The 57,671-nt window shown below is 61.7% G+C and carries 50 protein-coding genes and 2 pseudogenes (1 of these 52 running past the window's edge); 33 read left to right on the top strand and 19 right to left on the bottom strand.

All coding sequences use genetic code 11. The features are described from left to right. From OIN59_RS23900 to OIN59_RS23870, 7 genes are all read right to left on the bottom strand, one after another. Positions 1-141, bottom strand: the 5' end (the start) of a protein-coding gene (locus OIN59_RS23900) for an extracellular catalytic domain type 2 short-chain-length polyhydroxyalkanoate depolymerase (RefSeq protein WP_274114514.1). It extends 1,344 nt beyond the left edge of the window; only the first 141 of its 1,485 coding nucleotides appear in the window; it begins with the start codon at positions 139-141; the stop codon falls past the left edge of the window. Positions 142-326: 185 nt separating this feature from the next. Then, on the bottom strand, positions 327-1,520 hold the full coding sequence (locus tag OIN59_RS23895; protein ID WP_274114513.1) for a substrate-binding domain-containing protein: 1,194 nt from the start codon (positions 1,518-1,520) through the stop codon (positions 327-329). Between the two features lie 151 nt (positions 1,521-1,671). Next, complete coding sequence (locus tag OIN59_RS23890; protein ID WP_274114512.1) at positions 1,672-3,183, bottom strand: sigma-54 interaction domain-containing protein; 1,512 nt, start codon at positions 3,181-3,183, stop codon at positions 1,672-1,674. 119 nt (positions 3,184-3,302) lie between these two features. Then, a complete protein-coding gene (locus tag OIN59_RS23885; RefSeq protein WP_274114510.1) occupies positions 3,303-3,941 on the bottom strand; it encodes a DUF2325 domain-containing protein in 639 nt (212 codons plus the stop codon). Between the two features lie 223 nt (positions 3,942-4,164). Beyond that, positions 4,165-5,670 carry a tripartite tricarboxylate transporter permease gene (locus tag OIN59_RS23880; protein ID WP_274114508.1) on the bottom strand — a complete coding sequence of 502 codons (1,506 nt, stop codon included), beginning with the start codon at positions 5,668-5,670 and terminating at the stop codon, positions 4,165-4,167. Positions 5,671-5,682: 12 nt separating this feature from the next. Then, the gene (locus OIN59_RS23875) at positions 5,683-6,201 is read right to left on the bottom strand and encodes a tripartite tricarboxylate transporter TctB family protein (RefSeq protein WP_274114507.1); all 519 of its coding nucleotides are present in this window, start codon (positions 6,199-6,201) and stop codon (positions 5,683-5,685) included. A gap of 104 nt (positions 6,202-6,305) precedes the next feature. Beyond that, the gene (locus OIN59_RS23870; protein ID WP_274114505.1) at positions 6,306-7,265 is read right to left on the bottom strand and encodes a Bug family tripartite tricarboxylate transporter substrate binding protein; all 960 of its coding nucleotides are present in this window, start codon (positions 7,263-7,265) and stop codon (positions 6,306-6,308) included. Between the two features lie 129 nt (positions 7,266-7,394). Here OIN59_RS23870 and OIN59_RS23865 point away from each other — a divergent pair, with 129 nt between their 5' ends. Genes OIN59_RS23865 through OIN59_RS23855 form a run of 3 tightly spaced genes read left to right on the top strand, consistent with a single transcriptional unit; the run spans position 7,395 to position 9,963 of the window. After that, a complete protein-coding gene (locus OIN59_RS23865; RefSeq protein WP_274114503.1) occupies positions 7,395-8,078 on the top strand; it encodes a response regulator transcription factor in 684 nt (227 codons plus the stop codon). Next, a complete protein-coding gene (locus tag OIN59_RS23860) occupies positions 8,075-9,514 on the top strand; it encodes a sensor histidine kinase (protein WP_274114501.1) in 1,440 nt (479 codons plus the stop codon). Before OIN59_RS23865 ends, OIN59_RS23860 begins: the two co-directional genes overlap by 4 nt. Before the next feature lie 17 nt (positions 9,515-9,531). Then, positions 9,532-9,963: an RNA-binding S4 domain-containing protein gene (locus tag OIN59_RS23855; protein ID WP_274114499.1), complete on the top strand. Its 432-nt coding sequence runs from the start codon at positions 9,532-9,534 to the stop codon at positions 9,961-9,963. Between the two features lie 82 nt (positions 9,964-10,045). Here OIN59_RS23855 and OIN59_RS23850 read toward each other — a convergent pair whose 3' ends face one another. Further along, on the bottom strand, positions 10,046-10,738 hold the full coding sequence (locus tag OIN59_RS23850) for a hypothetical protein (protein ID WP_274114497.1): 693 nt from the start codon (positions 10,736-10,738) through the stop codon (positions 10,046-10,048). A gap of 520 nt (positions 10,739-11,258) precedes the next feature. Continuing rightward, entirely contained in the window at positions 11,259-12,380 is a 1,122-nt protein-coding gene (locus tag OIN59_RS23845) for an AraC family transcriptional regulator (protein ID WP_274114495.1), read from the bottom strand. Between the two features lie 169 nt (positions 12,381-12,549). Here OIN59_RS23845 and OIN59_RS23840 point away from each other — a divergent pair, with 169 nt between their 5' ends. The 5 genes and pseudogenes from OIN59_RS23840 to OIN59_RS25405 all read left to right on the top strand — a co-directional run. Continuing rightward, positions 12,550-16,068: an indolepyruvate ferredoxin oxidoreductase family protein gene (locus OIN59_RS23840; RefSeq protein ID WP_274114493.1), complete on the top strand. Its 3,519-nt coding sequence runs from the start codon at positions 12,550-12,552 to the stop codon at positions 16,066-16,068. Between the two features lie 21 nt (positions 16,069-16,089). Then, entirely contained in the window at positions 16,090-17,466 is a 1,377-nt protein-coding gene (locus OIN59_RS23835; protein WP_274114491.1) for an FAD-binding oxidoreductase, read from the top strand. Between the two features lie 67 nt (positions 17,467-17,533). Continuing rightward, positions 17,534-18,400, top strand: coding sequence for a bile acid:sodium symporter family protein (locus tag OIN59_RS23830; RefSeq protein ID WP_274114489.1), 867 nt, complete (start codon positions 17,534-17,536; stop codon positions 18,398-18,400). Between the two features lie 82 nt (positions 18,401-18,482). Next, on the top strand, positions 18,483-20,381 hold the full coding sequence (locus tag OIN59_RS23825; protein WP_274114487.1) for an amidohydrolase: 1,899 nt from the start codon (positions 18,483-18,485) through the stop codon (positions 20,379-20,381). Continuing rightward, positions 20,357-20,578 (top strand): annotated as a pseudogene (locus tag OIN59_RS25405) (DODA-type extradiol aromatic ring-opening family dioxygenase); the annotation flags it as partial. The gene OIN59_RS23825 and the pseudogene OIN59_RS25405, both read left to right, overlap by 25 nt. Positions 20,579-20,671: 93 nt before the next feature. Here the strand turns inward: OIN59_RS25405 and OIN59_RS23820 are convergent. After that, on the bottom strand, positions 20,672-21,622 hold the full coding sequence (locus OIN59_RS23820; protein WP_274114485.1) for a LysR family transcriptional regulator: 951 nt from the start codon (positions 21,620-21,622) through the stop codon (positions 20,672-20,674). Between the two features lie 145 nt (positions 21,623-21,767). Here OIN59_RS23820 and hpaH point away from each other — a divergent pair, with 145 nt between their 5' ends. From hpaH to OIN59_RS23730, 18 genes are all read left to right on the top strand, one after another. Next, positions 21,768-22,574, top strand: coding sequence for a 2-oxo-hept-4-ene-1,7-dioate hydratase (gene hpaH / locus OIN59_RS23815; RefSeq protein WP_274114484.1), 807 nt, complete (start codon positions 21,768-21,770; stop codon positions 22,572-22,574). Continuing rightward, positions 22,571-23,380 carry a 4-hydroxy-2-oxoheptanedioate aldolase gene (hpaI, locus tag OIN59_RS23810; protein WP_274114482.1) on the top strand — a complete coding sequence of 270 codons (810 nt, stop codon included), beginning with the start codon at positions 22,571-22,573 and terminating at the stop codon, positions 23,378-23,380. Before hpaH ends, hpaI begins: the two co-directional genes overlap by 4 nt. Then, positions 23,370-24,779: an FAD-binding oxidoreductase gene (locus OIN59_RS23805; protein ID WP_274114480.1), complete on the top strand. Its 1,410-nt coding sequence runs from the start codon at positions 23,370-23,372 to the stop codon at positions 24,777-24,779. The genes hpaI and OIN59_RS23805 overlap by 11 nt, the downstream gene beginning before the upstream one ends. 37 nt (positions 24,780-24,816) lie before the next feature. Next, positions 24,817-26,292: an aldehyde dehydrogenase family protein gene (locus OIN59_RS23800; RefSeq protein ID WP_274114479.1), complete on the top strand. Its 1,476-nt coding sequence runs from the start codon at positions 24,817-24,819 to the stop codon at positions 26,290-26,292. A 44-nt stretch (positions 26,293-26,336) separates the two neighbouring features. Then, positions 26,337-27,257 carry a DODA-type extradiol aromatic ring-opening family dioxygenase gene (locus OIN59_RS23795; protein WP_274114477.1) on the top strand — a complete coding sequence of 307 codons (921 nt, stop codon included), beginning with the start codon at positions 26,337-26,339 and terminating at the stop codon, positions 27,255-27,257. Between the two features lie 40 nt (positions 27,258-27,297). Next, on the top strand, positions 27,298-28,251 hold the full coding sequence (locus OIN59_RS23790; RefSeq protein WP_274114475.1) for a fumarylacetoacetate hydrolase family protein: 954 nt from the start codon (positions 27,298-27,300) through the stop codon (positions 28,249-28,251). Between the two features lie 40 nt (positions 28,252-28,291). After that, positions 28,292-29,275, top strand: coding sequence for a Bug family tripartite tricarboxylate transporter substrate binding protein (locus tag OIN59_RS23785; protein WP_407655140.1), 984 nt, complete (start codon positions 28,292-28,294; stop codon positions 29,273-29,275). 173 nt (positions 29,276-29,448) lie between these two features. After that, a complete protein-coding gene (locus OIN59_RS23780; RefSeq protein ID WP_328517993.1) occupies positions 29,449-29,676 on the top strand; it encodes a transposase in 228 nt (75 codons plus the stop codon). Positions 29,677-30,206: 530 nt separating this feature from the next. Next, positions 30,207-31,373, top strand: coding sequence for an esterase-like activity of phytase family protein (locus OIN59_RS23775; RefSeq protein WP_274114473.1), 1,167 nt, complete (start codon positions 30,207-30,209; stop codon positions 31,371-31,373). Between the two features lie 339 nt (positions 31,374-31,712). Continuing rightward, complete coding sequence (locus OIN59_RS23770; RefSeq protein WP_274114471.1) at positions 31,713-32,207, top strand: arsenate reductase/protein-tyrosine-phosphatase family protein; 495 nt, start codon at positions 31,713-31,715, stop codon at positions 32,205-32,207. A gap of 443 nt (positions 32,208-32,650) precedes the next feature. Further along, on the top strand, positions 32,651-33,766 hold the full coding sequence (locus OIN59_RS23765; RefSeq protein WP_274114469.1) for a substrate-binding domain-containing protein: 1,116 nt from the start codon (positions 32,651-32,653) through the stop codon (positions 33,764-33,766). Between the two features lie 10 nt (positions 33,767-33,776). Further along, positions 33,777-34,808 (top strand): extracellular solute-binding protein, encoded by a 1,032-nt coding sequence (locus OIN59_RS23760; RefSeq protein WP_274114468.1) that lies wholly within the window; start codon positions 33,777-33,779, stop codon positions 34,806-34,808. Next, positions 34,808-35,626 (top strand): ABC transporter permease, encoded by an 819-nt coding sequence (locus OIN59_RS23755; RefSeq protein ID WP_274114467.1) that lies wholly within the window; start codon positions 34,808-34,810, stop codon positions 35,624-35,626. Before OIN59_RS23760 ends, OIN59_RS23755 begins: the two co-directional genes overlap by 1 nt. Then, on the top strand, positions 35,626-36,450 hold the full coding sequence (locus OIN59_RS23750) for an ABC transporter permease (RefSeq protein ID WP_274114552.1): 825 nt from the start codon (positions 35,626-35,628) through the stop codon (positions 36,448-36,450). The genes OIN59_RS23755 and OIN59_RS23750 overlap by 1 nt, the downstream gene beginning before the upstream one ends. Further along, positions 36,447-37,418 (top strand): ABC transporter ATP-binding protein, encoded by a 972-nt coding sequence (locus OIN59_RS23745; protein WP_274114466.1) that lies wholly within the window; start codon positions 36,447-36,449, stop codon positions 37,416-37,418. Before OIN59_RS23750 ends, OIN59_RS23745 begins: the two co-directional genes overlap by 4 nt. After that, complete coding sequence (locus tag OIN59_RS23740; protein ID WP_274114465.1) at positions 37,412-38,230, top strand: phosphodiesterase; 819 nt, start codon at positions 37,412-37,414, stop codon at positions 38,228-38,230. Before OIN59_RS23745 ends, OIN59_RS23740 begins: the two co-directional genes overlap by 7 nt. A 399-nt stretch (positions 38,231-38,629) precedes the next feature. Then, positions 38,630-38,953 carry a heavy-metal-associated domain-containing protein gene (locus tag OIN59_RS23735; protein ID WP_274114550.1) on the top strand — a complete coding sequence of 108 codons (324 nt, stop codon included), beginning with the start codon at positions 38,630-38,632 and terminating at the stop codon, positions 38,951-38,953. Between the two features lie 18 nt (positions 38,954-38,971). Continuing rightward, complete coding sequence (locus OIN59_RS23730; RefSeq protein ID WP_274114464.1) at positions 38,972-39,472, top strand: hypothetical protein; 501 nt, start codon at positions 38,972-38,974, stop codon at positions 39,470-39,472. Between the two features lie 387 nt (positions 39,473-39,859). Here OIN59_RS23730 and OIN59_RS23725 read toward each other — a convergent pair whose 3' ends face one another. The 5 genes from OIN59_RS23725 to OIN59_RS23705 form a co-directional block, all read right to left on the bottom strand. Then, the gene (locus tag OIN59_RS23725) at positions 39,860-43,009 is read right to left on the bottom strand and encodes an efflux RND transporter permease subunit (protein WP_274114463.1); all 3,150 of its coding nucleotides are present in this window, start codon (positions 43,007-43,009) and stop codon (positions 39,860-39,862) included. After that, the gene (locus OIN59_RS23720) at positions 43,006-44,523 is read right to left on the bottom strand and encodes an efflux RND transporter periplasmic adaptor subunit (RefSeq protein ID WP_274114462.1); all 1,518 of its coding nucleotides are present in this window, start codon (positions 44,521-44,523) and stop codon (positions 43,006-43,008) included. Before OIN59_RS23720 ends, OIN59_RS23725 begins: the two co-directional genes overlap by 4 nt. Before the next feature lie 12 nt (positions 44,524-44,535). Continuing rightward, positions 44,536-45,861: a TolC family protein gene (locus OIN59_RS23715; RefSeq protein WP_407655139.1), complete on the bottom strand. Its 1,326-nt coding sequence runs from the start codon at positions 45,859-45,861 to the stop codon at positions 44,536-44,538. 75 nt (positions 45,862-45,936) lie between these two features. Then, positions 45,937-46,392 carry a hypothetical protein gene (locus tag OIN59_RS23710; RefSeq protein ID WP_274114461.1) on the bottom strand — a complete coding sequence of 152 codons (456 nt, stop codon included), beginning with the start codon at positions 46,390-46,392 and terminating at the stop codon, positions 45,937-45,939. A 33-nt stretch (positions 46,393-46,425) separates the two neighbouring features. After that, a complete protein-coding gene (locus tag OIN59_RS23705; RefSeq protein ID WP_274114460.1) occupies positions 46,426-47,094 on the bottom strand; it encodes a Crp/Fnr family transcriptional regulator in 669 nt (222 codons plus the stop codon). A gap of 69 nt (positions 47,095-47,163) precedes the next feature. Here OIN59_RS23705 and OIN59_RS23700 point away from each other — a divergent pair, with 69 nt between their 5' ends. Then, positions 47,164-47,754, top strand: a complete 591-nt coding sequence (locus OIN59_RS23700; protein ID WP_274114459.1) for a hypothetical protein — start codon at positions 47,164-47,166, stop codon at positions 47,752-47,754. A 30-nt stretch (positions 47,755-47,784) separates the two neighbouring features. On the opposite strand, the gene OIN59_RS23695 is transcribed toward OIN59_RS23700, so the two are convergent. The 4 genes from OIN59_RS23695 to OIN59_RS23680 form a co-directional block, all read right to left on the bottom strand. Beyond that, the gene (locus OIN59_RS23695) at positions 47,785-50,157 is read right to left on the bottom strand and encodes a heavy metal translocating P-type ATPase (protein ID WP_274114458.1); all 2,373 of its coding nucleotides are present in this window, start codon (positions 50,155-50,157) and stop codon (positions 47,785-47,787) included. Between the two features lie 41 nt (positions 50,158-50,198). After that, positions 50,199-50,438, bottom strand: coding sequence for a DUF2933 domain-containing protein (locus OIN59_RS23690; RefSeq protein WP_274114457.1), 240 nt, complete (start codon positions 50,436-50,438; stop codon positions 50,199-50,201). A 158-nt stretch (positions 50,439-50,596) separates the two neighbouring features. Further along, the gene (locus OIN59_RS23685) at positions 50,597-52,021 is read right to left on the bottom strand and encodes a heavy metal sensor histidine kinase (RefSeq protein WP_274114456.1); all 1,425 of its coding nucleotides are present in this window, start codon (positions 52,019-52,021) and stop codon (positions 50,597-50,599) included. Then, positions 52,018-52,704, bottom strand: a complete 687-nt coding sequence (locus OIN59_RS23680) for a heavy metal response regulator transcription factor (protein WP_274114455.1) — start codon at positions 52,702-52,704, stop codon at positions 52,018-52,020. Before OIN59_RS23680 ends, OIN59_RS23685 begins: the two co-directional genes overlap by 4 nt. Positions 52,705-52,850: 146 nt before the next feature. Between OIN59_RS23680 and OIN59_RS23675 the strand changes: the two genes are divergently transcribed. The 6 genes and pseudogenes from OIN59_RS23675 to OIN59_RS25400 all read left to right on the top strand — a co-directional run. Next, positions 52,851-53,168: a hypothetical protein gene (locus OIN59_RS23675; RefSeq protein WP_274114454.1), complete on the top strand. Its 318-nt coding sequence runs from the start codon at positions 52,851-52,853 to the stop codon at positions 53,166-53,168. 14 nt (positions 53,169-53,182) lie between these two features. Then, positions 53,183-54,598, top strand: a complete 1,416-nt coding sequence (locus OIN59_RS23670) for a TolC family protein (protein ID WP_274114453.1) — start codon at positions 53,183-53,185, stop codon at positions 54,596-54,598. Between the two features lie 19 nt (positions 54,599-54,617). Next, on the top strand, positions 54,618-56,030 hold the full coding sequence (locus tag OIN59_RS23665) for a multicopper oxidase family protein (RefSeq protein WP_274114452.1): 1,413 nt from the start codon (positions 54,618-54,620) through the stop codon (positions 56,028-56,030). Positions 56,031-56,063: 33 nt separating this feature from the next. Then, a complete protein-coding gene (locus OIN59_RS23660) occupies positions 56,064-56,549 on the top strand; it encodes a cupredoxin domain-containing protein (RefSeq protein ID WP_274114451.1) in 486 nt (161 codons plus the stop codon). 37 nt (positions 56,550-56,586) lie between these two features. Continuing rightward, the gene (locus OIN59_RS23655) at positions 56,587-56,928 is read left to right on the top strand and encodes a copper-binding protein (protein ID WP_274114450.1); all 342 of its coding nucleotides are present in this window, start codon (positions 56,587-56,589) and stop codon (positions 56,926-56,928) included. 241 nt (positions 56,929-57,169) lie between these two features. After that, positions 57,170-57,238 (top strand): annotated as a pseudogene (locus OIN59_RS25400) (integrase); the annotation flags it as partial. Positions 57,239-57,671: the final 433 nt, after the last annotated feature.

The raw sequence follows: 57,671 nt of genomic DNA, 5'->3' as shown, positions 1-57,671 counted from the left end.
GCCCGATGACAGGCCCGATACCGTGGTCTGTGTCTTGTCGATCTTGAGTGCTGGCAGGTTGACGGCAGCGTAGACACTGCCCACGCCGCACAGTGCCATCGCAGCCCCTGCTGCGGCCGCCCGGATGAAATTGAAAGCCATGTTGTCTTGTCTCCAAATAATTTTTGAGAAAAACCGACCCAGCCCCCGTGTAGACCCGGGGGTTCATGCATCAATTCACTGGAAAAAGAGGGGCGGCCGCCCCTGCGGGATGGACCCCGAAGGAGCAGGACGGTGGTCCTGTCCGACGGGCCTCGCTAACTCGCTATCGGAATCGAAAGACCGGCTTATCGCTTGTTGCGAATCGGCACGTTCATTTCTTCAGGCTTGATCTCGCGCACCAGCTCGGGCACGCCCCAGGCGAAGGCCGGGTCCACCTTGATCTTGAAGTGGTACATGCTCTGCATGGCCTGGTGGTCTTCCTTGCGGAAGGTCATCTTGCCCTTGGGGGTCTCGAAGCTCATGCCCTCCATGGTCTTGATGAGCTTGTTGGTGTTGGTGTCGCCACCCGTAGCCTTGAGTGCAGTGACCAGCGCCATGGCCGAGCTGAAGCCGCCTGCGGTGAAGAAGTCTGGCGGGGTCTTGAACTCCTTGTAGTGCGCGGCCACCAGGGCTTCGTTCACGGGGTTCTTGGGGATGCCAAAGTAATAGTACGTGGCGCCTTCCATGCCGGGGAAGTTCTTGTACGCAGCCATGGCAGGCAGGATGTTGCCGCCCGTGGCGATCTCAATGCCGTAGCGCTTCAGGTCCATGTCGGCGATCTTGAACGGGTTGCCCGCGCCGGCCCAGATGATGAAGATGACCTTGCGACCGGGCACGTCCTTGAGCTTGTCGATCAGGCGCTGGGCACCGGCGGTGAAGTCGGTGGTGGTGGTGGGCAGGTACTCCTCATGGGCGAGCTTGGCGTTCTTGAGCGCGTCCTTGAAAGCCTTCACACCGTCGCGGCCAAAAGCATAGTCTTGCGCCAGCGTGGCCACCGTCACGCCAGCCTTGTCAATGGCAACGGCGTTGGAGATGGCGTCCTGGCTGCTGTTGCGGCCGGTGCGGAAGATGTACTTGTTCCACTTGTCGCCGGTAATGGCGTCAGCCACGGCGGGCTCGACCAGCAGGATCTTCTTGTATTCCTCGGCCACGGGCAGCAGGGCCAGCGCCACGCCGCTGGACGTTGGGCCCACGGCAATGTCGGCCTTGTCATCCGAGTAGGCCGAGGCCAGCAGGCTCTTGCCCAGGTCGGGCTTGCCCTGGTCGTCCTTTTCGATGACCACAAGCTTCTTGCCATTGACGGTCATGCTGCCGCCAGTGGCGTAGTTCAGGCCCATCATCAGGCCCGTTTGAGTCTGCTTGCCGTAGGCCTCCAGAGGGCCTGTCTTGCTGTAGACGTGGGCAATGCGGATTTCACCGGTCTGCGCGAACGCGGGGGCAGAAAGTACGGCGGCGGTAACGGCTGCGGAAGCGAGGGCGACCAGAGTGCGACGGTGCATGGCGATGTCTCCTGTTGTGATGCCTGAACATTGCACAGTTCATGCCAACACGCAAGCCATTGATTTTTATGAAACTTCTGCTGACACCTGCGCGACACAGTCTAATTTATAGACAAATAAATTGCCCAAAAACCAGACAAATGTTCAATATTTATTCAGGGTTTTCCAGGCGTCCATAGAGCGTGGCCCGCGAGATGCCCAGCTGACGCGCCGTGGCGAGTTTGTTGCCACCATGGGCCTTGAGGGTTGCGGCAATGGCACGCCGCTCCAGCTCGGCCACCTGTTCGGACAGCGGCCGCAAGTACCGGCTTTCGTCCTCGGCATCGTCCATCGGGGCGGAGTCCTGCACGGGGGCGGGGGCTGCAGGCTCCACGCCGGCTTCACGCAACACGCGCTCCAGCTGCGCCGCATCGATGGACGGGGAGTCGCTGCGCATCACGGCCTGCTCCAGCACATTGCGCAGCTCGCGGATGTTGCCGCGCCAGGGCTGGCCCGCCAGCAGCGCCATGGCGTCGGGCAGCAACTCGGGAGGGGCTGTGCCGTTGCGCAAGGCCAGGTCTTCACCCAGCGCCTCCACCAGCGCCGGGATGTCGGTGCGTCGCGCCCGCAACGGTGGAACACGCACGGGCAACACGTGCAGGCGGTAGAACAAATCCTCGCGGAACCGGCCTTCGCGCACCAGGGTCGCCAGGTCGCGCGAGGTGGCGGCCAGGATGCGCACGTTGAAGGGCACCAGCTTGTTCGAGCCCAGCGGCTCGATCTCACCCTCCTGCAAGGCCCGCAAGAGCTTGGCCTGCAGGCTTTGCGGCATGTCGCCAATCTCATCGAGGAACAGCGTGCCGCCATCGGCCAGCTTGAATTTGCCATCGCGCCCCTTGCGGTCGGCGCCGGTGTAGGCGCCGGGGGCGACGCCAAAGAATTCGGATTCCAGCAGTGTGTCAGGCACCGCCGCGATGTTGACGCTCACGAAGGGGCCGCTCGCGCGGCTCGACGCCGCGTGGATGGCATGGGCCAGCAGCTCCTTGCCCGTGCCGGTCTCGCCCAGCAGCAGTACCGGGCTACTGGACTGCGCCGCACGCCGCGCCTGGCGCTTGACCTCGGCGGCGGCAGGACTCGACCCGATGAAGCTGGCAAAGGTGTACTTGGATCGGCGCTCGCCATCCCCCGCCACCGCCAGGCTGCGGCGGCGCTGGCTGGCCAGCTCGCGCCGGGCATCGTCCAGGTCGCGCTGCAGCAGCGCAAACTTGCTGATGAGTGGCTGCAGCGTGGTCTCGGGGTGGTCGAACAGCACGATGCCGATGGCGCCGATCACGCGATCGGCGTCGTCGCGCAGCGGGATGCGGCTGACCACAAAGGTGCCCGCCTTGTTGGTCAGCAGGTCGATCAGCACGGGCTGGCCGGTCTCCAGCACGCGGCGCATCTGTGTGTTGGGGATCACCTCCTCCACAGTGCGGCCGACAAATTGGTCCACCGACGAGAAGCCGAGATCGGGCAGGAAACGCTGGTAGCCCTCGTTCACCCACACGATGCGCCCGCTGCGATCCACCAGGAACATGCCCTGGCTGACGCTGGAGAACAGCTGGAACATGGAACGTGCCGCCAATTCAAGAATGCCCTGGGCATCCAGCGGCAGTGCGGGGGCGTCATCAGCAAGCAAGGGCATCTGCGGATGGTAGCGCGCTGGCAAGCCGCAGGGGCTGCCCCCAACAAGCAGCGGACGCCCATCACAACAGCGTTTTGCTATAAATTACATAGCTACTCAGGAAAGTAGCACCTGCGCTATCAGCCATTTTTATCTAAAACAGGGGCCAAAGAGGCATACGGGGGGGCATCACCTGTCGCCAGCGGCTGGTCCACCAGGATGCAAGGTTTGCCCGTGCGACGGCAATGGTCCTGCACGCGCCAGTAGGCATCGTGGCTGATACAACCCGTCTGGCAAATCACCAGGTCCGCAGCGGCCAGGCTCGCATCAAAGGCCCTATCGGCGTCTGCGTCCGACACGGCCTCGACGACCACGGGCACGAGCACCCTGCGGGAACGGGCCGGGGCATTCAGGGGCGCGGCAACGGTTGACCCACCCGGCCCCATGCCACCCAATGCCCCTGTGTCGGCCTGCGCGGCCAGTCGCCAGCGCAGGCATTCCCGCGACAAGGAGGCAATGCGCTCGGCCAGCGCGGCAATGTGGCGCGCCATGGCCTGGCGGCGCGACAGACCCGGGATGGCGGCCCGGGTCTGTGCCAGCTCGTCATGCGCCATGGCCAGCCGCGTGTCGCGCAACACCACGGCACCGCGCAGCCGTACCACCTCGGCCTGCAGCGCCTGGATCTCGGCGGCCTGCGCAGCCAGGGTGGCGCTGCAACGCCGCTGGACCTCACCCAGTTGGCGACAGAGCACCAGAAACTCCTGCGGAAATGAAGACATGCGCCCATCCTGCAAATAAGAACTATTCGCATTTTATGGTAGGATTCAGCCTGAGTTCACAGCAAGTCGCCTGGTGGGGAGGGCATCGGGAGCACAGCGCCCCGGAGTCTGGCTTGCTACACAATTCGTCGGCACGGATCCACCCGTGCCGTCTGGACGAAAAAAAACCGCGCCACCCGGCGCGGTTTTTTTATGGATGCGTGTCAGGGGCCACGCCACGGGCTCAGGCTTGCGCCAGCGCCATCTTGCGGGCCGCCCAGCGGCGCAGCAGACGCGGCACGATCAGCACCGCCAGCACGATGACGATCAGGGTGACCGAGCCTGGGCGCTCCAGGAAGATCGTCCACTTGCCCTCGCCAATCGACACCGCATTGCGCATCTGCGCCTCGGCCAAGGGCCCCAGGATCATGCCCACCACCACCGGTGCGGCCGGAAAGTCAAACCGGCGCATCACCACGCCCAGCAGGCCAATCGCATACAGCAGCACCAAGTCGAACGCGCTTTGACGCATGCCGTACACACCCAATGTCGAGAACACCAGGATGCCCGCGTACAGGTACGACTTGGGAATGTTCAGCAGCTTCACCCACAGGCCCACCAGCGGCAGGTTCAGGATCAGCAGCATCACGTTGCCGATGTACATCGACGCAATCAGCGCCCACACCAGCGCACCGTTGGTGTCAAACAGCTGCGGCCCGGGCTGGATGCCGTAGTTCTGGAACGCGCCCAGCAGGATGGCCGTGGTGTTCGATGTGGGGATGCCCAGCGTCAGCAGCGGAATCAGCGTGGCCGTGATGGCCGCGTTGTTCGCAGCCTCGGGGCCTGCCACCCCTTCAATGGCACCGGTGGTGCCGAACTCTTCCTTGTGCTTGCTCAGTTTCTTCTCGGCGGCATAGCTCAGGAAGGTCGGGATCTCGCTGCCGCCTGCCGGCACGGTGCCGAAGGGAAACCCGATGAATGTGGCGCGAATCCAGGCGGGCCAGGAACGCTTCCACTCTTCCTTGGTCATGTGCGTGCTGGTCAAGCGGTTCTGGGTCTCGTCGGTGCGGCCTTCGTACATCACGTTGTACAGCGCCTCACCCACGGCAAACAGCCCCACGGCAATCAGCACCACTTCAATGCCGTCCATCAGTTCGGGTACGCCACCGGTGTAGCGCGCCTGGCCCGTGATCTGGTCAATGCCGATCAGACCCATGGCCAAGCCCACAAACAACGCCACCATGCCGCGCAGCGTGCTCTTGCCCAGCACCGCACTCACGGTGGTGAAGGCCAGCACCATGAGCATGAAATACTCCGGCGGGCCCAGGCGGACAGCGTACTCGGCCACCAGCGGCGCACAGAAGGTGACCAAGATAGTGGCGATAGTGCCCGCCACAAACGAGCCAATGGCCGCCGTGGCCAGCGCCGCACCAGCGCGGCCATTCTTGGCCATCTTGTTGCCCTCCATGGCCGTGACCATGGACCCGGCCTCACCCGGGGTGTTGAGCAAGATGGAGGTGGTAGAGCCGCCGTACATGGCACCGTAGTAGATGCCGGCAAAGAAGATCATCGAAGCCGTGGCCTCGACCTTCACGGTAATGGGCAGCAGCATGGCCACCGCCACCGCCGGGCCAATGCCAGGCAAAACGCCCACGGCGGTGCCGATCATGCAGCCCACAAAGGCCCACATCAGGTTGATGGGTGTTGCCGCCGTGGCAAAACCCTGCATCAAAAGGTTTAACGTATCCATGACATGCAGGCTTTACAGCCACCCCGTGTTGGTCAGGCCGGGCAGGTTGATGGCCAGCAGTTGCGTAAACATCCAGTACACCGGGGCCGCTACCGCGATGCCGATGAAGGAATCCTTGATCCAGGCCTGCAGGCGCAGGTCCAGTTCGCCTTCCGAGCTCTTGAAACCCCGCACCGACAGCACAAAGCACAAAGCACAACTCAGGATGAAGCCCAGCGTGGTGATGAGCAAGGCATTGAGCAGAAGCCCTGCCGACACCCAGATGAAGCCCTTCCAGTGGGCGCGCTCATCGCCAGAGCCTTCTTCCATCTCGCGAAAACCGCCATTCAGCGCGTGCACCACACACAGCACGCCACAGATCAGGATGGCAATGCTGACCACCCAAGGAAAGAAGTTGGGGCCCACGCCGCCATAACCGGCCTCGGAACTGACCGAGCTGGCTCCCCAGGCCAGGCCCAGCGCCAACACCACCAGCCCCACCCCGATCAGGGTCTGCAAGGGCTTGGAGCGCGATGAATGTTGTTGTGTCATGTTTTTTCCTTCGCACCAACCAATGCACGGCGGCGCCAGACGCCCACCCACCCCACCCGGCAAGAGGGAGGGCGAGAAGACGGCTGCCGCGCCTTGCTTCGGGATCAGATCATTCCGGACTTGGCCATCGTGGCGCGCATGCTGGCGAACTCGGCATCCACGAAGTTGGCGAACTCGTCGCCAGCCATCCATGCGGGGGTCCAGCCGTTCTTTTCCATCGCGTCCTGCCAAGCCTTGTGCTTGAAGGTCTTGGCCAGCGCATCGATCAAGGCCTTGCGCTGTTCGGGCGTGATGCCTGGCGCGCCGTACACGCCGCGCCAGTTGCCGATTTCCACGTTGATGCCTTGCTCCTTGAGCGTGGGCACGTTCACGCCCTTGAGGCGGGTGCCCGATGTCACGCCCACTGCACGCATCTTGCCGGCCGAGATGTACTCGGCAAACTCGCTGTAGCCGCTGCCGCCCACAGTGACATTGCCACCCAGGATGGCGGCGGTGGCCTCACCGCCCCCACGGAACGCCACATAGTTGATCTTGGCAGGGTCTACACCCACTTCGCGGGCGATCATGGCCGCCGCGATGTGCTCGGTGGAGCCGCGCGAGCCGCCGCCCCACTTCACGCTGCCGGGGTCTTTCTTGAGCTGGTCCACCACGTCCTTCATGGTCTTGAAGGGCGAGTTGGCGGGCAGCACGAACACGTTGTATTCGCTGGTCAGGCGCGCCAGGGGCGTAACCTTGTCCAGGCCCACCGGAGGCTTGCCGGTGATGATGCCGCCCAGCATCACGGCGCCCATCACCATCAGGGCGTTCGGGTCGCCCTTGCTGGCATTGACGAACTGGGCCAGGCCAATCGCGCCCGCTGCGCCGCCCTTGTTGTCGTAGGACACCGACGATGCGGCGCCTGCATCCTGCATCGCCTTGCCCAGCGCGCGACCGGTGGAGTCCCAACCGCCCCCGGGGTTGGCGGGGATCATCATCTTGAGGGCGGCTGCCGTCTGGGCCGACACGGGCAACACGCCCGCGGCGGCCATGGCAGCCAGTGATTTCAGAAAGGTATCGCGACGCATGGTGTCTGTCTCCTGATAAGGTTTGCGAACCGCCTGATGATGCGCGCGCAGCCTGTCAAACGGCTGTCCTCAGACTCAGGGAAAACACTCATGCGCCTGTCCCAACGAGACGATGCTATGGTCCCGCGCATGCAATTGCTCCTCGTAGAAGACGACCCCACCATGCAAGCTACGCTGCACCGCGCACTGACCCGGCGTGGCATGGAGGTGACCGCCGTGGGCGACGGACGCGCAGCGCTGAGCCAATGGACCGCCCTGCTGCCCGACGCGGTCATCCTCGACCTCACCCTGCCCGGCCTGGACGGCCTGCAGGTGCTGCAACAAGCCCGATCGCGCGGCCTGCGCACGCCCGTACTGATCCTCACCGCACGCGGCACCGTGGGCGACCGCGTGGTGGGCCTGAATGCCGGTGCCGACGACTACCTGCCCAAACCGTTTGATCTGGACGAGCTGGAGGCACGCCTGCGCGCACTGGTGCGCCGCAGCGCAGACCCTGCTGTTACGCCGCTGGCGCCCAGTACCGTGCAGATCGGAGCCATCCGCTACGACAAGGACAGCGGCGCGCTCTACCTGAACGGTGAGGTGATGGAACTCACCCCCCGCGAGCTGGCGCTCATGCACGCACTGCTCGCGCAACCCGGGCACGCAGTGACCAAAGAGCGACTGTATGAGCTGGTGTTCCCAGGCCAGCTGGACGTGCAGTACGAAGCCATCGAGGTCGTGGTGTACCGACTGCGCAAGAAGCTGGCGGGCACAGGCCTGACCCTGATGACGTTGCGCGGACTGGGCTACCTGCTGCGGGCCGACACATGAGCCAGGACAGTGTGCGCCACCATTCGCTGCGACGGCGCCTGCTGCTGGGCATTCTGCTGCCCGTGGCTTTGTTCATCGGCTTCAACACCTGGAGCCTGTACCACCAGACGCTGGCGTCGCTCAACACCGCCTACGACCGCACCCTGCTGGCATCTGCCAAAAGCATCAGCGAGCAACTCGATGTGAAAGGCTTTGACGATACGGCGCAACTGCGCGCCATCGTGCCTTACTCGGCCCTGGAGGCCTTTGAGGCTGACAACCAAAGCCAGATGTTCTACCGCGTCTCGACCCTGAAAGGCGAGATCGTGTCAGGCTTTGAAGACCTGCCGATGTGGCACGGCAGCATCCCTGCCCGCCCGCCCTACGCAGCCCTGGTGGACTTTTACGACGATCGGTTTCGCGACCGCGATGTGCGCGTGGCCGTACTGCTGCAGCCGGTGGCCAGCTCTCAGGGCCGGGCCATGGCCGTGATTCAGGTGGCCGAGACGCTGGAGGTGCGCGAAACCCTGGCCCTGCAAATCTTGCGAAACACCCTGCTCCGCCAGGCCCTGCTCATTGCGGTGATCGCATTCACCGTGGTGCTGGTGGTGCAGCGCGCAACCCAGCCTGTGCGCCAGCTGAGCCAGCAACTGCAGGCCCGGCGTGAAGGCGACCTGAGCCCCATCGCCGCACCCCTGGCCCCGCGCGAGCTGCAGCCACTGGTGGACGCCACCAACGAGGTCATGCAGCGCCTGCGCCATCTGCTGCGGCACCAGAAGCGTTTTGTGCGCGACGCATCGCACCAGTTGCGCACACCGCTAGCGGTGCTCAAAACCCAGGTGCAATCAGCCCTGCGCGGCGACGTCGAGCCACAGCAAGCCCTGCACGAGATCAGTGACACGGTGGACCGCGCCACTCAGCTCGCCAACCAGATGCTGGCACTGGCCAAGGTGGAGCAGCTACGCCAGCAAAGCGCGCCCCCCACCACCCGGTTCGACGACATCCTGCGTGCCGTGGCGCTGGAGATTTCGCCGCTGATTGCCCAACGCGATCTGGACTTCGGCATCCACACCGAGCCCGCACTGGTGCAGTCCCACGAGTGGATGCTGCGCGAGCTGAGCCGCAACCTGCTGCATAACGCCGTGCGCCATGCGCCGCCGGGCAGTGAACTGACGGTGGACCTGCGCAGCGACGGACGGCATGTGGCGCTCACGATCAGCGACCACGGCCCAGGCATTGATGACGAGCTGGCGGCCCGGCTGTTCCAGCCCTTCTCGGCGGGCGACGTGCGCACGGGCAGCGGCCTGGGTTTGGCCATCTGCCACGAGATCGTGCAAGCACTGGAAGGCAGCATCGCCCTGACCAACCGGGTGCAGGGCCACAAGGTGACTGGGCTGGACGCCATCGTTCGCCTGCCGCTGCCTGCGCCTCTGACTGACAGCACACCGGTGGCATAGACGGCACAATCTCGTCCATGAATACCTTGGAGACGATGCGGCTGGACAAGTGGCTCTGGTGCGCCCGCTTTTACAAAACCCGCAGCCTCGCCACCGAAGAGATCGGCAAGGGCCGCGTCACCGTCAATGGCCAACTGACCAAACCCGCGCGCGACCTACGCTGCGGCGACACGGTGGCGTTGCGACAGGGGCCGGTTGCCCGCACGGTGCGGGTGTTGGGCCTGAGCGGCGCCCGTGGCCCAGCGCCCGTGGCCCAGCAGCTGTACGAAGAAACGCCCGATAGCATCGCCGCCCGCGAAAAAGCCGCAGAACTGCGCCGCCTGGCACCCGAGCCTGCAGCGACACTGCAAGAAGGCCGCCCTACCAAACGCGACCGCCGCGAGCTCGACAAGGTGAGCAACAAAGGAAGCGATTGGGGCAGCCGCTGGAGTGCGTCGATCGACGAGTGAGGGATGAAGGCGCCGGACACCGATCCCGTGTCCAAAGGTGACGGCTCACTCACGGCCACTCAGGGTACTGCGGGGCTGTTCCTCAGTGGCCATGGAGGCCCACTGGCCGACGTATCCTGAGTTTGAAACGGGACATCACCAACACAGCGTGGGGCGCACTGCGTGGCAGCAACTCTTCCACGCAACCCGTGGCGGCTGGAGGCACAAAACCAGCAGCAATACCACCCATTGCGGCCTTGGAGCCTCCCATCCAATTCCACCCCCACTCAGCCCCCTCAATACCTCCTGCAAACAGCAAACTGCTCTTTGCCGATCCACCCGCGCGGATCTCAACCCACATGCTGTTGGCAAAGGCCCCACGCCGATAACCCGCTGTGATGCGCAGCGTAAACACAGGGTGCTGAACCGGATCGAAGCCCGCACCCGAGGTGTTGGCAATGGCGGCCAATGTCGGCATGGCAGTCCCGTTCCATCCCTCGGCCATCACCACACCATCGCCAAAAACGATGACACCACGCGCAGCCGACCACAGGTTCTTGCCGTAACGGAAGATGGGCCCGCAGTGGGGGTTGTAGCTGCCCTGCCCACCCTCGCAATCGAGCGCAAAGACGATGTGGTGACCGCCGTTGGCAAAAAACCTGGAAGCATCGACGGTGCACAACAAGTCGGCGCAATGCGAAGGCGCTAAGCCCTCAGCCCGAGGCAAATAACAAAAGGCCAGATCGTTAAACGCCAAGCTGAGCTCGCGGGATGGCACTGTGCGGTGGTACGTCATGGAGCCCCTCTTCTTCCGTGCATGCATTGACCACCAGCATACCGGGCGATGCCATCACGCTCTGCCGCGTTGCCTGCCTCGCGCCGCCATCGCCTCGCAGCGCGAGTGCGCCTCGCCTTGAAAGGTTCACAAACGAAAAAAAGCCCGCACAGGGCGGGCTGAAACCTTGCCAGAGTTCTCCAGAACATCGCTCCACAACAATACAAAGCAAAGGCTGGCGAAGTGTGATGAATATCCCGAAAAACGGACAAGGCTCTTAGGACCAGATGATTGGGCACGAAACCCGGTCCGTTGGGTATTCGGGAATCACCTATGCACAGGGCGAGTCCTGCAGAATTTCTGCGAGTTGAGTGGACTTTCCAAAGAAAAAGCCCCAAATGTGTCCGCGCCGAAGTAGATCCGCACCCCCTACCTACAAAACTGGCTCAGTTTCCGGTCGGCGCCAACAGACAGGGTTTTGTTAGCCGCTCTTAACAGGTATCAGATGCCTGATGGCGAGGCATGTACGCAGCGGACACGGTCAAGCCTGGCGTGTGGCGCTGCCATTGACCAACACACTTTGCTGATAAGCGCCCAGGGTCTTGCCGGTCCAGCGCTTGAACGCCCGCCTGAAATTGGTGACGTCCGAAAATCCCAGGGCGGCGGCGATATCGTCGTGGTGCAGGTAGCCGGTGTGCAGGTAGTCGATCGCCAACGCCTGGCGCACCTGGTCGAACAGGTCGCTGTACGAGGCGTTTTCAGCATCGAGCTTTCTGCGCAGGGTACGTGAGGTCATGCACAAGGCGCTGGCGACCTGTTCGATGTCGGGGAACTGCCCCGGCGTGCGCGTCAGTTCGCCGTAGACCAGGCTACTGATGCCGGACTTGCGCTGCAAGTCCTCCAGCATCGCGGCGCAGCTTCTGGACGCCTGGGCGGCGGCGATGGGGTTTGCCAGTGGCGGTGCCAGCGTCAGCCAGGCAGCCGGGTAGTGCAGCTCATTAACCCCCTGGTCAAACTCCACCGGGCAGTTGAACACCGCGGCCATCTCCTGCACATACGACGGGGCTGGACCTTCCATCCGGACCCGTGCCGGGACGCACCAGTCGCCCATGATGTCGCGCGTGATCGTGACCTGGCAGGCCAGCTGCAGATCCACCAGAAAGCGGTAGTGCTCGGCGCTCAGGCGGTCCAGCGCAACCTTGCTGTTTTTGGAGAACTGCCAGACGACGTCGGCGCCCTGCTGCACCCAGTCGACCTGCATGGTGGCGTTGGCAAGCTGGTGGTAACGCACGCCGGTGTCAAACGCATGGCGCAGCGACACAGCGCAGAGCAGTGCGTAGCCGAACATGCCGATGCTGGACGCATGCAGATGCTGCCCGGCACGCAGGCCGGCCGCAGTATCGGGACGTAAGCGTGCGGCATGGCGCGTGGCGGTCAGGTACTGTGCCGACGAGGTCAGCGTATCCGGGTTGGTCAGGTCATCGACTCGCAGCCCCGTATCCGCCAGCACATCCGCCGCTGCGACGCCGAATTCGTGCATGGCCAGCACCACTGCGTAGAGCTTGGCCGGGGAGTAGACGTGCGACTCGGACGCAGCGGCGTGTGCATTGGCATTGCCGGTGCGCGCACGTGCACGTGGGTGAGCTGCAGTTTCAGTCCGCATTTTTTCTCTTTGCCTCCAACACCTGGGGCCTGCACAAATTTCTGGCGCAGGTGCAGGCCGCATTTTGTCCGAAATGGACACCGTCTGTCCTGCGCGCACCTTGAGCGTCCTTGTTGAACCAGAGATATTTCTTGGAACGTGTAACCCATAACAAAGACGGAGACAAGGCATGCAGCAAACCCTCGCCGAAACGGCGCCGAGCAACACGCCCCTGGCAAACCCGGACGTGAAGTTGGACGATAAGTACCGCAAGCAGCAGGGCCGGATCTTTGTATCGGGCACCCAGGCCCTGGCGCGCCTGCCGATCCAGCAGCGCATGCGCGACGCGGCCGAGGGCAAGAACACCGGCGGCTACATCTCGGGCTACCGCGGCTCCCCGCTAGGCCGCTACGACATGGACCTATGGCAGGCCAAGGCCGTGTTGAAGGAACACAACATCGTCTTTCAGCCCGGCATGAACGAGGACCTGGCGGCCACCGCCATCTGGGGCTCCCAGCACGTGGGCAACTTCCCCGGTGCGCGGGTGGACGGGGTTTTTGGCATCTGGTACGGCAAGGGTCCGGGGGTGGACCGCAGCGTCGATGCGCTGCGCCACGCAAACACCGCAGGCACCTCGCCGCTGGGCGGTGTGATTGCCCTGGCCGGGGATGACCACGGCGCCAAGTCCTCCACCATCGCCAATTTCTCCGACCAGCTGTTCATAGCCACCGGCATGCCGGTGCTGTACCCGTCGAACACCCAGGAACTGCTGGACTTCGGGCTGCACGGCATTGCCATGTCCCGTTTTTCGGGCTGTTGGGTCGGCATGAAGGTGGTGACCGATGTGGTCGAAGGCGGCGGCACCATCCGCGTGGCGCCCGATTGGCCGCCCATCACCCTGCCGCCCGTGCCGTCGCTTCCGGCTCCCAACCCGTTTGGCGCACCCAGCCTGAATATCCGCACCTTCGACATGCCCCTGATCGGCGAAGACCGGCTCTACAACCACAAGCTCGCCGCCGTGATGGCCTACGCACGGGCCAACGGCCTGAACCGCGTTACGCACGCTGCGGCCCAGCCGCGCCTGGCCATTGTGGCGGCGGGCAAGGCCTACCAAGATGTGTTGCAGGCCGTCATGGAACTGGGCTGGGACGACGCGCAACTGGCCGCCATGGGCATACGCATTGCCAAGGTCGGCATGCTGTGGCCGCTGGACCCGGAGTTCGTCCGCGAAGCGGCACAGGACGCCGCGATGCTGGTGGTGGTGGAAGAAAAGCGCCCCCTGCTCGAAGACCAGATCAAGTCCATCCTCTACGACCTGGGGTTGCCAATCGCGCCAAAGGTCATCGGCAAGAGCGCGGGCGCTCCCACCTATGGCGGCACGGCGGCGCGCGTGTTCCCCAACAACGCCGAGATTTCGCCGCTGATCGTGGCCAAGGTGCTGACCGATCTGCTGCGCCAGCTGGACCCGGCCTGCGGTCTGGCGCCCATCACCCTGCCCGGCCCGAAGCCGCCGCAGCCGCAACGCAATGCCAGCTTCTGTTCGGGCTGCCCGCACAACCGATCCACCAAGGTGGTGGACGGCTCGCGCGCGCTGGCCGGCATCGGCTGCCACACCATTGCCATGCTGCTCGACCCCAAGAAGACCGGCACCGTGTCGCAGATGGGCGGTGAAGGCGTGATGTGGCTGGGCCAGTCGCCCTTCACCGACGAATCGCATGTGTTCGCCAACATGGGCGACGGCACCTATTTCCACAGCGGCTTCCTCGCCATCCGCCAGGCTATTGCCGGCAAGGTCAACATGACCTACAAGCTGCTGGTCAATGGCTTTGTGTCGATGACCGGGGGCCAGCCCATCGACGGCGACCTGGGCATTCCGCAGACCATTGCCGAGCTGCTGGCCGAAGGCGTGCGCGAAATTGCGCTGGTCAGCGACGAGCCTGAAAAATACCAGGGCAGCCAGTTTGGCCCCCAGGTCTCGGTGCACCACCGCGACAACCTGGAGGCGGTGCAACTGCACCTGCGCACGGTCCAGGGTGTGACCGTGATGATCTACGAACAGCCTTGCGCCACGGAACGCCGCCGCCTGCGCAAGCGCGGCAAATGGGCCGACCCGGCCAAGCGCTCCTTCATCAACGCCGCGGTGTGTGAAGGCTGCGGCGATTGCAGCACGGCCTCCAACTGCCTGTCCATCGAACCGCTGGAAACACCGCTGGGCCGCAAGCGCCAGATCAACCAGAGCAGCTGCAACAAGGACTACACCTGCGTGGAAGGTTTTTGCCCCAGCTTCGTCACGGTGCACGGCGGCACCCTGCGCAAGCCGGTCAAGGCTGGCGCAGGCACGCAGCCGGCCCTGCCCGTGCCACCCATGCCAGATGTGCAACGCCCCACGCGCAGCATGTCGGTGCTGGTGGCGGGCATCGGCGGCACCGGCGTGGTCACCATCGGGCAAATCCTGGGCATGGCCGCGCACATCGACGGCCTGGCCTGCTCGATCCTGGATATCACCGGCCTGTCGCAAAAATACGGTGCCGTGCTCTCGCACGTGCACATCGCGGCCGACGCCAGCCAGTTGCACGCCACGCGCATCGCACCGGGCCAGGCCGACACCGTGATCGGCTGCGACCTGATCGTTTCCGCCGGTGACGAAGCCTTGTCCCGCATGCAGAGCGGTCGCACCCGCGCCGTGGTCTGCACCGATGTGATTCCAACCTCGGATTTCTCGCGCAACCCGGATTGGTCGGTGGACGGCGACGCCATGCTGAAAAACATCCAGGCGGCCTGTGGCGACGCGGTGTTTGCGGCCAATGGCATCGAGCTGGCCAAGGCCCTGCTGGGCGACAGCGTGGCGGCCAATATGTTCATGCTGGGCGCGGCCTGGCAGCGCGGCTGGATTCCGGTCTCGCTGGCCGCGCTGGACCGGGCCATTGAACTCAACGGCACGCAGGTGGAATTCAACCGCAATGCGTTCCTGTGGGGCCGCCGCGCCGCCACCGACCTGGCCTCCGTGCGCGACCAGGCTACCCCGACTGCGGTGGTGAAGTTCGTGCCACGGGAGCGCGAAACACTAGCGCAGTTGACCGCGCGCCATGCCAAGTTTTTGGCCGAATACGACGGCGTCGCCTACGCCCAACGCTACCGCAGCCTGGTCGAGCGGGTGGCCGCGCTGGACTCGCGTTTGAAGGCTCACGGGCGCTTGGCCCAGACGGTGGCGATCAGCTATTTCAAGCTGCTGGCCATCAAGGACGAGTGGGAGGTGGCGCGGCTCTACACCTCGGACGCCTTCGCGCAACAGCTACAAAGCACCTTCGAAGGTGACTTCAAGCTCCACTTCCATCTGGGAGCCTGGCCTTTCGCCCGGAAGGACGCCGTCACGGGCAAGGTGCGCAAGACCGAGCTCGGCCCCTGGGTGATGAGCGTATTCAAACTGATGAACACGTTGCGCGGCCTGCGCGGATCATGGTTGGACCCGTTTCGCAACAACGCCGAACGCCAGCTGGCGCACCGGCTTCTGGATGAATTCGAACATGACATCGAAGACCTGCTGGCCCAGCCCGGCAAGCGTCCGCTGGATCTAGTGCTCAAGCTGGCTGCCTTGCCGCAAACGATACGCGGCTATGGCCATGTGCGCGAGGCGGCTGCCCAGAAGGCCGCCGCCGAGCGGGCTGAACTGCTGGCAGCCCCGGTTGAGCAAACCATTCAAGCGGCCTGAGCGGGCGCACAAGGAGACGGTATGAACATTGTCGAATCTCTTCGTGCGCTGGTGGACGAAACCGCGGTGTTGGACGCCACGACGCTGGCCACGCGCAGCGCAGGCGCTCACCGTGCGGACACGCTGACGGCACAGGCCATGGTGCGGCCGTCCACCACCGAGGAGGTTTCCACGGTGCTGGCCTGGTGCCATGCGCAGGGCATTGGCGTGGTGACGCAGGGCGGGCTGACCGGCCTGGTGCACGGTGCCGATGCATCCACGGCAGAGGTCATTCTTTCCCTGGAGTCCATGCGCCGCATTGAAGACATCGATGTCCGTCAGCGCACGGCAACGGTGCAGGCGGGTGTGGTGCTGCAAGCGCTGCAAGAGGCCGTGGATGCCCATGACCTGATCTTCCCGCTGGACCTGGGGGCCCGCGGCTCGGCCACGCTGGGGGGCAATGCCGCGACCAATGCCGGCGGCAACCGGGTGATCCGCTACGGAATGATGCGCGATATGGTGCTGGGCCTGGAGGCCGTGCTGGCCGACGGCACGGTGGTGTCGTCCATGAACCGGCTGATCAAGAACAACACCGGCTATGACCTGAAGCAGCTGTTCATCGGCTCGGAAGGCACCTTGGGTGTCATTACGCGGCTGGTGCTGCGGCTGCGTGAAAAACCGCAAAGCCACCAGGCGGCGCTGGTCGCGGTCGAGAGTTTCGATGCGGTGGCAAATCTGCTCAAGCACATGGACCGATCCTTGGGCGGCGCGCTGTCGGCCTTCGAGGTGATGTGGCAGTCTTTCTACCAGCTGGTCAGCACTCCGCCGGCCAAGGGCCAGCCGCCTATTGACGCAGGCTTTCCGTACTACGTGCTGGTCGAAAGCCTGGGCGCAGACCGTGAAGCCGACAGCCAGCGTTTCAATGCGGCGCTGGAAACGGCCCTGGAACACGGCCTGATCGCGGACGCCGCCATCGCGCACTCCGATGCCGATGTGCAGGCGTTCTGGGCGCTGCGCGACGATGTCATGCAAGTCACCGTGGGTGGCGCGCCGGTGGTCTTCGATGTGTCCTTGCCGATCGTGGAAATGGAGGCCTTTGTCGCCAGGCTACGCGCGGCCCTGCCGCAGGAGATTGGTGAACACCGGCTGTGGGTGTTCGGGCATTTGGGCGACGGCAATCTGCACGTGATCGTCCAGGTTCCCGCACCGGACTACCTGGCTCTGCGGCCCCGGATTGAAGCCCTGGTCTATGAGGGCCTTCGGGCGTTTTCCGGTTCGGTGTCGGCCGAACATGGCATCGGCCTGGAGAAAAAGCCCTGGTTGCCCATCAGCCGCAACCCCAATGAAATCGCATTGATGCGCACGCTGAAGCAGGCGCTCGATCCAAAGCACATCTTGAACCAGGGAAAGATTTTTTGACCGCCTCCCGGACTCAATTTGAAGTTCACTTGATTAACAAACCAATAACTATTTAGGAGATACCCCCATGCAAAGCGATATTGTTTCTACCATTTTCTTGCCGGCCAGTCTGGCATTCATCATGCTTTCACTCGGGCTGGGGCTTACCCCGGCCGATTTCCGGCGCATCGTGGCGCAGCCGCGCGCCCTGCTGGTTGGCGTGGGCTGCCACTTCGTGTTGCTGCCGCTGGTGTGCTACCTGATGGTGCAGACCTTCGGCATCACCGGTGCGTTTGCGGTCGGTTTCATGATTGTGGCCTCGTGCCCAACTGGTGCGACCTCGAACATCCTGACCTACATTGCGCGCGGTGACGTGGCGCTGGCCGTGAGCTTTACCGCCGTGGCCAGTGTGCTGACCATCTTCACGCTGCCCTTCATCGTGGCCTGGTCGCTGGGCCATTTCATGGGTACGCAACAGACGGTGGAGGTGCCCGTGCGCATGATGATGGGACAGGTCTTCATGATGCTCGCCTTGCCGGTGGGCGTAGGCATGCTGCTGCGCCACCTGTGGCCTGCCGCAACGCAACGCCGTGAGCCCGTGGCGACCCGCATTGCGACGGTTCTTTTCCTGATCATTCTGGTCCTGGCGATCATCAAGAACTGGCCCTTGTTGCGCGACAACTTCACCACCCTGGCGCCATTTGCCCTGGGTCTGAACCTGACCATGCTGGCCATTGGATTCATCGTTGCCTGGCTGGCACGTTTGTCGCGTCGCCAGTCGGTGACTTTGGGCATCGAGACCGCCATCCAAAACGCCGCACTGGCCTTGGTGATTGCCACCACGGTGCTCAAACAGGACGCCATGGCCGTGCCAGGCGTGCTCTATGGGGTGCTGATGTACGTGGGTGGATTGCTGTTCGCCAACATCATGCGCCGCTTCACGACAACAGCCTGAGAAAGAGACATCTTCCCCCCCCCACTGAAACGCACCCGTTCCAAATCTGTTCCCGATAAAAAATGATAAGAGGAGACATCCAATGAAGACAAAACAACTTATTTCCGCGGCAACACTCGCGCTCTGCGCCGCCATGGGCAGCGCCCAGGTTCCGGGCGGCTCCGATGCACCCGTGACGGTGTACACCGCCAAGAAGATCATCACCATGAATCCCGGCTGGCCGGAAGGTACAGCCGTGGCCGTGCAGGGAGAGCGCATCGTGTCAGTCGGCCGCACGCTGGAGGACCTCAAGCCCTGGACTGATCGCCACGCCACCATGATCGACCGCAGCTTTGAAGGCAAGGTCCTGGTGCCGGGTTTCGTCGATCCGCATCAGCACGTGCTGCCCATGGCCATCGTCGCTTCGCTGCCCAATGTCGCGTATTACGACACCGTCATGCCCTATGGCCCGGCGAAGAAGGGGCTCAAGACCAAGGAAGCGGTGATCGAGCGCCTGCGTGAATACGACCGCAACATGAAGAATCCCAACGACGTGCTGGTGGCCTGGGGCTACGACGCCGTGGCCAGTGGCGGCCACCTTGACAAGGCACAGTTGGATGCAATTTCGACCACACGGCCGATCTATGTCTGGGACGCTTCCGAGCACAACGGCTACCTGAACACGGCCATGCTCCAGCGCGCCAAGCTCACGGAAGCCTTCAAGAAGGTGCCGGGTGTCGAACTGGATGCCAATGGCGATTTCACCGGAATCTTCATCGGCAACAACGCCAGCTTGCCCATCCTTCTGCCGCTCGTTGGTGCCATGCTTTCACCGGAGAACCTGGGGCCCTTGCTGCAAAGCGGGGCGGACCTGATGCGCCGTGGCGGCATCACCTCCTACGGTGACCTGGCCTGGGGCATCGTCAACCGCAAGCTCGAAGAAGGCAAGGTGGCCGAATTCCTGCAACGGCCCAATGTGGCCTTGCGCACCAATGCCGTCATCAACGCAGCCACCTATGCGGCCTTGCCGAACTACATCGACTATGTCCGCGATCTGCAAAAGTCCAACACCAACAAGTTCCGCTACAGCGGCGCCAAGTTCTTCAGCGACGACTCCTTCGTTGCACTGGGCATGCAGATTGGCAGTCCGGGCTATGTCGACGGGCACAAGGGCATCTGGCTGACGCCACCCGAGCGCCTCGCCGCCGACATGGAGCCCTGGTGGAACGCAGGCTTTCGCATCCATGTGCACTCCAACGGGCAGGACAGCCAGAAAGCAGTCGCGGACACGTTGGCCAAGCTGCAGGCCGAGCACCCGCGCTTTGACCACCGCTTCACGGTTGAACACGTGGGCATCCTCGGTCAGACCGAGGCGGAAAAATTGGGCGCACTGGGCGCACAGGCCAGCGTCAACGGCTGGTATCCCTACCTGCGCGGTGAGTTCAATGCGCCACACTTCGGCACCGACCGCTCGCACAGCAGCTCACCCCTGCGCACCATGCTCAACGCCGGCATGAAGGTCGGTTTGCACCACGATACGCCGGTGGCCGCACCGCTGCCTCTGACCTCTATGTGGGTCGCCGTCAACCGTTTCGGGCAAAGCGGAAAGGTGATGGCAGCCGAGGAACGCGTCACGGCCCAGCAGGCCTTGCGCATGGTCACGCTGGATGCGGCACGCATGATTGGCATGGAAGACATTGTCGGCAGCATCGAGGCCGGTAAGATGGCCGACTTCACGGTGCTCGAAGAGAACCCGTTGGCCGTCAAGCCCGCGCACATCAAGGACATCAAGATCTGGGGCGTGATATTTGGCGGCAAGAAGCTGCCTGAAAGCGAGATCCGTCCGATGGCGTCGGTACAGGTGAACCCGCCGCAGGCCGCATTTGACCTGAACCAGGCCTCGCTCGTTCTGACATCGCACGCCAACCATGACGACATCCACGAGGTGCTCTACGAAGTGTTGGCGCAGGCCATTGCGTGGCAGGAAACCATGGCGCATTGATCGCCAGCGGCTCGCTATCCCATCGGATTCACGACAACCAGGACGTTCTAAACCGGCCTTACGAGATCAGCGACGAATTCAATCGGCAGTGCGACTTGCGTACCTTGGAGCTGTGGCAGGCGGGCCGCTGGGCGGAGTTCACGGCGATGCTCCCGAGCTATGCCAAAGCTTGCACTGACGAGGGATGGATGCACGACACGGCGATGCTTCTGGGTGCTCTGGGCTGGGGGAACTACAAGGCGCACGCAAACCTAGTCACGCCATATTTGTGGCCTCAGGGACCGGACAGGTTATCGCGCAGTTGCCCGTGGAGCCCGTGTCCGCCGAACTTGATCGACTTGCCACTGCTGAAGCCACTCCTTGAGAAACTCGGCAAACGCTTCCGCCGCCGGAGGGGCGGCGCGCACCGTGGACCGATAAATGCAGACCTGCCGAATCGCTTCCGGGTCTTTGACTCGCCGCATGACCAGGCCCAACGGCATTGCCATGACGGAGATGTAGGCCGGAGCCAACGTCGCCGCCAGACCTTGGGCTGCAATGCCTAGGGCGGTGGAGACGTTGTCAACCACGTCCACTGGAAGCACTCGCGAGCCTTCAGGGGCATTAAGGCGCATTTGCGCAACGCTTCGCTCATGGTCTCGCCCCGCAGCAACGATGTGAGCATTGCGCAAATCAGCCCATTTCAGGGACTTGCGCTGCGCCAAAGGATGCGCAGGCGAGCACCACAGTACCCACGGACTGTCAAAGACGGGAATGGTCTCAACGTGTTCGATGCCGCTGCGATCCGGCCCCACAGCCAAGTCCAAATCACCGCTGGCGACGCGATCCAAAAGGTCATCAACAGGGGTATCCCTGACACGAATGACGACCTTCGGACGGGTCTCGCAGAAGGCTTTGATTGCGGCAGGAAGAATGGCCCCCGCGAGCACCAGGGGCGCGCCGATACGCACGACGCCGGAGGCTCTGTTTCTGACGTCAGAAGCCGCTGATTCGGCCATGTGAACGTGTCTCAGCACTGATTTGACCGAGCCGAGAAAGTCTCTACCAGCACTGGACAGCTCTACACGTCTTGTATTGCGATCAAACACGCGAAAACCAATGGTGGACTCGAGCTCAGCAACGAGTTGACTGACTGCTGATGAAGACAACCCCATCTGTTCGCTCGCAGCTGCAAAGCTGCGCATTTCAGCAACGCTTGAGAAGGCTTCGAACTGCCTGAGGGTGAACCGCGTGAGAGCCATGCGTGAATTTTGCAGCTTGCGCCTTGCACCAGGTCAAATCAATTAGCCATTTTTACTTATTAATTCACCATTATTTGTCGATTGTCAATCGCAATTCGCAGCCAGATACTCCGGGCCTGCCATCAGCACCGACCAGGCCCATACCGTGAATCTCAGCCCCGCATTGCATACCGCGCTGGCGCGTCAGCTGCACGAGTCTCAGCGTACGCGCATCCAGCTTGAACACTTCTCGCGTCTTCAACCCACCATGGATATCGAAGACAGCTATGCCATCCAGAGCGCCTGGATGGCACTGTGCAAACAGGACGGCCGCAAAGTCATTGGCCACAAGATCGGGTTGACCTCCCGGGCCATGCAGATCTCGTCCCAGATCACGGAGCCTGACTATGGGACTCTGCTTGACGACATGCTGATCGCTGACGGATCGGAGATTCGTACTGACCGCTTCATCCTGCCTCGCTTGGAGGTGGAATTCGCGTTCATCCTGTCCAAACCCCTCAAAGGGCCGGGCATCACCATGTTCGATGTTCTCAACGCGACCGACTATGTTGTCCCGGCGCTGGAGCTCATTGATGCGCGCATCGAGCAATTCGACCGGCACACGCGCGCGCCGCGCAAGGTGCTGGACACGATTGCGGACAACGCAGCCAATGGCGCAATCATCCTGGGTGGCCGCCCCATGCGCCCGAACGAAGTGGACTGGCGTTGGGCCGGCGCCCTGTTGTTTAAGAACGGAGTGATTGAAGAGTCTGGCCTCGGGGCGGCCGTGCTCAACCACCCCGCCAACGGTGTCGCATGGCTGGCCAACCGGCTCGCGCCCTATGGGCAATCGCTCGCAGCCGGTGAAATCGTCCTGGGTGGCTCTTTCACGAGACCTGTCGCGTGTGCCGTGGGCGATGTGTTCCACGCGGACTACGGTTCCCTGGGCTCGATCTCTGCGAGGTTTTTATGACCCAGACGCCACGCAATACGTTCAAGGACGCGCTCCAGGCGAGTCGCCAGCTTGCAGGCCTGTGGCTCGGTCTCGCAGACCCCTATGCGACGGAGGTGTGCGCAGGGCTCGGTTACGACTGGCTGCTGATCGACGGAGAGCACGGCCCGAACGACCTGCGTTCCATGCTGGGCGCACTTCAGGCGGCGGAGCCCTACGACACGGAAGCGGTGGTGCGCATTCCGCACGGCGGTCCCGCGCTCATCAAACAAGTGCTGGAGATCGGCGCACGCACCCTGCTGGTCCCGATGGTGGAGACCGCAGAAGCCGCAAGCGCGCTGGCATCTGCCATGCGCTATCCGCCGCAGGGCATTCGCGGTGTGGGCAGCGGCCTGGCCCGGTCCTCCCGCTGGAGCCGTTATCCCAACTATCTGCACGAGGCCAATGACCGGATCTGCCTGCTGGTCCAGGTCGAGACGGCGGATGCCCTCGTGCAGCTGGATGCCATTGCGCAGGTCGAAGGGGTGGACGGCGTGTTCATCGGCCCTGCCGATCTGTCCGCTTCCATGGGCTATCTTGGGCAGCCATCGCACCCCGAGGTCAAGGCCGCTATCGAGAAGGCCATCCAGACCGTCCGCTCGCACGGCAAGGCCGCTGGCATCCTGTGCACCGATGAGGCCTTGGCGCGCCACTACACCTCGGTCGGTGCACAGTTTGTCGCCATCGGAGTTGATACGACGCTGCTTTCGCAGGCCGCCCGGGCCTTGCTGCAACGCTATCGCAACGACCTTGTGCCTACCAGCCCCGAGGTGCGCAATGGCTACTGAGCTGCACGCCGCTCTGCGGGCCGCATTTTCCGGACGCCTCTTCACGGAGGCTGAAGAGATGGCGCCGTTCCTCACGGACTGGCGTGGCAAATGGACGGGAACTGCGTTGGCCGTAGTGCAACCCGACGGCCCCCAGGACGCAGCGCACGTCATGCGGTGGTGCCATGAGCGGTGCATTCCGGTGGTACCCCAAGGGGGTAACACCGGATTGTCCGGAGGGGCTACGCCCGACGCTTCGGGCCGCTCCGTCGTTCTGTCGCTCTCCCGGCTCCAGAGCGTCCGCTCCGTCGATCTCCAGAACAACACCATCACCGTCGATGCGGGCGTCACGCTGCTGGCGCTCCAGGAGGCCGCACAGGCACAAGGCCGGATGTTCCCGCTGAGCCTGGCCGCCGAGGGGAGCTGCACGATCGGCGGCAACCTGGCCAGCAACGCAGGGGGCGTGCAGGTGCTCCGCTACGGCAACGCGCGCGAGCTTTGCCTGGGGCTGGAGGTGGTGACCGCGGAGGGTGAGCTGTGGGACGGTCTGCGAGGCCTGCGCAAGGACAACACTGGCTATGACCTGCGCGACCTGTACATCGGTAGCGAAGGCACGCTCGGCATCATCACCGGAGCGACCCTGAAGCTCTTCCCCCAGCCCAGGTCCCAGGTTGTTGCATGCGTGGCGGTGCCTGCACCCGCACAAGCGGTCGAGCTGCTGACCTTTGCGCAGGCACGCTTGGGTGCCATGCTCACCGCTTTCGAGTTGATGAGCGGCACCAGCCTTCAACTGGTCGAGAAGCATGTTCCGGGAAGCCGTATTCCGTTCGAAGAACGCAGTCCGTGGTACGTGCTGATGGAGCTTTCAGGGGAGCTGGATGACGCGCAGGCCACATCCAGCATGGAGTCGCTGCTGGAGGCTGCGTTCGACCAGTCCCTGATCACGGACGCAGCGCTGTCTTCCAGCTTGTCGCAGTTGCAGGCCCTGTGGGCGTTGCGCGAGAACATCTCCGAGGCACAAGGCGCTGAAGGCAAAACCATTAAGCATGACATTGCATTGCCTGCGTCGCGCATTGCTGAATTCATCGAGTCAACGGATGCGGCCATCCGGGCGCAGTCCAGTGGGGTCCGCCTTGTTGTCTTTGGCCATTTGGGCGACGGAAACCTGCACTACAACCTGTCTCCTGCCGAAGGCGACTCCCCCGCCGATTTTCTGGCCCTTGAGTCGGCGATGAATCGATTGGTTCACGACGCCGTGCATGCGCGTGGCGGCTCCATCTCTGCGGAGCACGGGTTGGGCGTGCTCCGGCGCGACGAGTCGGCTCGCTACAAGTCACCGGTGGAGCTCGACCTGATGCGCCGCATCAAGAGCGCGCTCGATCCGCATGGCTTGCTCAACCCCGGCAAGTTGCTGCCCTGATCGTCTTCTCTTTTTTCCAACCCGGATGGGAATCCCAATGAATAGCGCACCCCTGATCGTGGCCGGCATCCCCGTGTCACCAGACCACTACATCGATGGCCAAAGAATAGGTTCCACCGAAACCTTCGAGCTGCATTGCCCGATTGACCAGCACGTGCTGGGCCACGTGTCGGAAGGACTTGCCGAGCATGTGGCCCAAGCGATCCAGGCAGCGCAACGTGCATTTCCAGCCTGGGCAACGTTGGGCGCCAAGGGCCGCAAGCCCTATCTGGACCGGTTTGCTGAAGAAATCGGCAAGCGCGCAGACGCCTTGTGCCAGTTGGAAAGCAACGACGCGGGGGTTCTCCTCTCGCGCATGCGCCACGGCGTGGTCCCACGCGCCATGCTCAACATCAAGTGGTTTGCAGAACATGCGCTGGGGCTGCAAGACCGCACGCTGGAAACGGAGCAAGCCACCCACCTGGTTCGTCACGACCCTGCGGGGGTCGTCGCCATCATCACCCCTTGGAACGCACCGCTCATGCTGTCCACCTGGAAGCTGGGGCCTGCCCTGGCGTCAGGCAACACCTGTGTGCTCAAGCCACCAGAGTGGGCACCCTTGACTTGTTCGCTGCTGGCCGATGCCGCCCACGCTGCGGGCCTGCCCCCCGGCGTTTTCAACGTGGTACAGGGAAGCGGTGCAAAGACCGGCGCCAAGCTGGTCAGCGACCCGCGCCTTGCCCGTATCTCGTTCACGGGCTCGGTGCCGACCGCCAAGTGGATCGCCGGGGCCGCAGGTGCCAACTTGGTGCCTTGCAGTCTGGAGCTGGGCGGCAAAAGCGCCTTCATAGTGCTGGAAGACGCCGATATCGACAGCGCTGCAGCCACCGGGGCTCTCATGTACCGAAACGCTGGCCAGGTGTGCCTCGCAGGTACCCGCTTCCTGGTGCATCAGAAGATCGCCGACCGCTACATCGAGGCTCTGCGCGGCCATGTGGAGAAGCTCAACATTGGCGACCCGCGCGAAGAAGCGACAGAAGTGGGGCCGCTGATTCATCCCCGGCAGTTGGAACGTGTCGGCGCGTTTGTGGAGCGGGCCGTGGCCGGGGGGGCGCGCGTGCTGTGGGGAGGTGCTCGCCATCCATTCGGCGCGCAGTACTACCAGCCCACCATGCTGACCGACCTGCGTCAGGACGACGAGATCGTGCAGAACGAGGTGTTCGGGCCGGTGCTCACGCTGCAGACATTCAGCTCCGACGAAGAAGCCATCGAGATGGCGAACAGCACCGACTACGGCCTCGGGGGCGTTTGCTACGGCGAGCAGGGACACGCCGTGGCCGTGGCCGGGCGAGTGCGCACCGGCTTCATCTGGGTCAACAGCTTCGGCATCCGCGATCTGGCGGCGCCGTTTGGCGGCATCAAGCGCTCAGGGGTGGGCCGGGAAGGCGGCGAGTGGAGCTTCGAGTTCTTCTGCGATGTCAAGGACATCGTAGTGCCTAAGAAGCCCTTCAAGGCCAGTTTCAGCCACCGCTGAGTCGGCCCATCCTCTCATCTGACTAATCACACAAAGGTACTCCTATGGGCAAAATTCTCGGCGCTGCCATTGTTTCCCACCACCCTGGCTTGATGCAGTGCGAAGAGTTTCGCGTGTTGCAAGGCGCGGGTTCGGACTCCGATCTGATATCGGGCTATGCCTGCCTTCGGGAACGAATCAAGGCCGCCAAGCCAGATGCAATCCTGATCTTCGATTCGCACTGGTTCACCACCGGTTACCACCTGGTGGATGGGGGCGAGAAGTTCGAAGGTAGCTATATCTCAGACGAAATGCCTTGGTATCTGCATGGCGTTCCCTACAGCTACCTGGGCTGCCCTGACCTCGCCGTCCAGGTGGAGGCTGTTTCGCGGGAACGGAAAGGTTACGTGCGCAACATCCGCCATCCAGAACTGGGAAAGCAGTACGCAACGATCAACCTGGTCAAGCACCTGCACCTGGAACTGAGCAAGACCCCGGTGCTGACCGTCAGCTCCTGCCAGAACTGCGAGTGGCCTCAGTTCCTCCAATCGGGCGAAGACATCGGCGAAGCCATTCGCCGCAGCGACCTCAATGTGGTGCTGCTCGCCTCAGGAGCGCTGAGCCACAAGTTCAACGGCATTGATTGGCGCCCGAACCACCCGCGCATCTTCCACGAAAGCAATGTGTCTCGTCCCGAGAACATTGAAAGCGACAAGGCGGCCATTGAACTCATGCGCCAGGGGCGCCACGACGAGATCCTCGCGCGCTGGGACGACGACTACCGTCGCAAGCCATGGGAAGCGTTTGGAGCGCACTACCTGCAGATGCTCGGAGCCATGGGCGGTGCGACCTGCCGGGCCAAAGGCGAGCCCCTTTCAGCCTACGAAAACGCACGCGGCACCGGAAACATCCACGTCTGGTTCGATGTCTCCGAGACAGCCAGCCAGGGCAACTCCGGCGCTGCGGGCCAGCTTGCTGCCGCCTGATGCATCGAGACCCTTCAACACCTCCGACAGATTGAGCACCATGAATTTCGAGTTTCCCATCTCTGAGCTCCCCGCTGTCATGCGCGGCCCCCGGGTGGAGCGCCGTCGCGCTCTGGTGGGCGGCAGCGCATTCTGGGGAACCCTGATCGAGGGTGGCGCTGACGCTGGCCGCTTGCAGCTGGACGACGGCCGGGTGCTGGACGCCCAGACGCTGACCTACCTGCCACCCGTCAACCCCAGCAAGATCATTGCCGTACATATCTCGTACAGCTCGCGCAGCTACGAAACACGCCAGAAAAGCAAGCCAACAGAGTCCCCTACGTATTTCACCAAACCGCCCACGTCGCTGAACGGGCATGGCGGGCAAATCCTCAAGCCAGCCGATTGCCAGTACCTGAACTACGAAGGCGAATATGCAGTGGTGATTGGCAAGACCTGCCGCAATGTCACGCCCGACGAGGCGTGGGATTACATCGAGGGTTTCTGCCCCGCGCTCGACATGGGCCTGCAGAACTTTCGCGATACCGACCAGGGCTCGATGCTGCGCGTGAAGGGTGCGGACACGTTGTTACCCATCGGCCCCGGACTGGTGCGTGGGGTCAACCTGTTTGAGCAGACCCTGCGGACGTATGTGAACGGCCTGGTCGTGCAGGAGGCCCACATCGGCGACGAAACCATCTGGGGTCCCCACTACGTGATCGCCGATCTGGCGCGCCACATCACGCTGGTGGCGGGCGACGTGATCCTGATGGGAACCCCTTGCCACTCGCGGTCCGTAGACCCCGGCGATGTCGTCGAGTGCGAGATCACCGGTCTGGGCCGCGTGGCCGGAACGGTGGTGGAAATTGCTGCTCCCCGCGCCAGCGCCCTGGGCGTGGGGCATCAACCCACCGATACGGCAGAGGTCCGACGCGTGGCGCTGGGATTCGACGAGCGCGTGCCCGACCGCTTCAAGCAGAACCTTGCCGACGCCAGAAAGAGCAAGAAGGGCTGAGCCCTTGCCACTCAAAGATCAACACAAGGAGACATATCCAATGCAAACACGTCGACAACTCATCTCGCAGATGGCATGGGGCCTGGCCGCCACCGCCGTACCTTTCGCGGCCCGCGCAAACACGCTGGAGAGCGCCAAGATCATTGCCGGCTTTGCCCCCGGCGGAACGATCGACACGGAAGCCCGCCGAGTCGCCGCTCGCCTTACCGGCACCTATGCCAAGGCGGTCATCGTTGACAACCGCCCGGGTGCTGGCGGGCAAATCGCGATCTCCGCACTGAAGGCATCGCCCGCCGATGGCAGCACCCTGCTGGTGACGCCGATGTCGATGCTCGGCATCTACCCCCATACCTACAAGAAGCTGCCCTACGACCCGCTGGTGGATCTGACGCCAGTCTCGACGGCCGTGCAGGTGGACATGGGTTTTGCCGTGGGCCCCCTGGTTCCCGCCTCCGTCACCACAGTCCCTGAGTTCCTGGCCTGGTGCAATGCCAATCCGACACAGGCGAACTTCGGCTCTCCCGCGCCCGGTTCCGTCCCCCACTTCGTCGGCGTACTGATCGGACGTGCGGGCAAGGTGGACCTTCGCCACATCGGCTTCCGTGGTACGCAGCCAGCCATCATGGACCTGGTGGGCGGACAGATTGCCGCCGTGTCCGCGCCCGTGGGCGAATTTCTGCCCCATCTGCCCGGCGGCAAGCTGCGCATCCTGGCGACCAGCGGCGCCACGCGCAGCAAGTTCGTCCCGCAAGTTGCCACCCTGGCTGAGCAAGGATACAAGTCGCTGGTCTACGGCGAATGGCACGGCTTCTTCCTGCCCGGCAAGGCCAGCGCGGCAGTGGTCAACCAGGCCAACGCTGAAATCCGCACGGCGCTTGGGGCGAAAGAAGTGGTGGACGGACTCGCCGCCATGGGCCTCGAAGTCCGTGCCTCTTCGTCTGAAGAACTCGCGGCAGCCTTGAAGGCCGATCTGGAGCGTTGGGGCCCCATCGTCAAATCCATCGGTTTCACGGCCGATGCTTGAGTCGCCAGCAGGCCTCACTTCCAGTCTAGCCACTCCGAAAAGGCAAACTGTATGCATCGCCAGGGCTGGAGCGATTTGACTTGTCCCCTATATTGCGCGCCATGTGAAAGTATGCTGAGCCCGTCTTTAGGGGAAAAACGGACATGCAGAAGAGCAAATTCACCGGCGAATAGATCATCGGATTTCTCCAGCAGGCCGATGGTGGGACGGCGGTGAAGGAGCCTTGCTGGCGGGGCTGCTTCAGTGACGCCACCTTCTACAAGCGGCGCGCCAAGGTCGGCGACATGCTGATCAGGGAGGCTACCAGGATGCGCGAGATCGAATCAGAGAACGCCAAGCTAAAAAAGCTGCTGGCCGAGGCCCATCTGAACATCGAGGCGTTGAAGGTGGCTTCGAGGTAAAGCCCTGACCCCGGGGCTAGGCGTGAGGCGGCCGCCCGATTGGTCGAGCAGTTGGCCATCGGCGAGCGCCGCGCCTGCCTCTATGCGGGGTTGTCCAGAACACGTTACCGAAAGCTATCCCAGATGACCGCCCGTGGCTTCAATGTGACACAACTGGTCTTTGGGGAAGATGGCCATGCGGCGGAGTCGAACATGCAGGAGCACTTCGAGTTAACCGCGAACTCGCTCATGCGGTAGTTGAAAATCGCCAACGGACCTAGCCTCCGACAACGAACCGGCTCACCTTACCCCCCGCACTATTACAAAATCTCCACATGCGTCACGTCGATCGTGCGGCACGGGTGCACCTAACGACCGGTGTTGGCACTTGCTGTCGTTCAGACGCTGGACTGTGAATGACTTAGATCAGCCTGAAGCCGCCCTCTAGATATTGGTCGCGACGGTCGCTCTATGCCCGGCATGTCACGCCCTTGACGCAGTCACCGCCCATGCTCCCGTGCTTTCTTCACTACAGCAGAAAGACATTCAGCATGGACTTCGCACTCAACTCCTTCTGGCGCCGCTTAGCCACCGGTTTTACTCTGGCCGCACTGACGGCCGCGCTGGTTGCTTGCGGCGGCAATGACGATGACAACGCCAGTGAATCCCGCGTCGCGTCGCTCAAGTTGGTCGGGGCAGCGTCCATCCCCACTGGAACCCTTTTCGAGGGCGTGGAGCTTGGCGGTATCTCGGGACTGGATCAAGCCTCTGACGGAAGCTACTGGGCTATCTCGGACGACCGGGGCGGAGAACGCGGCACGCCCCGCTTTTACAACCTGTCCATCGACTACGCCGCTACTGGTCCAGTGACCGTCAAGGTCAATCGCCAGACCTTTATGCAGCGCGAGGACGGAACCTCTTTCCCCGCATCAGCGCGCACGGTGGACCCGGAGGCCATCCGCCTAGCGCCCAACGGCAACTTGTACTGGTCGTCCGAGGGCAACTGGGGCACTACGGTCACAACGTTGTTCCAGCCCTTCGTTCGGGAAATGACCACGTCGGGCAAGTTCGTGCGAGAGTTCAAGCTGCCGACAATCTACAACTACGCAGACACCACCACAACGGGCGCACGCAGCAACAAGCTCTTCGAGGCCCTGACCGTGGCGCCCGACGGCACGGTATTCGTTGCCAATGAAGACGCGCTGATCCAGGATGGACCGCTCACGACCGTACAGGCTGGCAGTGTCGTACGCGTGACGGCCCTGGATCCAGCAACCGGATCGGCCAATGCGCAGTACGCCTACCAGCTACCGAAGATTCCCGTAGATGCGCCTGCCGGAGCTCCCTTCGGCCCGGACAATGGCTTGTCGGATTTCTTGGCCATTGGCAACAAGAAGTTCATCGCGGTGGAGCGAGCCTTTGCTTCTGGTATCGGGAACACCATCCGCCTTGTCCTGACCGAGATCACCGATAGCACGACTAATGTGTCCAACATGGCGAGCCTTGCGGGCGCGGCGACCCATACGCCCATGACTCGCAAACTGCTGCTGGAGATGCCCATCAACTACCAAGGTGTGAAGCTTGACAACATTGAGGCCATCACCTGGGGAAAGACATTGCCAAACGGCCACCGAACCATCGTGCTGGCGGCAGACAACAATTTCACGGCAAATACGCAAGCCAATCAGTTCATCGTCTTCGAGGTCATTCCTGATTGAGTGGGTACCCAGATAGGGTTTGGAGGCAGGGTACGCAATGAGTGCGCCTTTCCTCCCAAATCTTTTCCGCAGTCTGCACTCTATTCATTCGTGCAGTCCACAGCAGTCGCAATGACTTCGGTTGAAGTCCAAAAATACTTAGTGCTATGGATATCTAGTCAGGAGGCCCAGCGCTGCTGTAGCCAACTCCGCCTTGACCGCCAGGAGATCGGGTATGGCTATTGCTTGTCAATCGCAACGCAAATTTCCGAGATGTGAAAGACTTGGCCCTATGTGCCAAAGTCCAATCGCTTGCAGTCAGGAAACTTCGCGTGCGGCGATTTACTCAGAGGTCTGCCTATGCGCCAGGTTGCCAATGTTCTATTTATCTCGGTGGAGAACGCACTTCGTAGTCAGCTTGCAGAGGCGTGTCTTCGGCATGTGGCCAAAGGCCACCTGAACGCGTTTTCCTGCGGCGTTCCCGGAAGGCTGGCCCACGCGGTCAGTCCTATCGCGCTGGAGGTGCTGTATAGAGCCGGGATGCCGATCGCGCAGCTGAAACCCAAGAGTTGGGATCTTTTCAAGGCGGCAGGCTCCCCCCGCATGGACTACGTCATTTCACTGGATGAGCAGACGGCCAGAGAGCACCCTGCCTGGCCGTCTCAGCCGGAGTTGGCGCTTTGGAGTTACCCTCCCCTGCTTTGGACCCTGGCACCCGTATCTGATCGAGAGCGACAAGCTGAACATGTCCTGCTTTCGCTGCAACGCAGAATTGAGTTTCTGGTCAGCTTGCAAGCGAGAGTCGCGCATCGGAGCGAACTCCGAGGCGATCTGCGCGATCTTGCGCACATCTGAGTTGGGACCGCTCGCTTCTTGCGCCCATCCGCGCCACGAGGCACTCCAAGCTGGACTCAGAACCGAGAGGATTTCCCGCCGCTATGTGCCTCAGCGATCTGTCGATCTCTGAAGCCTGACCTGGAATTCGGCTGCGCACCAGTTGTTTGAGCAACGATTCTTCCAAGCCGTTCATACCGGACTCCTGCCAGGACGGGTCTCTAGCACTCTGCAGCGGTCTCCAAGGAGACTGCCGCTGCTTGATGACATTCCCCGTCGCCGCAGTGAGCGCGAATGACTTGGCACCGGGGATCAAGCTCGAAGGGCGAAGTTTCTAGCGTCCAGATTTTTCAGCCTAGGTTGCGCCCAGTAGTGATCTGTCCATTTGTAGATCACCGAAACCCATAGCCGACGTCACAGCCGTGTCACGGAGGGCGCCAATGATGTAAACGTTTTCACAACGATTGCATTACGGCATGCCGAACCCCAGACCGTCAGGTGACAGCGCCTTCGCGAAGGCCCCGACCATCAAGGAGGTTGCCGCTGCCGCTGGAGTTTCTGTGGCGACCGTATCGCGAGCGCTCAACGCCAGTGGCCCGGTGCACGGCACAACCTCGGCGAACGTCCTGGCCGTGGCCAGGCGACTGGGTTTCCGTCCCAACCTCATGGGTCGAAACCTGCGCACTACCCGCACATGCACCCTCGGAGTGATGTTGCCTACGCTCAATCACCCGGTATTCGCCGAGTGTCTGCAGGGTATCGAGGCGCAAGCGCAGTCGCAACAACAGGTGATCGCCGTGAGCGCGACGGGATACCAGGTCGATGCAGAGGAACGAGCCAGCGAGCGCCTGCTGCAGCAACGTGTGGATGGACTGATCCTCACAGTGGCAGACGCGGCCCACAGCTCGGTGCTCGACAAGCTCGATGCCGAAGGCGTTCCCTATGTGTTGGTGTTCAACCAGCCTGGAGTGACGTCTCCATCTCTGGCTGCGCGCCCCTTCGTCAGTGTCGATAATTTTCTGGCAGGCAAGAAGATGGTGGAGCACCTTCTGTCTCTGGATCACCAGCGCGTACACATGCTTGCAGGGCAGTTCCAGCAGTCTGATCGATCGCTTCAGCGGTTTCTGGGTTACCAAGCGGCCATGAGCGCTGCAGGCCTTCCCTGGAGCCCGCCTTTGGAGTTGCCGTTCACCACCTGCGACACGCGCAGAGAACTTCAAGACCTACTAGATCGGCGTTCGCCGCCCACAGCGCTTTTCTGCTCCAACGACCAACTGGCCATGACGGTCATCCGCGACCTGCGTGACCTGGGGTTGCGTGTCCCGGACGACATCAGTCTTGCAGGCTTTGATGGTGTGCATATGGGGGAATTGCTGAGCCCTGTGCTGACCACAGTGGTGCAGCCCACCGCTGAGATTGGACGTGCAGCGGTGGATCTTCTGCTGCAGCTGATTGACGGTGAGTGCTACCTGGGTCCCGCCTTGCTGCATCACACACTGCGCCTGGGAGGCACTGCCTCGCGCCGCACTCAGGAACACCAAGCAGCTTTCGCTTCGCCCCCTGGACCAAGAACCCCGTAACCCTTCCCTCATGCAAAAGGAAACTCTGATGATGAATCGCCGCGATCTTTTCCTGGCTGCTGCCGCAGCTGGCGCCAGTGCTGCCTTGCCAGCGTTCGCCCAGCCTTCCCGGGCCATCTGCTACAACTGCCCGCCCGAATGGGCTGACTGGGGTGGCATGCTGCGGATGGTCAATCAGCGCCTGGGCATCCAGGTGCCGCCTGACAACAAGAACTCCGGCCAGTCGCTCGCAGCCTTGATTGCAGAAAAAGCCAAGCCTGTAGCGGACGTCGTATACCTGGGTGGGCAGGTTGGCCCTCAAGCCAAGGCGGCTGGCGTCATCGAAGCCTACAAGCCGAAGCGCTGGGCTGACATTCCAGCGTCTCTCAAGGACGCCGAGGGAAGCTGGTTCACGATCCACTCCGGCACCCTGGGCTTCTTTGTGAATACGCAGGCGCTGCGTGGCAAGCCCGTTCCACGCAGCTGGGCCGATCTTCTCAAGCCTGAGTACAAAGGTTTGGTGGGCTACCTCAACCCCGGCAGTGCGGCAGTGGGCCAGGTCGGCGTGATTTCGGCCAATCTGGCACTGGGCGGCAGCTATGAGAACCTGGACCCAGGCATCAAGTTTTTCAAACAGTTGCAGGCCAACAGCCCCATCGTGCCAACACAGACCGCGTACGCGCGGGTGCTGTCGGGAGAGATCCCGATCCTCATCGACTACGACTTCAACGCCTATCGCGGGCAATATGGCGACCAAGCGCCCACGGTGTTCGTGATCCCGCAGGAAGGCACGCAGCAGTTGCCGTATGTAATGGGCTTGGTCAAGAACGGCCCCAACCCCGAGCAGGGCAAGAAACTGCTCGACTTCGTGCTTTCGGACGAAGGCCAAAGCCATTGGGCCAACGCCTACCTGCGTCCGGTGTTCTCAGCTGCCATGTCGGCTGACGTCAAGAAACGCTTCCTGCCGGATACCGAATACCAGCGTGCCCAGGCGATTGATGTGCAGAAGCTGTCGGTGGCATCCAAAGCCATTGGCGAGCGCTACCAAAAGGAAGTGGGCTGATGAAATCGGACCGCGCCTGGCTGCTGGGGCTGATGCTTCCATGCGCGGCCGTTTTTCTGGTGTTCTTCGTGATTCCCTTGACGCGGCTGCTTCTGATCGGGGGAAGCGGGGAGCTGGGATGGGCAGCCTACAGTGCAGCATTCACGGAGCCACGCTATTTGCGCAGCATGTTCTCCACCGTCGTGCTGTCTGCTCTCGTCACGCTGACAACTCTGGTGATCTCCGCCATTGCAGGGGTTTTCCTGGCGCGCCACGAGTTCGTTGGTCGTCAGGTGCTTACTGCAATGCTGACCTTGCCGCTGGCATTTCCGGGTGTCGTCATCGGGTTCATGGTCATCATGCTGGGAGGCCGACAAGGCCTCATCCCACTGGTCACAGAACTGCTTGTCGGTGAACGCCTGGTGTTCGCCTATTCCATGGTGGGTCTGTTTGTGGGGTACATCTACTTCTCCATCCCCCGCACCATCCTCACGGTCATGGCTGCGGCAGAGAAGCTGGATCCGCAGTTGGTAGAGGCTGCCCGGTCCCTGGGAGCCTCGCACTGGCGAATCCTGCGCGATGTGCTCATTCCCGGACTCCAACCTGCGCTGCTGGCTGCTGGAGCCATCTGTTTCGCAACTTCGATGGGTGCCTTTGGCACTGCCTTCACGCTGGCTACCCGCATCGACGTACTTCCCATGATCATCTATACCGAATTCACGCTGCAGGCGAACATCGCCATGGCAGCCGCGCTCTCGTTCGTCCTGGGCCTGCTGACTTGGGCTGCCCTGGCGTTTGCCCGAACCCTGACAGGCAACAGCGTTGCCGCCGCCGCATGATGCAGTCGCAAAACACGTCGGTTTCCAACGCTGCGCGCACGCGCCGCACACCTCTGTTCTGGGCGCTACTCGCGTTCACAGTGTGCGTGGCAGCTTTCTTGATCGTGCCAGTGATCCTGTCGGTGCTCACCGGGCTGACCAACAACCAGTTCGTAGGCTTGTCCAGCGGGCTAACGTTCAAGTGGGTGGCCAAGGTCTGGACGGAGTACCAAAGCAGCTTGTGGCTCTCCATGGGTATCGCCATTGCGTGCCTGGCCTGTACCTTGGTACTGGGGGTGCCTGCGGCCTATGTACTCTCTCGAACCCAAGGGCGACTCGCGCGGACCATTGAGGAGCTGCTCATGCTGCCCGTGGCCCTTCCTGGGCTGGCAACCGGCCTGGCACTCATCGTCACCTACGGCGCCGTGGGAGAGTTTCGGACGCATTGGACTTTTGTGCTGGTGGGCCATGTGCTTTTCACGCTGCCGTTCATGGTCCGTTCGGTCCTTGCCGTGCTGTTGTCGGTGGACATGCACACGCTGGAGGAAGGTGCGCGAAGCCTTGGCGCATCGTTTTACCAACGCTTTTTTGGTGTGGTACTGCCCAACTGCCGCTCCGGCATCCTCGCGGGGGCGCTCATGGTGCTGACGCTGTCGATCGGCGAGTTCAACATGACCCTGCTGCTGCACACCCCGCTGACGCAAACGCTGCCAGTGGGTCTGGCTGACGCATATGCCTCTTTGCGTATCGAGGTGGGCAGCGCCTACACGATCGTTTTCTTCATGATGATTGTTCCGCTCCTGATTGCCTTGCAGTTCGCAGGCGCAAAGAAAGTGTCCCCATGAGTTTGAGCCATCAGGATCACGGCGTTCGAGTTCGCCTGAACGCCAGCACCAAAACCTACAAACAGCAGCGGGTGCTGGAGCCTACCGATCTTCAGATCGAGGCCGGCGAGACGCTGGTCCTTCTTGGCCCCTCGGGCTGTGGCAAGACGACCACCTTGCGCATCATTGCGGGCCTGGAGTCGCCCGATGCAGGATCTGTGCACTTCAACGATGAAGATGTGACACACCTACCGATCGAGCAGCGCAATGTTGGCATGGTGTTCCAGAGCTACGCGCTATTCCCCAACATGACGGTACAAGAGAACATTGCCTACGGACTCAAGGTGCGGAACATGCCCAGCGCCGAGCGCGACATCCGAGTCAGGGAGATGCTGGCCATGATGCACATCGAGCCGTTGGCCACACGCCAGATCAACCAGTTGTCAGGTGGGCAAAAACAGCGGGTGGCCTTGGCCCGCGCCATCGCTCCGCGCCCCCGCGTTCTGCTACTAGATGAGCCTCTCACCGCGTTGGATGCGCGTCTGCGCGAAACGCTGCGCTCGGACATCAATGCACTGCTGCGCAGTCTCGGCATCACCACCGTATACGTGACGCATGATCAGGCGGAGGCCATGGCCTTGGGTGACCGCATCGCCGTGATGGATCGGGGGCGAATATCGCAGATCGGCACTCCAAAACAGATCTACTTCAACCCTGCCAACGCGTTCGTGGCGGATTTCATTGGCACGCTGAACGTTGTGGGGGCCCTGCGGTTTAGGCCCGAAGACGCTGTTCTGGTGCCTGCTGCACTGGCGGATTTGCAGGGCACCGTTGTCTCCTGCCTCTTCCTGGGAGACCACCACCGTGTCCAGGTCCGTTTGCAGGAAGGTGAGGAAGTCATCCTGAAGTTGCCACCCCGTACATCGCTGTCGCAAGGGCAGGCTGTGGGCTTGCGGGTGGACGCTTTTTCTGAGAACGCCCTATGCTGATTGCGCAGATCTCTGACATGCACATCAAGGCTAGCGGCAAGTTGGCTTACGGCGTGGTTGATACAGCGGGCTTGCTTCGTCAGTGCGTGACCCATATCGTGAGCTTGGCCACACCACCTGACCTGGTTCTCATCACTGGCGATCTGGTGGACTATGGACGAGGAGAGGAATACGCGTTGCTTAAGGAATTGCTGGCTCCACTCACCATGCCGATTTACGTCGTGGCGGGTAACCATGACGAGCGGACGGCGTTGCGAAAGGCCTTTGATGGCCCCCGTTTCGACTACCTTTCGCAGGCGACGGAGTTCTTGCAGTACGCCGTGGACTTGGGGCCACTGCGGCTAGTCGTGCTCGATACGGTGGTCCCCGAGGAAGGGCGCGGGCAACTGTGCGACAAGAGATTGGCCTGGCTCGATGAGCGCCTGGCAGAGGACAGTCGCCCCACAGTGATCGCCATGCACCACCCACCTTTTGCCACGGGCATTGCCCACATGGATGCCGTCGGATTGGAAGGTGCCGATGCATTGGAAGAGATACTGCTCAAGTACAGACATGTCGAGCGTGTGATGTGCGGCCACCTGCATCGGTCCATTCAGTGCCGCTTTGGAGGCACGATTGCGTCCACTTGCCCGAGTCCGGCGCATCAGGTGGCGCTGGATCTGAGCCTAGATGGACCCGACTGCTTCGTGATGGAGCCTCCTGGCTACCAGCTACATGCGTGGCTGGGAGCGAGGCTCGTGACGCACACCTGCGTTGTGGGAAGTTTTGCGGGGCCTTACAGGTTCCGAGAAGGCGGCGTACTTATTGACTAAGCAGCTACGAAGAAAGAATTGGCCGACGGCGACTTCGCAGCGATTGCAGTCGTTCATCCTGTCGCCACAGATAGTGCGCTGCCGACCTCTCATCCGACGTTCGGGGTGGGGGGCTATTTTTTTGGATGACGATGGAGAACACCAATCTGCTGGCTCCTGACACGGCTTGCGTCTTGGCGCCAGCTCAAACAGGGTCGCAAGCTTCACAGGCGGCTCGGTAAGACGTTAAGCGCCTCTCAGCATGCAGCTCGCTAAGCAATATCGAGCCGGCAGAGCCTTGCCTGCCCAAGCGATTGCCACAATCGCTCTTGGTGTCCGGTTGATCTTTGCGAACGAACTTGACCTTCTCATCGTGGCAAGGTTTAGAGTCAAAACGTGAATCAACAAAAGGAGGCTCACATGGTCCATTTCAATGTTCCTGATATGACGTGCGGTGGTTGCGCCCAGCGCATTCGCCGAGCAATAGCTCAGGCCCAACTGCCAGCAGGCGTCGAAGTAGAAATCGATGTGGCCGCGCGTAAGGTCCGCATTCTTGGGCAAGCCGGAGACAGCGCTATGGAGCTTGTCCGCTCAGCGATTGAGCGTGCGGGATACAAAGCAGACGCAGTGATAGGTTCTCTACCGCGCCGAACCACTGGTGGTTGCTGCTGTGCGTCTAGGCCAGCAACCTCTGTTGACGTGAATCAAGACGATGCAACGCAGACGTTGTCATGCTGTAGTTGAGCTACCAAGGAGACCATCATGCGTCTGAACATCGTCGCTGGGCTGTTGACAACCCTTTTCGTGGCGGGCTGTGCCATCGCGCAATCTCCAAAACCTGCGGACGAACACGCAGGCCACCACCCCGGTGATACACAGAATGGCGTTGCCACCCAGCCCGCCCCGGCAGCTACTGCCGTGCCTGCACCGGACGCCTTTGATCGCCAGATGAAGGCGATGCAGGAAATGCACAAAAAAATGCAGGTGGCCAAGACTCCCGCCGAACGATCCGCGCTGATGGATGAGCACATGAAGCTCATGCAATCCGGCATGGACATGATGGGTGCGGTTAGTTCTGGTGGCATGGGCATGGGGATGATGCAGCACGGAGCACAGGCCAAACCTGGCGCACCTGCAGCCTCTGGAAACCCGGGCATGGGAGGCATGATGGATATGCACGCTCAAATGGAGCGCCGCATGGCCATGATGGAACAGATGATGCAAATGATGGTGGACCGCCAGGCGGCCATGCCATCCAAATAGCCCCCGCGAGCGTCCTGAGGGGCGCTCGCCACAAAATCTCATTGAGATTCTTTTGTAGATTGCCTTCCTGAATCGACCAGCGCAAGGCGCGTTGTCCCTGAGCCCGTTACTGCCGCCCCCCAGGCACGACGCATTTCATGAGTGGGCATGTGTTCGGTTCTTTTGCATCCATGGTTGATCGATAGCTCAACTGGCTGCCGTTGATATCGGCGACGGTGCTCTTATCGGGTTTTCAGCGACAAGGGTGCGCCGCTGACCCGGTGGCGCCGCTTTGAGCGACACCCAGGCCATGGAGACCAGCTCGATTGAGGCTGCATTGCCTGGCGTCGCCATGCAGCCTCTCGATTTGCAAACTTGATTCCCTCCAAGGGCCCCCCAAAGCCAGCCTCACGAAGCCTCAGTGTCCAGCAGATCGCGTTTTCTCGGCTTTCTCATAAGCACATAGGCCGCAGGAATCACGAACAAGGACAGCAGAGGCGCGGTCACCATACCGCCCAGCATGGGTGCAGCGATGCGGCTCATGACCTCAGAGCCCGTCCCACTGCTCCACACGATGGGCACCAAGCCCGCCAGGATGACTGCCACTGTCATAGCCTTGGGTCGCACGCGCAGTACGGCACCTTCCCGAATCGCGTCCAGCAGCTCTTCCAGCGTAGGCTGCCTACCTTCCGGACATCTCTCACCGAGTGCCTGCTTGAGGTAGATGAGCATGACCACTCCGAACTCTGCGGCGACCCCAGCAAGTGCAATAAAGCCCACACCGGTGGCGATGGACAGGTTGTAGTTCATCAGGTAAAGGAACCAGATGCCCCCGGTCAACGCGAATGGAAGCGTCGCCATGATCAGTCCCGCCTCGCCCATGCGCGAGAAGGTCAAGTACAACAGCACAAAGATGATCAGCAAGGTGGCTGGCACCACCACTTTCAGGCGGGCATTGGCCCGCTCCAGGTACTCGAACTGACCTGAGTACGTGATGCTGACCCCGGGCTCCAGCTTGATCTGGCGGTTCACCGCATCGCGCAGGTCATTGGCCACGGAGGCCAGGTCGCGCCCCCGCACATCGACATACACCCAGCCCGAGGGGCGGGCGTTCTCGCTCTTGAGCATGGGCGGTCCATCGGTGATGGAGATGCTTGCCACCGTGCCCAGCGTGATCTGCTGCCCCATGGGGGTGGAGATGGGCAACTGGGCCAGACGTTCTGGCGAGTCTCTCCACTCACGCGGATAGCGCAGGTTGATGGGGAAGCGGGCCAGGCCCTCGACCGTTTCCGAGACGTTTTCACCACCGATGGCCCCGGAAACAACGGCCTGGATCTCGCTCACGTTCAGCCCGTAGCGCCCTGCGGCCGTGCGATCAATGCGGACATCGATATACCGCCCGCCTGTCAGGCGTTCCGCCAAAGACGAAGTCACGCCTGGAATGCCTTTGGCGACTTGCTCGACCTGTGCCGCAATTCCATCGATCACCTGCAGGTCGTTGCCCGTCACCTTGACACCGATGGGACTCTTGATGCCGGTTGCCAGCATGTCGATCCGGTTGCGAATGGGTGGAATCCAGATGTTGGACAGGCCGGGGATCTTGACAGCCTTGTCCAACTCTTCGATCAGGCCCTCGGGCGTCATTCCTGGACGCCATTGGTCTCTGGGCTTGAGCTTCACCGTGGTCTCGAACATTTCCAGCGGCGCCGGATCGGTGGCGGTCTCTGCTCGGCCAGCCTTACCGAAGACGCGTTCGACCTCGGGCACCGTCTTGATCATCCGGTTGCTCAGTTGCAGCAGTTCGGTCGCTCGCTGTGCTGACAGGCCCGGGAGCGCCGAAGGCATGTACAGCAGATCGCCTTCGTCCAGCCTGGGCAAGAACTCGCCGCCTAGCCGGGAGAGCGGCCAAATCGTGGTCGCCAGCGCCAGCACGGCGATAGCCAAGGTGGATTTGGGACGATGCAAGACCCACTCCAGGCAGGGCCGGTAAACCGCGATCAGCACCCGCGTGATGGGGTTCTTCTGCTCATCCGGGATGCGCCCTCGGATCCAGTAGCCCATGAGGACCGGAATCAGTGTGACGGAAAGGCCCGCCGCAGCCGCCATGGCGTAGGTTTTGGTAAACGCCAGCGGCCCGAACAATCGGCCTTCCTGGGCTTCTAGCGTAAAAACCGGCACAAACGACAGCGTGATGATGAGCAGCGAGAAGAAAAGCGCGGGCCCAACTTCCTCGGCAGCTTCGGTGATCACTGTCCAGCGTTCTTCACCGGCCAACTGCTGGTGGGGATGCTTGTGCTGCCAAGCCTCCAGCTTCTTGTGGGCGTTCTCGATCATCACGACCGCTGCATCGACCATGGCGCCCACGGCGATTGCAATCCCGCCCAAGGACATGATGTTGGCGTTGATGCCCTGGTAGCGCATCACCAGAAACGCCGCCATGATCCCAAGCGGAAGAGAAATGATGGCGACCAGCGCAGAACGCAGGTGCCAGAGGAACAAGACACAAACCACAGCCACCACAATGAACTCCTCTACGAGTTTGGTTGTGAGGTTCTGGATCGCCCGCTCGATGAGCGCGCTGCGGTCGTAGGTTGTGACGATCTCTACGCCCTTGGGCAGGCTGCTTTGAAGCTCGCGGAGCTTTGCCTTGACGGCTTTGATGGTCTCCTGAGCATTTTTGCCAGAGCGCAGAATCACCACGCCGCCGGCCACTTCACCATCGCCGTCGAGTTCCGCGATACCGCGCCGCATTTCCGGCCCGATCTGTAGCGTTGCCACATCGCCCAGGCGCACGGGAATCCCGGCGCGCGATACCAGCGGGATGGCCCGAAAATCATCCAGCGTCTTCAGGTAGCCACTGGCGCGCACCATGTATTCCGCTCCAGACAGCTCCAGCACCGACCCACCTGTTTCCTGGTTGGCGCCCATGATGGCCTCGCGCACCTGCCCCTGGGTCAGCCCTTGGGCTGCGAGCTTAATGGGATCGAGCACGACCTGGTACTGCTTGACCATGCCACCGACCGATGCCACTTCTGCGACGTTGGGCAGGCCCTTGAGTTCGAACTTCAGGAACCAGTCCTGCAAGGCTCGAAGCTGCGCCAGATCGTTCTTGCCGGTGCGGTCTACCAGGGCGTACTGGAAGATCCAGCCGACCCCGGTGGCATCTGGGCCCAACGACGATTTGGCCGTGGCGGGTAGTCGTCCCTGCACCTGGTTCATGTACTCCAGTACCCGCGAACGCGCCCAGTACAGGTCCGTGCCATCCTCGAACAGGATGTAAACGAAGGAATCGCCAAAGAACGAGAAACCTCGCACCGTCTTGGCGCCCGGGACGGACAGCATGGTGGTGGACAGTGGATAGGTGACCTGGTTCTCCACGATCTGTGGCGCCTGACCGGGATAGGAGGTGCGGATGATGACCTGGACATCGGACAAGTCGGGAAGAGCGTCCACCGGGGTGCTGCGCACGCCCCACACGCCCCAAGCCGTGAGCATCACGGTCGCCAGCAGAACCAGGAACCGGTTCGCCACCGACCAGCGGATCAGACGCGCGATCATGGCTTGATCCTTTCCACGGCAATGATCACGAAGTCCTTGCCTTGCTGCTGGAAGGTGAACTTGACCTGCTGCTCAGGTTTGAGTGTCTTTGCCAGCTCCGGGTTTGTCAGCTTGAATGGCATGGTCATGCCGGGCCACTTCAGTTCAGGCACTGCCTCATGGGTAAGGGTCAGCTCGGTGGGCGTGACCTCATCGACCACCCCTCGCACCGTAAAGCTCTTGGACGCAGGAGCAGCAGAAGTCGATGACCCCTGTTCGCTGATCTGCTGTACGCCGCTGCCTTGAGGCTGTGCAGGCATGATGCCTCGCAGGCTGGCTTCCGAGTCGATCAGGAACTGTGCCGAAGCGACCACCTGTTGCCCTGCGGTCAGTCCGCCTTGAACGACGAGGCGGTCATCGATTTCCGCACCGAGCTGCACCTGCACGGGGTGGTACTTTTCAGGGCCATCCAGCACGTAGACCAGCGCCCGCTTGCCGGTACGGATCACCGCTTCGCTGGGCACCAGCAGCGCTGGTTGTGTGCGTCCAGCCAGGACGATCTGCCCGGACATGCCTGCCTTCAGCCGCTGGGTGGGGTTGGGAAGCTCCAGGCGCACGCGCACTGTACGGGTGTCGCGGTTAGCCTCTGGCAGGATGCTCACGACCCGGGCTTTGAGGGTTTCGCCCGGAAACGCGGCCAGGCGCACCTGAGCGTTTTGGCCCAGTTGCAAGGGGCCGCTTTGCGCTTCGGGAACGGCGGCCTCGATCCAGACGCTGGCCAGGCCGTTTACGCGTACCAGGCTGGCGCCCGCAGAAACCGTCATTCCCTGGCGCACCATCAATTCGGCCACCATCCCGGCTTGTGGGAAGGACACCGTGTAGCGCCCCTGGGGTTCGCCCGTTCGCTCCACCTGGGCGACCAGCGAGGTAGGCATGCCCAGCAACGACAACCGCTGGCGCGCCGCAGCCGTCAGTGACTCGTCCTTTAGCGCACGAACCGCAAGAAACTCGCGCTGCGCAGCCACCCACTCGGGTAGCAGTAGATCGACCAACGGCGCGCCTGCGGTCACCACGTCGCCCGGAGCCCTGGCATAGACCCGTTCCACAAACCCGGCTGAACGCGCCTGGACGATGCTCACATCCCGGTCATTGAGCTGGACCGTGCCCAGAACGTCCACATCGGATCCAATGTCGCGTTGCTCCACCGTGGCGGTACGCAGGCCCAGGGCTTGCACTGCCTGCGCAGAGACGCTCAGGCCGGAGCTTTCCTGAGTATCCTCATCCGCATACTTGGGAACCAAGGCCATGTCCATGTAGGGAGACTTGCCTGGCTTGTCGAACTTCTGAGTCGGCGACATCGGGTCGTACCAGTACAGCACCTTGCGGTCGGCTTTTGCTGCTTCTGTCGATGCGGGACTGGCTCCCAGTGCGTGGTTGTTCGCGGTGCGCCATTGGGAGACGGTCCAGCCGAGGGCGATGCCAGCAGCCACCAGTGCTACGGCCACAGCGCTCTTCTTGAAAACGGTATTGGTCATGTTGTTCTCCCTTCAGTCGGCGATCAGGCTGTTCAGGCGGGCAATCACGGTGTCCCGTTGCGCCTGCAGCTCAATGAGACGCCAGTGCGACTCCCGCACTTGAGCTCGAGCCGCCAGCACGGCGCTCAAGTCACCTTTGGCAGCCTGGTAGTTGGCCAGCGCGAGTTCAGCGCGCCCCTGTGCAAGGCCGATACCGGCCGATTGCAGCCGCTCGATCTGGTTGTTCAGCGCCACCAGCTCTGAAGCGCTGTCCTCCAGCTCCTGCAGGTGCCTGCGGGTCACATCTTCCTGCTCGGCTTCCAGGCGCTGCAGCTCCAGCTGCTTGGCCTTGATCTGGGGTCCCTGGCGCCGCTCCTGTTGCCAGGGCAGGTCAAAGGTCACCTGGAAGGACACCATGTCACCCCAGCGGCGGTCGCGGCGGCTGTAGGCGACTTCCCAGGACCAATCACCCTTGGTTTCTGCCTGGGCTTCGCGCGTTTCCGCCAAGGCCATCGCCTGCATGGCCGGGTACTGCGCCAGTTCCGCGTGGCGGTGTACCTCAGAGCGCAGCTGATCCAAAGGGCGGCTCAGCGGCCCAGGAGTTCCCTGCAGCGTCTCGTCGGCTCGGGCGCCGACCCAGCGCCGCAGCATCGCCCTGGCCTTGGAGCGGTCCCGCTGCAGATCGTCCTTGCGGTCCGACAGCGCAAGCGCCTCCTGCCTGGCCATCAGCAGGTCTGCGGCCTGGGCAGTGCCTCCGGCGATGCGGGCAGGAAGGCTGTCCTGCAGGCGCTGGTTCTCTCGCAGCAGATCGGCGAGTACCTGGTCGCGCTGGTCGATGGCCTGGGCCATGATCCAGGCTTGGCTCAGCTCCTGGCGGATCTGCAGACGCTGGACGCCCAGGGCTGCGCGCTCGCGTTCCACCTTGGCCTCGGCGCCGGCAATCTGGGCATCTCGCTTGGCCCGGTTGGGCACCTCCTGCATCAGCGCCAGGCGCTGCATCGTCATAGACTCGCGTGTGAGGCTGAAGCGGTCCATGCCGCTGATGGGAAAGTTCTCGATACCGACCGAGAGCTTTGGATCAGGCAGTGTTCCTGCCGACTTTTGGGTGCTACTGGCAGCGTCAACCTGCAGTCGCTGGGCCGCGATGCGAGGACTTTGCTGCTCCGCCAGGGTCAATGCCTCGGCAAAGCCCAGGGCGTGTGCCTGGTTGCCAGCCAAGCCGATGCCAGCCAGCATGAGCCACGAAGCTGCCAAGCGCATATTCCTGGGGTTGGGCACCAAGATGCGCTGGGAGATATGAGAAATGCGCAGGTGCGCAGTCAGGCGCCCGCATGGAGCGCCGAAGGAGATGTTGGGCATGATGGTCCTCGAAATGAAGGGGCACGAAGTCAGACCTGCGCACACGCTGCAAGGCAGCGCACACGCCGTGCACGATCAATTCCGAAAGACCTGGTGTGTCAGATAGATGGGAGGGGTCCCTGCTCGACTGTCAAGCTCCGCGTAGACAGCCCGGGGGTCTATATGGCGCTCTGAGTCCAGGATCACAGGCAGCACATAAGCAACCCAGATGGCGTGCGCCGCCATCGCCTGCAGATCGAGACCCTGGAGCGAGGGGGAGGACAAGCTGTCGCCATCACAATGGGCTCGGCACAGCTGCGGGTCCTGCTCATCCATGGTGCCCGCCATCGCATGGCAATCGGGCATGGAGGGCATGCCAACGACACCTTCCATGGCCATGCCCGCTTGTTGCATTGATGCCTCATGGGCGGCGGAGTCCAGCTTCGGACAGGCATAGGCGGCCAACGCGAACTGCATCAGAAGCAACGCCGCGACCAGAAAGCTGGCTATCCAGCGTCCTTGGCGCGAAAAAATGCTTCTGACAGAAATCATAGGGTGATCGTACCGAAGATCGTCGGCGCGTGGTTAACCCAGATCAATGCTTCTAGTCTGTTCGGAGCTGAGTGCCAGCCCACCCAGTTGGCAAATCTTCAACCCGTCTTTTAGGCGCAAGATGGCCCCCTGGCGCTGCAGGCGAGCAAGTGCCCGGTAAAGCGCTTCGTGGGTGAGGCCGATGTCCTCGGCAAGATGCTTGAGCGTTCCGTGTTGAGTCCAAAAACCGGAAGCGTCACAGTGAAGTCCTAAGAATTGCAGGATCCGCTCTTCGGCGGAGCGCGTCTGCTTTATCTCCAACTTGGTCCGTAGTCCCTGTACGCGTCTTGCCAACTCGGCTGTGAATGTCCACAGCAGCTCGGGAGACTCGCGCAGCTGACCGATCAATTCCTCCTTGCGAAAAACTAGCACCTCCGAGGGTTCCAGTGCTACCGCGTCGCAGTGGTACTTTGCGGAGAACAATGACGCTTCGGCAAAAAAATCGCCTTGACGCACTGTGTGCATCGTGATTTGCCCTCCTGTCAAGGTGCTGCGAACCAGGCGCACACAGCCTGACCGTAGGTGAAACACTCCTGCGCTAGCAGCGCCCTCACGAAAAAGCACCTGCCCCGACGCCAGCCGACGCAGCGAGGGTGTTACTCCAAACGCGCAGTCCGAAGGTTCAACGCAGTCTTCAGTGGTCTGACGTGATGATGCTCTCATATGACTGTAATCATATTCATCTCGTGAGTACCGAAGGATGATTTAGGCTCAACTCCCTTAATATCCGACATGAAAACGCAACTCGCTTATTTGCTTTTGGTGAGCGCCGCCTCCGTTGTCGTGGCCCAACCCCACACGCCTCCTGATCCAAGCAAACCTGCCCAGCTCGCTGCGCAAACTGGCTCCTCGCGATATGCCGGCGAACAAGAGCGCGAAATCAAAGCGTTTTCCGCTCAACAAATGGAAGACTTACGAGCTGGAAGGGGCATGTCGCTCGCGCTTGCTGCTGAACTCAACGGCTACCCCGGACCCGCCCACGTCGCGGAGCTGGGCGGAAAGTTGCGTCTGACGCAAGACCAACTACGAGAAACGACGGTGCTTACGGATCAGATGAAGGCCGACGCTCAACGACTTGGGAAAGCCGCAATTGAGACCGAAAGGGAGCTGGACCACCTCTTCAAGACTGGACGGCCCAGCGAAGTCAGCGTGGCTCAGGCAGTCGAACGCACTGCGCTCGCCCAAGCAGCGCTTCGCGCGTCGCATCTGAACTACCACCTTCGGACGGTCGCGATCCTCACAGCACAGCAAATAGCGCGCTATCAAGAACTGCGCGGCTATGCAGCTTCTGCCAGCGCCGTCCCCAAATACGAGGCAAATTGACCCTGCTGCCCAGCGGACCTACTGTCTCCTTCATCGGCCGCTACGCAATCGTAGGGCGTTGGTGATCACCGACGCAGAGCTCAGGCTCATCGCCAAGGCCGCGATCATCGGCGACAGTAGCCATCCGGTGAAGGGATACAGCAGCCCTGCGGCAATCGGTATGCCCAGCGCGTTGTAGAGGAAGGCAAACATGAGGTTCTGCTTCATGTTTCCCACGGTAGCCTCAGACAGTTCCCGCGCTGTGGAGATACCCCGCAGATCGCCCTTGACCAAGGTGACCTGCGCACTGTTCATCGCCACATCGGTGCCGGTGCCCATCGCGATCCCCACATCCGCCTTGGCAAGGGCGGGCGCGTCGTTGATCCCGTCCCCCGCCATGGCAACAACACGGCCTTCGGCCTGCAGCCGCGACACCAGGGCCAGCTTGTCCGCAGGCTTTACCTCGCCATGGACCTCATCAATCCCCAGCTTTGCCCCCACCGCCTTGGCGGTGGTCATGCCGTCGCCCGTGGCCATGACAATGCGCAGTCCCGCCGCATGCAAGGTCGCCAGCGCTTCCGGCGTGCTGGTCTTGATGGCATCGGAGACCACCAGCAGGCCTTGAAGCTGGCCGTCGGCCGCCAGGTACATCACACTGGCGCCTGCGGCGCGCAAGGCCTCTGCCTGCGCAAGCAGCGGATCCGCAGAAACGCCCACCTGCTCCATGAAAATCGTGTTACCCAGGGCGAGCTGGCGCCCGGCGACCCGTCCGCGTACGCCTATGCCCGATCCGGACTCGAAGTCCTCGGGCTTGTCCAGACCTAGTCCCTTGGCGCGGGCCGCCTGGACAATGGCGTCGGCCAGCGGATGCTCGCTGCCTTGGTCCAGGCCGGCCGCCAGGCGCAGAACCTCGTCCTCGGACAGACCGGGCATGGCGACAACCCGTTCGAAGGAGGGTTTGCCTTCGGTGAGCGTGCCTGTTTTGTCCACGATCAGCGTGTCTACCTTGCGCAAATTTTCGATGGCGGCCGCGTCCCTGAACAGCACACCACTGGTCGCCCCCCGACCGGTGGCCACCATGATGGACATGGGCGTTGCCAAGCCCAACGCGCAGGGACACGCAATGATCAGCACGGCCACGGCATTGACCAGACCATAGACCCACCGAGGCTCCGGCCCAAACAGGCCCCACGCAAAGAGCGTGAGCAACGCGATACCCACCACGGCCATCACGAAGTAGCCCGCCACCTGGTCGGCCATGCGCTGCATGGGGGCCCGTGAGCGCTGTGCCTGGGCAACCATCTGCACGATCTGGGACAGCATGGTGGCGGCGCCCACCCGCTCAGATCGGATCACCAGTGCCCCGTTGGTATTGAGAGTGGCACCTATAACTGCATCACCAGGCCCTTTGACGATGGGCACCGGCTCGCCAGTGAGCATGGCTTCGTCCACTGCACTGCTGCCCTCCACCACCACACCATCCACGGGGACCTTCTCGCCGGGCCGCACGCGCAGCAGATCGCCCACATGGACGTGGGACAACGGGACATCGCTCTCCTGGCCACTGGCATCGATGCGCCGGGCTGTCTTGGGAGCGAGGCCCAGCAACGATTTGATGGCGGCCGAGGTCTGCGAGCGCGCCTTGAGCTCCAGCATCTGGCCGAGCAGCGTGAGCGAGATGATGACGGCTGCAGCTTCGAAGTACACCGCCACGCGGCCCATGGCCTGGAACGAGGCTGGAAATACCCCAGGCGCCACGGTGGCGACCACGCTGTAGACGAAAGCGGCACCGGTGCCCAGGCTGATCAGTGTCCACATGTTGGGACTGCGGTTCGCGATGGACTGGGCACCACGCACAAAGAAGGGCCAGCCAGCCCACAGCACGATGGGAACCGTCAGCACCAGCTCGATCCAGCTCTGGGTAGCCATTTCAAACCACTGCAGCCGGTGCCCCACCATAGCCAGGACGGTGACCACCACGGTAAGTGGCAACGTCCACCAGAAGCGATGCCGAAACTCCACGAGTTCGGCGTTTTCTCCCTCATCTAGCGTAGGCAGCATCGGTTCCAGTGCCATGCCGCATTTGGGGCAGTTTCCGGGATGGTCCTGTTGCACCTCTGGGTGCATTGGGCAGGTGTAGGTTGTGCCCGGTTGCGCCGCTTCGGGCTCGGACTGAGGCGCGCTCTCACTGATAGGAGTAGAGAGAAATTTTTGCGGCGCTTCCATGAAGCGTGCTTTGCATTTGGCGCTGCAAAAGTAGTAGGGATGTCCTTCGTGCTCTGTCGAGTGATGCGACTGTTCCGTCACCCCCACCCCACACACGGGATCCTTCAGTCCCACGGACGGCGCAGCTGGGTTCCCGTGTTGCCCATCATGATGATGATGTTCGTGATGGGAGTGCTCGTTCGATGTTGGGGGCGACATGGATGGAACTCCGGTTGATGTGTTGGGTGTCCTGAGCAGGGTTACTTTTGGCCCGAACTGCCTTTATGTGAGCTGTGGCCCCCGTGTCCATGGAGAAGATGCATCAGGGGACACGCCAGCAAGAGCAGGTAGGGCCAATAGCCAGCGATATGCGACCAGTGCTCTCTGAGAAGAAAGAAGACACCGATGAACGCAAGCATGATCACTGCTCCGATCAATTTTTTGCTGCACCCGGTGGAGGCTGCAGCGTCCAAATGCTCTGCGGTGTGGTCGTGGTTCATAGTGCTCTCCAAGAGGGGGCAACGAAATCGTGTGGGACCTTGTAGGAACGATAGGACTTAACACGAGGGGAAGGTCAAGCGCTTAAGTGAACGGGTCTTGACGTTCACACCTGGGCGGTTCGTGAGGTGGTGCCTATTGAGGCCTTCAGGTTTGGGCGTCAATGAGCTTTGCGGTGGTCATCCATCTGTGTCGCATGCTTTACGGCGCTCAGCCCATCAGGGAAAAACATGGAGAAGCACGTCTTGCCATGGCTTGACGTCACCGAAATGTGGCCACGATGCGCATGAACGATGGCCTGGGTGATAGATAACCCAAGACCTGCTCCATCTGAATCCAGTTGCTTTCGTGACTTGTCGGCCCGGAAAAAACGGTCAAACAGCCGAGGAATCATCTGTTCATCGATAGTCAGCCCTGTGTTGAGGACATTCACCGTGGTTCCTTGAAGGTCCCCCTTGATGTCAACGACTACGTCTTCGCCAGACGGCGTGTATCTGATCGCATTGGATAGAAGATTGCTAAGGGCCCGCCGAAGCATCAGCCGATCGCCGGAGATCTCGGCCTCTCCAGATAGCCTTAACTGCACCCGTTTTTCTTCGGCGAGCGCCTCATAGAAATCAAACAGAGCCTGTGCTTCATCGTGAACTGCGATTTTTTCCAAGCTGGGTAGGATGAGCCCGTGGTCAGCCTTCGCCAGGAACAGCATGTCGGCGATCATCCTGGCCAGGCGCTGGTATTCCTCGGCGTTAGAGGCCAGGATGTCCCGGTATTCCCCTGGCGACCGGGTCTGGCTGAGCGTTACCTGCGTCTGCGTCATCAGGTTGTTAATGGGCGTACGCAGCTCATGGGCCAAGTCCGAAGAAAATTCGGATAGACGATCAAACCCTTCCTTCAGTCGGCGGAGCATTTCGTTGAGAGTGGTAGCAAGGTCTGCCATCTCTACAGGAAACTCTTGAGTGGGCATCCGCTCGTCTAGCCGCTGCGCAGTAATAGCCATAGCGCGGGACCGCATGGCGCGAAGGGGAGCCAAGCCATTCTTGGCGGCCCACCAGCCCAGGATCCCGGCCACTAGCGTTGCCAATGCCACATAGCCCACGAGCACCCAAATGAGGTCTTGCATGAAATGCTTGTGGTGTGCAATGTCCAATGCGACCCAAATCTGGAGCGGTGTAGCAGTGGTGCCCGGTAACGACACGGACTCGGACATTCCCCGGTACTCGCGGTCCTTGGTTTGCCACGACGCAACTCCCAAGCGAGCTGTTTGGGTCCGGGTGGTCAGGTCCTGTGGAAACTGGAAGTTTGGTGTCGAGTAAAGCGGTTGCGCCCCCTGCAGCACGCTGACGTATAGACCTTCATGGCTATGCAGAACGTCGTCCAGCCGTACTTGCAGATCCTCAGGCGATTGGGCTTTTCCAATCACTTCGCGTGTCAGGTGAATCTTGTCACGCAGTGCATCCCGGTCCAGTTCCACGAAATGCTGGTCAATCGAGATGGCTACGAGGGTCCCCAGCCCGACGAGCACGACACATGAGGCCAAAGTGAAAAAGACCGTCAGTCGTGTTGTGAGCGAGTAGCCAACTCTCACACAGGCTCCTGAGGTGCCTCAAGCACATATCCCATGCCCCGTACCGTCTGGATCAGCTTGGTATCGTAGGCGTCATCGATCTTGGCCCGAAGCCTTCGCATTGCCACCTCAATCACATTGGAGTCGCTGTCGAAATTCATGCCCCACACCTGAGATGCGATCAGGGAGCGAGGTAGGATTTCCCCTTGGCGGCGCATCAGCAACTCCAGGAGTCCGAACTCCTTGGCAGTGAGGTCGATGCGCTTGCCCGAGCGGTTTACGCGCCGGCGCAGAAGATCCAGTTCGAGGTCGGATACCTGCAGGACCGTCACCTCCGTGCCATTCCGCCCGCGTCGCAGGATAGTGCGCACGCGCGCCAGCAATTCGGCAAAGGAAAACGGTTTGATCAGATAGTCATCAGCACCGAGTTCCAGGCCATTCACCCGGTCTTGCACTTGGTCCTTTGCTGTGAGAAACAGAACGGGCATCTCCCGGCCGTGACGGCGCAGTTTGGAGAGCACCTGCCATCCGTCCATCCCTGGAAGCATTACGTCCAGGATCACCAGGTCGTAATCACCGCTCTTTGCCAGGTGCAGGCCATCCACGCCGTTGCGGACCAGATCGGCATTGAACCCCGCCTCGCGCAGCCCTTGGCGCAGGTACTCGCCCGTTTTGATTTCATCCTCGACTACCAAAATTTTCATGCGGTCTCCCCAGCACTGCGCGTGGCCGCAAGTGTGCTCGCAGATCGCAGGCTTTCTTGAACATAACAAAGATGTAATGAAGCCGGTATGTCGTTGGAAGCCAGCGGCTCACACAATGACCGGCATCAAGAACGCATGGTGAATCTATGAAAATTTTCTGGCTTTCACGTCCTCGCTCAAGCCGCTGGCTGGCCGCCGCCGCAATGACGCCATCCCTGGCATTCGCACAAATGACAGGGGGCGATACCGCGAAGGTGGACTACCAGTTTTCGTACCGATCAGTCCTCTCGGGCTACGAGGCCTATAAAGAGCAATCCGTCCAGCCCTGGAAGACAGCTAATGACAAGGCGGGCGAGATCGGAGGATGGCGTACCTACGCAAAGGAAATGCGCCAGACAGCACCGACAACCGGGCAGGATCAGCCCGCACAGGGCCACGACGCGCACCATGGGGGCAAGCAATGAGCCGCCCCTTGCACATGCCTCGCACCAAACTCGTGATCGTCGTGGCGGCAGTTGCGGTCTTGTCTGGCTGCGCCAGCGTGAATCTGGAGCAGAACCTATCCAGCGCCAATGCAACAGCAAGCAACTTCACGGACGGCCAGCTCACCTTGGCCCGGGACCAGAACGAACGCGATGCCTTGCGCCAGCGCGCCTCGGACCTGCTGGCCAAACCGCTGAGCCAAAAGGATGCTGTGCAACTTGCATTGGTCAATAGCCCATCCATGCAGGCCCTCGTGGCCCAAAACTGGGTGGACGCTTCCACAGCAGCCCAGTCCAGCCGCATCGCTAACCCCATTTTGAGCCTGGAGCGGGTTCGCCTGGGTAGCGAGACGGAGATCGGTCGACTCCTGTCCTTCGGCCTGCTGGATCTGCTGACCTTGCCAACACGCAAAGGTATTGCCGAGCAGCGAATCAAGCAGACCCAGTTACGCTTGAGTAGCGACGTGGTGGACCAAGTGACGCAGGTGCGCCAGGCCTGGGTCCGCGCTGTCGCCGCACAACAGACGCTGACTTACACCGAGCAGGTCTTCGCCAGCGCCCAAGCCAGTGCTGAACTGGCCAAGCGCATGCAGTCAGTGGGCAATTTCAACAAGCTTGACCGTGCACGCCAGCAAGCGTTCTATGCCGACACAGCGACCCAGTTAGCCACCGCTCAGCACCAAGTCACCGCAGCCCGTGAGGAGCTGGTGCGGCTGCTGGGCCTGGACGACAACCAAGCCCAACAGCTCAAGTTGCCTGAGCGCCTGCCTACACTGCCCAAGGAGCCGCTATCCCCATCGGACGCTGGCCGCCAGGCGTCCAAGGGACGGCTGGATCTGCAGATTGCGAAGGCCGACTACGACGCAGCCGCACGCACACAAGGCTGGAACGCGATCACGACCTTCACGGACATCGAACTGGGTGTACGGCGCGACTCTGTCTTCGATGCAGCCGAGAACACCCACTCCACACGGCGCGGCTTCGAGATCAGTCTGCAGCTGCCGATCTTCGACTGGGGTGGCATGCGACGCGATTCCATGAGCGCGCAAACCCTGGCCGCAGCCAACCGCCTGGAGGCCACAGCTCGCGCTGCAGGCTCGAACTTGCGCGAGAGCTATTCCGCGTACCGCACGGCGTATGACATCGCGCGCCACCATCGCGACGAAGTAATCCCACTACGAAAAACCATCTCCGAAGAAAACCAGCTTCGCTACAACGGGATGCTGATCAGCGTTTTCGAGTTGCTTGCTGACTCCCGCGATCAGGTGAACTCGGTGATGGCAGCCCTCAATTCCCAACAGCAGTTCTGGCTGGCGGACGCTGCTCTTCAGGCTTCTCTTATTGGCAAGCCCACCAGCGCTGGCGTCTCGGGCGGCGGTGCATCCGCTGCCGAAACTGGTGCAGGCCACTGATTCCCTCAAGGAAACCAACATGAATTCAAGAAGAGATTTTTTCCGGTTTGCTGGCATTGCTGGAGGGGCCGTGGCGGCAGCGAGTGTGAGCCGTCTGGCGATGGCCGCTCTGCCTGAGCCAGTTTTCCAGACCAGCGCGGACACCATGGCACCTCTAGTGCCCAACTCCGGCCGCCCCTACAACCCGGTGGTCACGCTCAATGGCTGGACGCTGCCCTGGCGCATGAACCAAGGGGTCAAGGAGTTCCACCTGGTGGCAGAGCCGGTGGTGCGAGAAATGGCCCCAGGTATGAAGACCCATCTGTGGGGATACAACGGCCAGAGTCCCGGCCCCACCATCGAAGTCGTGGAAGGTGATCGAATTCGCATTTTCGTGACCAACAAGCTGCCCGAGCACACCAGCATCCACTGGCATGGGCAGCGCTTGCCCAATGGCATGGATGGCGTGGCAGGCCTGAACCAGCCCGCCATTCAGCCTGGCAAGACCTTTGTCTACGAATTCGTGGCACGCCGTCCTGGCACCTTCATGTACCACCCGCATGCCGATGAAATGACGCAAATGGCCATGGGCATGATGGGCTTGTGGATCACCCACCCCAAAGCCAAACATCCTCTTATTGATGAGGTGCAACGCGACTTCTGTTTCCTGCTGAGTGCCTACGACATTGAACCCGGCGCCGCGACCCCCCGGGTTGCGGAAATGCTGAACTTCAATCTGTGGACATGGAACAGCCGCATCTTTCCTGGCATCGATTCATTGAACGTCCGGCTCAACGACAAGGTACGCATCCGCGTCGGCAACCTGACCATGACCAATCACCCCATGCATTTGCATGGCCATGAGTTTTTGGTCACAGGCACGGATGGTGGTCCTACGCCAAAGAGCACCCGTCTCTATGAGGTAACCGCCGATGTGGCCGTGGGCCAGATGCGCCAGATCGAATTCGTCGCGGACGAAGAAGGCGACTGGGCATTTCACTGCCACAAGAGCCACCACACCATGAACGCGATGGGACACAACATACCCACCCTGATTGGCGTAGACCACCGGGGTGTTGCCAAGAAGATCAACGACCTGATCCCTGATTACATGGTCATGGGCGAGCGGGGTATGGCAGACATGACGGAGATGGAGATGCCCATTCCGGATAACACCATTCCCATGATGACGGGAGAAGGCCCCTTCGGATCAGTCGAGATGGGGGGCATGTTCAGTGTCTTAAAGGTGCGCCGCGACCAGAAGCCTGGAGACTACAAGAACCCGGGTTGGTACAAGAACCCTGTGGGCACGGTTGCGTACGAATACACCGGCCCGATCTCTGAGCCTGCGCGCTTCCAGGCCGAAGGCGGTCAGTCCATGCCCCTCAAAGAGAAGCGCAGTTCGGACACCGTCGTCAAGGTCAAAAAACCCTCGCCGCACAGCGGCCACTGATCACCCAGTTCCTGACCACTACACAAGGTAAAAATGAAACGCACACTTTCCCTGATCGCAGCCTCCGCCCTGATGGCCTTGTCTTTCAACAGCTTTGCAGGTGGTGCCCACAGTGGTGGCCATGGCCATGGAAGCGAGGAGTCAGCCATAGGTCAACCCGGCAAGGCTGCCAAGGTGACCCGCACGATCAACGTAGACATGGCTGACACCATGCGCTTCACACCTGCTGCCATATCCGTCAAACAGGGAGAAACCATCAAGTTCGTGATCAAAAACAGTGGTCAGGTCAAACACGAATTCAGCTTGGGAACCGAGGCCGAGCTGAAGGAACACTACGAAACGATGAAGAAATTCCCGGATATGGAGCATGACGAACCCAGCAAGCTGTCGCTTGCTCCCAGCAAGCAGGGCGAAATCATCTGGCAGTTCACAAAGGCGGGTGAAGTCAAGTTTGCCTGCCTTTATCCGGGCCACTACGACGCTGGCATGAAAGGTCAGGTCACTGTGGTCAAGAAGTAAGCAGCTATTTCTCTCAGCCACTGAATAAGGATTTCATATGAAAAACGCACATACCTTTCTGCTCAGCATTGCGCTGTCGTTGACCACTCTTTTGCCAATGTCCGCGATTGCGCAGGCCTCGGCCGAAGCCGGTAAACCCTCAGCCATGGCATCCGCCTCAATGACGGATGGAGAGGTGCGCAAGATCGATAAGGATGCGGGAAAGATCACCATCAAGCACGGTGACATCAAGCATTTGGAGATGCCGGGTATGACCATGGTTTTCACAGCCAAGGACAAGGCGCTGCTCGACAAGACGCAAGCTGGTGACAAGATCCGATTTATGGTGGTCAGCGAGGGGGGAAAGATGGTTGTTACCGCCATTGAACCTGCCAAGTAAGAAGGTTGAAACAGAGAGCGCCCTCGAGGGGCGCTTGTCGCCATATGTACGGAGCGAAAGCAGCAGCGGAAAAAGTCGCTTCCAAATGCATCGACGTTGCGATGGTGGCCGCGTCGCGTGCGTTCCCGTTAGCAGGACTTCTCAAGTCAGGCGTCCCGCCAATTCCCGGGCTCAAGCGCTGGCAAGGACCACAAAAAATCAAGCCCCTCGATACTCGGGCTCGTAAGCACGGCAGCCGGTAGCAACCGTGCGCTATCTCGGCATTGAGGTCGATGATGCGCTTGAAATCTCCGAGCAGACTGAAATCTAGTCGGCAATTCAGTCGCTCCGGCGGTCGCGCAATTGCACGTCCACGGGCGGTAGTACCCACTTCTAACCACAGGTTACGTGAGTTGGTAAATTTCCACTTTTTAACCCGACCGGTCATTCGGCGACTCGCACTGAACGACCGCAACAGCCTGAAGCCGACAGCCACAACGCGGTCGCTTGCAAGCTTTTTCCGCGAGGAGGATAATTCTTCCTTATGAAAATTCTCACCAACATGATCAAGGCATCGTTCGCCACTTAGTTGCGCCCCTCGATTGCGTATCGGAGGGCTGCGCGCCTTCCGGTTAATAGAACCCCGGCAGGCTCCCCTTCCGGGGTTTTTTGTTTTTCACACCACGGACCAACCCATGCGTACCTACGACAAGTTGATTGCCACGATTCCCGACCGCCGGAGCTTGAGTTCCGTGCGCCCGGGC

The sequence above is a fragment of the Acidovorax benzenivorans genome, from assembly GCF_028680575.1.
Classification (GTDB): Bacteria; Pseudomonadota; Gammaproteobacteria; order Burkholderiales; family Burkholderiaceae_C; genus Acidovorax; species Acidovorax benzenivorans.
This window is presented reverse-complemented; position numbering and strand designations above follow the sequence as displayed.

Excerpts from the sequence above, each read along its gene's own strand:
- OIN59_RS23895 (WP_274114513.1), bottom strand. The coding sequence starts at position 1,520 with ATGCACCGTCGCACTCTGGTCGCCCTCGCTTCCGCAGCCGTTACCGCC.
- OIN59_RS23890 (WP_274114512.1), bottom strand. The coding sequence starts at position 3,183 with ATGCCCTTGCTTGCTGATGACGCCCCCGCACTGCCGCTGGATGCCCAG.
- OIN59_RS23885 (WP_274114510.1), bottom strand. The coding sequence starts at position 3,941 with ATGTCTTCATTTCCGCAGGAGTTTCTGGTGCTCTGTCGCCAACTGGGT.
- OIN59_RS23880 (WP_274114508.1), bottom strand. The coding sequence starts at position 5,670 with ATGGATACGTTAAACCTTTTGATGCAGGGTTTTGCCACGGCGGCAACA.
- OIN59_RS23875 (WP_274114507.1), bottom strand. The coding sequence starts at position 6,201 with ATGACACAACAACATTCATCGCGCTCCAAGCCCTTGCAGACCCTGATC.
- OIN59_RS23870 (WP_274114505.1), bottom strand. The coding sequence starts at position 7,265 with ATGCGTCGCGATACCTTTCTGAAATCACTGGCTGCCATGGCCGCCGCG.
- OIN59_RS23865 (WP_274114503.1), top strand. The coding sequence starts at position 7,395 with ATGCAATTGCTCCTCGTAGAAGACGACCCCACCATGCAAGCTACGCTG.
- OIN59_RS23860 (WP_274114501.1), top strand. The coding sequence starts at position 8,075 with ATGAGCCAGGACAGTGTGCGCCACCATTCGCTGCGACGGCGCCTGCTG.
- OIN59_RS23855 (WP_274114499.1), top strand. The coding sequence starts at position 9,532 with ATGAATACCTTGGAGACGATGCGGCTGGACAAGTGGCTCTGGTGCGCC.
- OIN59_RS23850 (WP_274114497.1), bottom strand. The coding sequence starts at position 10,738 with ATGACGTACCACCGCACAGTGCCATCCCGCGAGCTCAGCTTGGCGTTT.
- OIN59_RS23845 (WP_274114495.1), bottom strand. The coding sequence starts at position 12,380 with ATGCGGACTGAAACTGCAGCTCACCCACGTGCACGTGCGCGCACCGGC.
- OIN59_RS23840 (WP_274114493.1), top strand. The coding sequence starts at position 12,550 with ATGCAGCAAACCCTCGCCGAAACGGCGCCGAGCAACACGCCCCTGGCA.
- OIN59_RS23835 (WP_274114491.1), top strand. The coding sequence starts at position 16,090 with ATGAACATTGTCGAATCTCTTCGTGCGCTGGTGGACGAAACCGCGGTG.
- OIN59_RS23830 (WP_274114489.1), top strand. The coding sequence starts at position 17,534 with ATGCAAAGCGATATTGTTTCTACCATTTTCTTGCCGGCCAGTCTGGCA.
- OIN59_RS23825 (WP_274114487.1), top strand. The coding sequence starts at position 18,483 with ATGAAGACAAAACAACTTATTTCCGCGGCAACACTCGCGCTCTGCGCC.
- OIN59_RS23820 (WP_274114485.1), bottom strand. The coding sequence starts at position 21,622 with ATGGCTCTCACGCGGTTCACCCTCAGGCAGTTCGAAGCCTTCTCAAGC.
- hpaI (WP_274114482.1), top strand. The coding sequence starts at position 22,571 with ATGACCCAGACGCCACGCAATACGTTCAAGGACGCGCTCCAGGCGAGT.
- OIN59_RS23805 (WP_274114480.1), top strand. The coding sequence starts at position 23,370 with ATGGCTACTGAGCTGCACGCCGCTCTGCGGGCCGCATTTTCCGGACGC.
- OIN59_RS23800 (WP_274114479.1), top strand. The coding sequence starts at position 24,817 with ATGAATAGCGCACCCCTGATCGTGGCCGGCATCCCCGTGTCACCAGAC.
- OIN59_RS23795 (WP_274114477.1), top strand. The coding sequence starts at position 26,337 with ATGGGCAAAATTCTCGGCGCTGCCATTGTTTCCCACCACCCTGGCTTG.
- OIN59_RS23790 (WP_274114475.1), top strand. The coding sequence starts at position 27,298 with ATGAATTTCGAGTTTCCCATCTCTGAGCTCCCCGCTGTCATGCGCGGC.
- OIN59_RS23785 (WP_407655140.1), top strand. The coding sequence starts at position 28,292 with ATGCAAACACGTCGACAACTCATCTCGCAGATGGCATGGGGCCTGGCC.
- OIN59_RS23775 (WP_274114473.1), top strand. The coding sequence starts at position 30,207 with ATGGACTTCGCACTCAACTCCTTCTGGCGCCGCTTAGCCACCGGTTTT.
- OIN59_RS23770 (WP_274114471.1), top strand. The coding sequence starts at position 31,713 with ATGCGCCAGGTTGCCAATGTTCTATTTATCTCGGTGGAGAACGCACTT.
- OIN59_RS23760 (WP_274114468.1), top strand. The coding sequence starts at position 33,777 with ATGCAAAAGGAAACTCTGATGATGAATCGCCGCGATCTTTTCCTGGCT.
- OIN59_RS23755 (WP_274114467.1), top strand. The coding sequence starts at position 34,808 with ATGAAATCGGACCGCGCCTGGCTGCTGGGGCTGATGCTTCCATGCGCG.
- OIN59_RS23750 (WP_274114552.1), top strand. The coding sequence starts at position 35,626 with ATGCAGTCGCAAAACACGTCGGTTTCCAACGCTGCGCGCACGCGCCGC.
- OIN59_RS23745 (WP_274114466.1), top strand. The coding sequence starts at position 36,447 with ATGAGTTTGAGCCATCAGGATCACGGCGTTCGAGTTCGCCTGAACGCC.
- OIN59_RS23740 (WP_274114465.1), top strand. The coding sequence starts at position 37,412 with ATGCTGATTGCGCAGATCTCTGACATGCACATCAAGGCTAGCGGCAAG.
- OIN59_RS23735 (WP_274114550.1), top strand. The coding sequence starts at position 38,630 with ATGGTCCATTTCAATGTTCCTGATATGACGTGCGGTGGTTGCGCCCAG.
- OIN59_RS23730 (WP_274114464.1), top strand. The coding sequence starts at position 38,972 with ATGCGTCTGAACATCGTCGCTGGGCTGTTGACAACCCTTTTCGTGGCG.
- OIN59_RS23725 (WP_274114463.1), bottom strand. The coding sequence starts at position 43,009 with ATGATCGCGCGTCTGATCCGCTGGTCGGTGGCGAACCGGTTCCTGGTT.
- OIN59_RS23720 (WP_274114462.1), bottom strand. The coding sequence starts at position 44,523 with ATGACCAATACCGTTTTCAAGAAGAGCGCTGTGGCCGTAGCACTGGTG.
- OIN59_RS23715 (WP_407655139.1), bottom strand. The coding sequence starts at position 45,861 with ATGCCCAACATCTCCTTCGGCGCTCCATGCGGGCGCCTGACTGCGCAC.
- OIN59_RS23710 (WP_274114461.1), bottom strand. The coding sequence starts at position 46,392 with ATGATTTCTGTCAGAAGCATTTTTTCGCGCCAAGGACGCTGGATAGCC.
- OIN59_RS23705 (WP_274114460.1), bottom strand. The coding sequence starts at position 47,094 with ATGAGAGCATCATCACGTCAGACCACTGAAGACTGCGTTGAACCTTCG.
- OIN59_RS23700 (WP_274114459.1), top strand. The coding sequence starts at position 47,164 with ATGAAAACGCAACTCGCTTATTTGCTTTTGGTGAGCGCCGCCTCCGTT.
- OIN59_RS23695 (WP_274114458.1), bottom strand. The coding sequence starts at position 50,157 with ATGTCGCCCCCAACATCGAACGAGCACTCCCATCACGAACATCATCAT.
- OIN59_RS23690 (WP_274114457.1), bottom strand. The coding sequence starts at position 50,438 with ATGAACCACGACCACACCGCAGAGCATTTGGACGCTGCAGCCTCCACC.
- OIN59_RS23680 (WP_274114455.1), bottom strand. The coding sequence starts at position 52,704 with ATGAAAATTTTGGTAGTCGAGGATGAAATCAAAACGGGCGAGTACCTG.
- OIN59_RS23675 (WP_274114454.1), top strand. The coding sequence starts at position 52,851 with ATGAAAATTTTCTGGCTTTCACGTCCTCGCTCAAGCCGCTGGCTGGCC.
- OIN59_RS23670 (WP_274114453.1), top strand. The coding sequence starts at position 53,183 with ATGCCTCGCACCAAACTCGTGATCGTCGTGGCGGCAGTTGCGGTCTTG.
- OIN59_RS23665 (WP_274114452.1), top strand. The coding sequence starts at position 54,618 with ATGAATTCAAGAAGAGATTTTTTCCGGTTTGCTGGCATTGCTGGAGGG.
- OIN59_RS23660 (WP_274114451.1), top strand. The coding sequence starts at position 56,064 with ATGAAACGCACACTTTCCCTGATCGCAGCCTCCGCCCTGATGGCCTTG.
- OIN59_RS23655 (WP_274114450.1), top strand. The coding sequence starts at position 56,587 with ATGAAAAACGCACATACCTTTCTGCTCAGCATTGCGCTGTCGTTGACC.